This is a genomic window from Paraburkholderia sp. A1BS-2L (genome assembly GCF_051125205.1).
GTDB lineage: Bacteria > Pseudomonadota > Gammaproteobacteria > Burkholderiales > Burkholderiaceae > Paraburkholderia.
Genome location: NZ_CP120429.1, coordinates 799,463 through 857,133 on the forward strand (window position 1 = coordinate 799,463; position 57,671 = coordinate 857,133).

Below are 57,671 nucleotides of genomic sequence, written 5' to 3' on the forward strand. Positions count from 1 at the left end.
TATGCTGGCGGAGCAGGTCAAGATATGGCTTCTCGAACACAACCGCGCGCAGGCAATGGAGGCGCTGGCTTCGCTCGACGAGATCGCGCAGGCACATTCGGCCGAACAGGGTTATCTGGCCGAGCTTCCAGCGATCGCGGCAATCGCCCGCGCGCGCGTGTTGCGTGGAGCGCGCCCCGCCGATGCGCTGCGGGTCCTGGAAATCGCCGGGCGCCACGCTACAGCATTCGGCCGCAGCAGGCTGGCGGCACTCAACGACCTGCTTTCGGCCATCCTGCGCTCGGACGAGCGTCAGTTCGACGAGGCACAGCGTTGTCTCGCGCGGGCTGTCGGCGCAGCACGGCATTTCGGTTTCGTGCGCACGTTCGTGGACGAAGGCGCGCCCGCTGCCGCACTGCTGTGCGAAATGTTGCGCGAGCGGAAAGCCGAGGCCGCCACGCTGGAATATGCAACGGAGCTGATCGCGAGGTTTCCGGACAGTGTCCTGCCCAATAGCCCTTCGGGTACGCCGCGTCGCGCCGGCTCGTCGAAGTTGCAACCTGTTCTGACGCAGCGCGAAGTCGAAATTCTCGACCTCGTCGCGCAAGCCATGTCCAACAAGCGAATCGCGCTTGCGCTCGATATTACCCTCGAAACCGTGAAATGGAATCTGCGCAACGTTTATCTCAAGCTCGGCGTATCCAGCCGCTATGACGCAATGCTATGGGCGCGAAAGCAGGAATTGATCAAATAGAATTTACGCGCGGGCTTTCCGGGAACTCGCTATGCCGTAAAGCCGCCATCAACGATGTAATGTGCACCGGTTACGAACGATGCTTTCGCGGAGCAGAGCCACAACACCAGATCGGCAACCTCTTCGGGTTCAGCGGGACGGCGCAGAATGGTGGCCGCCAGCACCGCTTCCGTCGACCCGGGAGCGGATTGGGATTTCAGGTCCGCCGCCATCGCCGTCTTGATGTATCCCGGGCAAACGGCGTTGATGCGGATTCCCTGCTTTCCATATTCCCTTGCCGCAGACCGGGTCAAACCGATGACACCGTGCTTGGAAGCGGAGTATGCCGAACTATAGGGCGCCCCTCTGATGCCCGCCACGGAAGCGGTATTGACGATTGAGCCACCGGAAGCCTTCATCACCTTCAACTGGTGCACCATGCAATTGAATACACCGCTCAGGTTGACGCCGATGATTCTGTTCCAGTTCTCCAATCCCTGGTCTTCCGTCCTGGATACATGACCGGAAACGCCAGCGTTATTGAATGCGATATCCAGTTTCCCGAAGCGATCGATCGTTGCCTCGACCATGGCCGCGCAATCTTCATCGCGGCTGACATCCACACGCTGAAACATGGCCCGTCCGCCATTTCGCTCGATTTCGGCAACCACTTCGTCGCCCGCGACGTCAATCACATCTGCGACGACAACACTTGCACCCGCTTCGGCAAATCGCAGCGCCGTGGCCCGGCCGATTCCTGCGGCTCCACCGGTGACAATCGCGACCTTACCTTCCAAATCGGACATATTCGCTCCCAAACGATATCTGACAAGAATTAAGAGGTGACCTGGCGTCAACCGTATCCAGCACCGCGGCAATGCCCGGACGCAACTCGCGGTTCGTTCGATGCCGCGCCCAGCAGGCGGTGTGGCTACGCTCGAATCAAACTCGAACCTCAAGTGCCGCTGCAATAGTCCGGTCAAGTTACCATCGGGCCACTCCGGGCAGCCCCCTCCTTTCGAGGGGACGTGAAGAAAATCGAATTGCTATCCTCGTATTGGCAGTACTGAACTGAAATAAATACGGAGTTGAAATGAATTTCGTTGATTATCAGCACATCAGTTTCTCGCGGCGTGGCCGCATTCTGGAGATCACACTCAATCGTCCCGAGCAATTGAACGCATTCAATGCGCGGCTGCACGCGGAGATGGCACGGGTGTTCACCGATGCCAACAACGATTTGGATTCCGACATAATAATTCTGACTGGAGCCGGGTGGGCATTTTCTGCCGGCGGCGACTTCGCAGCGATGAAAAACGGGTTTGACGATCCCGATGCATTTCGGTCGACGGCGCGAGAAGCCAAACAGATCATCTTCTCGCTGCTCGATTGTGAAAAGCCGATCATCGTCAAGATGAACGGTCACGCGATCGGCCTCGGCGCGACCATCGCGTTGTTCTGCGACGTGATCTTCGCGGCCGACACGGCAAAGATCGGCGACCCGCATGTGGGCGTCGGACTGGTCGCCGGTGACGGCGGCGCCGTGATCTGGCCGCAACTGATCGGTTATGCACGCGCGAAGGAATATCTCTTGACCGGTGAGCCGCTATCGGCCAGCGATGCCGCAAGCATCGGCCTGATCAATCACGCGGTGCCGGCAGCCCAACTGGACGAGCGCGTGAATGAATTCGCCGGACCCCTCGCAGCCGGCGCGCAGAAGGCAATCCGATGGACGAAAGTATCCGCGAATATCGGCCTCAAGCAGCTCGCACATTCCATCATGGACACCTGCATCTCATACGAATGGCTCTCGAGCAAATCGGACGATCACCGCGAGGCCGTCAACGCGATGCTGGAGAAACGCAAGCCCGTCTTCACGGGCAGATGAGCACGTCGACACATTGGAGGAGCGCGATGGAAAACAAGGATCACTGCCACTCACACATTGATTTCAGTGGCAAGAAGGTACTCGTGACCGGCGGCGCCAGCGGCATAGGCGCCGCCGTCGCGGAGTTCTTTGCGAGCCAGGGCGCCGAAGTCTGCACATCGGACGTGAATGCTGCCGCCAATACGCCGGGACACATCATGCTTCACGGCGACGTGTCGTCGGAAGCCGACGTGCAACGCATCACCGGCGAGGCCGTCGCCCATATGGGGCGGATCGACATCCTCGTGAACAACGCCGGCGTGCTCGAACCCGCCGAGCGCACGGTAAAGCAACAACTGGCGACCTGGCAGCGAACGATCGACGTCAATTTGACCGGCACCTGGCTGATGTCGAGAGCCGTCGGTTCAATGATGCTCGCGCAGGGCAGCGGCGCGATCGTGAATATTGCGTCGATCTACGGCCTCGTGGGTGGCCCGGCCATCAATGCCTATACGGCGTCGAAAGCGGGCATCGTCATGCTGACACGCTCGATGGCCTGCGAGTGGGCCCAGAAGGGCATACGCGTGAACGCCGTCGCGCCTGCCATCATCCGCACGCCGCCGCTCAAGGAGATGACGAGCAGCGGCAGACTCGACCTCGTGGCGCTGCAACGCCGAACACCGATGGGCCGTCTCGGGCATCCGCACGAGGTCGCGCAGGCCGTCGCATTCCTCGCGTCCGACTGGGCGTCGTATGTTACCGGCGTGACCTTGCCGGTCGACGGTGGATGGATCGCCTACGGCTCCGCCGGCGACGCTTCGAAGGGTTGATGGGGCCAATGCACGCTCCGGCCTTTCGTGGCCGGAAAAGACATCGGGTCGCGGGTTCAAAACCACGCGTCCTGCATGTCGAGCGTGCTGCGCTCCAGCGAATCGAGCAGATCGAGCTGCGCAAAGACGCGCGGCAACTCCCAGCGGAAGAAATAGCGCGCGGCAGCGAGCTTGCCGTGATAGAACGATTCGTCGGTCGCGCCATCGTTTCGTATCAGCGCGTCGCGCGCAACCAGCGCCTGCTCCAGCCATATCCACGCCAGCGTGATGTGGCCGAAGGCTTCCAGGTACAGAGAAGCGTTCGACAGCGTAAGCGTCAGGTCACCCGTATTGCATAAGCGGTGCGTCACGCTCATGAGCCGCGATACCGCTGTACCCAGAGCGAGGCCATATTCCTCCACGCCAGCATCACCCCTTTCCAGTGCGCGCTGGCTCGTTCTCCTCATCGTTTCGTCCAGTGCCCGCAGCGCCGCGCCCTGCTTCATCGTCACCTTGCGCCCGAGCAGGTCGATGCCCTGGATGCCATGCGTGCCTTCATGAATCGGGTTGAGACGGTTGTCGCGGTAGAACTGCTCAACGTTGTATTCGCGCGTATAGCCGTAGCCGCCATGTACCTGTATTGCCAGGCTATTGCCGTGGAGGCACCATTGCGATGGCCAGCTCTTGGCTATGGGGGTGAGAATGTCGAGCAACAGCTTCGCACGTTCGCTGGCCTGACTGTCACCCGCTGCATGGGCGCCACGCTCTTCGTCCACGAGTTTTGCGCAATACAGCGTCAGCGCCAGCGCTCCCTCGGCGTAGCTCTTCTGGGCGAGCAGCATGCGGCGGATGTCTGCGTGCTCGACGAGCCGCACCTGTGCGCTAGAAGGATCCTTGCCGCCCGGCCCCGCCCCACGGCCCTGCGGCCGGTTGCGCGCGTAGTCGAGCGCGTGCAGGTAGCCGGTGTAGCCGAGCGCCGACGCGCCCAGCCCCACGCCGATGCGCGCCTCATTCATCATATGGAACATGCACGCGAGCCCCTCGCCAGGCTTGCCGACCAGATAGCCGATCGCACCGCCCGCCGCATTGTGCGGCCGGTACCTCGTGCCCTCGCCGAAATTCAACAGGCAGTTGGTCGTGCCCCGGTGTCCCATCTTGTGATTCAGGCCCGCCAGCGTGACGTCATTGTGCTCTCCACATGAACCGTCCTCGTTCAGTAGAAACTTCGGCACGATGAACAGCGAGATGCCCTTCACGCCCGGTGCGAGTTTGCCGTCCTGACCCGGAATCTTCGCGAGCACCAGATGAACGATATTCTCCGCAAGCGTGTGCTCGCCGCCCGAGATCCACATCTTGTTGCCGCGCAGACGATACTGCGGGCCGAATGGCGATTCGCCCTCATACTCCGCGCGCGTTGCAATATCGGAAAGCGACGAGCCGGCCTGCGGCTCCGAGAGGCACATCGTGCCAAAGAAGCGCCCTTCCATCGCGGGCCGCACGAACGCCTCGATTTGCGCAGGTGTACCGTGCGCGAGAAGCAGGTTGGCATTGGCGATAGTCAGAAACGGATAGCCTGCCGTGCCCACGTTCGCGGCCATGAACCACGCAAAGCCCGCTTTCTCGACCACGAGCGGCAACTGCATGCCGCCGAGTTCGTAATCCTGCCCCGCCGCCATGAGGCCTGCATCAGAGAATGCGTCGAGCGCAGCCTTCACCTCGGGGATGATGTGGACTGTCTCACCGTCGAAGTGCGGCTCGTGTTGGTCGCTTTTCTTGTTGTGGGTCTCGAAGCGGTCGGTCGCGATCTTCTCGCAGGTCTCGAGCGCCGCGTCGAAGGTCTCGCGCGTGTGGTCGGCATAACGTGGAATACGCGTAAGCGCCTCGACATCCAGCCATTCATACAGCAGAAAATTCAGGTCCCGACGGGACAGGATCAATGACATGCGGCCTCCGGCTCACAGGACTTCGAACAGGCCCGCGGCGCCCTGGCCGCCACCGATGCACATCGTCACCACGACGTGCTTCGCACCGCGCCGTTTGCCTTCGATGAGCGCATGCCCAACGAGACGAGCGCCTGAAACGCCGAACGGATGCCCAACCGCAATCGCACCGCCATTCACGTTGAGGCGTTCCATCGGAATGCCGAGCTGGTCCGCGCAATAGAGCACCTGCACGGCGAATGCCTCGTTGAGTTCCCACAGGCCGATGTCTTCGACCTTGAGGCCGGCTTTCTTCAAGAGCTTCGGTACGGCGAACACCGGCCCGATGCCCATCTCATCGGGCTCGCAACCCGCCACCGCAAAGCCGCGAAACACGCCGAGCGGCTCGATGCCTCTCGCCTGCGCCAGGCGTGCGTTCATCACCACCGTGGCCGATGCGCCATCGGAAAACTGCGACGCGTTGCCCGCCGAGATCACGCCGCCCGGGAACGCCGTGCGGATCTTCGCCACGCCTTCGAGCGTCGTCTCTGCCCGAATCCCTTCATCGGCGGCAATCGTCAATTCACGCGTCACGATCTGACCGGTGGCCTTGTCGGTCACGCCCGCGAGCACGGTCATCGGCACGATCTCCTCGTTGAACAGGCCCGCCGCCTGCGCCGCCGCCGCGCGTTGCTGGCTTCGCGCGCCGTACTCGTCCTGACGCTCCTTCGAGATTTCGTAGCGCTTTGCGACCTGTTCCGCGGTCTGCAGCATGCTCCAGTAGATTTCCGGCTTTTCCCGCATGAGCCAGGGATCGGCCGCAAAGGTCTGATTCATCTGCCTCTGCGTCCATGAAATACTTTCGACTCCACCCGCCGCGAAAATGTCGCCCTCGCCCGCCAACACCCGCTGCGCGGCCATGGCAATCGTCTGCAATCCCGAAGAGCAAAAGCGGTTAACGGTGGCGCCCGGCACGCTCACAGGACAGCCCGCGCGCAATGCAATCTGCCTGGCGATATTGCCGCCGGTCGCGCCTTCCGGGTTTGCGCAGCCCATCAGCACGTCTTCCACCTCTGCCGGCTCAATGCCTGCGCGCGCGATGGCGTGCTGCACCGCGTGGCCGCCCAGCGTCGCGCCATGCGTCAGGTTGAATGCGCCCTTCCAGCTCTTTGCGAGTGCGGTCCGCGCGGTCGAAACGATTACTGCCTCAGTCATGGTGTAGTCCAGAATATGCGATGAAGTCGATACACTCAGTCGTTAAAGTTCAGGCCGGCCTGAGCGAGCTTCTGCAACGATGGCGCGATGCGCCAGGCTTGCCCCTGATAGCCGCGCGCATAGTGCCGCATGCACCGCGCGACGTTGAAAAGGCCGACCTGGTCGGCATAAAGCATCGGTCCGCCGCGGAACTTCGGAAAGCCGTAGCCATTCAGGTACACCATGTCAATGTCCGACGCCTTCGAGGCAATGCCTTCTTCCAGGATTAACGCGCCCTCGTTCACGAGCGCATAGACCAGCCGTCCGACGATTTCCTCGTCGCTGATGTTGCGCCGCGCGACGCCGATCTCCGTCGAATGCCTGACGATCATGTCGTTCACGAGCTGGCTGGGATACGCCTTGCGCTCGCCTGGCTTGTAGTCGTACCAGCCCGCGCCGACCTTCTGGCCGAAACGGCCCATTTCGCACAGCACGTCGCCGACCTTCGAATAGTTGAACTCCGGCTGCTCGACGGCGCGGCGCTTGCGAATGGCCCACGCGATGTCGTTGCCGGCCATGTCGATCATGCGGAACGGGCCCATTGCAAAGCCAAATTTCTCGATCGCGCGGTCCACCTGCTCGGGAAGCGCGCCTTCGTCGAGCAGGAACCCGGCCTGGCGGCTGTACTGCTCGAGCATGCGGTTGCCGATGAAACCATCGCACACGCCCGACACCACAGCGATCTTGCCGATCTTCTTCGAAAGCAGCATCACCGTGGCCAGCACGTCCTTTTCGGTATGCTCGCCACGCACGACTTCGAGCAGCCTCATTACGTTCGCAGGACTGAAGAAGTGCATGCCCACCACGTCCTGCGGGCGCTTCGTGAACGACGCAATGCGGTTGACGTCAAGCGTGGATGTGTTCGACGCGAGTATCGCGCCCGGCTTCATCACCTCGTCGAGCGCGCGGAACACCGTCTCTTTCACGCCAATGTCCTCGAACACAGCTTCGACCACGAGGTCCGCGTCCTGGATGTCGCGATACGAGAGCGTTGTCGAAAGCAGCCCCATACGGTCGTCCAGTTGCTGTTGCGTGAGCTTGCCCTTCCTCGCGCTGTTCTCATAGTTGCGGCGTATCGTGGCTACACCGCGTTCGAGCACATCGGCTTTCGTCTCGAGCAACGTTACTGGAATCCCGGCGTTCAAAAAATTCATGCCGATGCCGGTGCCCATGGTTCCGGCGCCGATGATGGCCACCCTCGCGACGGGTCGCACCGGAGTATCCGCAGGCACGTCCGGAATCTTGCTCGCCGCACGCTCGCCAAGGAAGGCATGGCGCAGCGCGCGTGCTTCGGCGGTGCCGAGCAGCGTGGCGAACCCTTCGCGCTCGGCCTCGATGCCTTTGTCAAACGGCTCCAGCGACGCCGCCACCGCGTCTACGCAGCGCGCCGGCGCTGGAAACGGCCCGGCGTTCGCAGCGGCGGTCGTGCGCGCGAATCCGAGGTACGCGTGTGGATTTTCATGCTCGACCTGGAGGTCACGCACACGCGGATGCGGGCCGGCCTGGTTCGCCACTCGCCTGGCGAAGCCGATTGCGGCAGCGAGCACATCGCCCTCGGCGATCTCGTCGAACAGCCGTGTATCGGCCAGCGACTCCGCGTTGACCGCATGGCCCGACACGATCATGTTGAGGGCGGCTTCGAGCCCTATCGCCCGGGGCAAACGCTGCGTGCCGCCGGCGCCGGGCATCAACCCCAGATTGACCTCGGGCAACGCGATCTGCGAGTTACGCGCGGCAACCCGATAGTGACAACCGAGTGCGAGTTCCAGCCCGCCGCCCATTGCCACCGAATGAACCGCCGCGACAACGGGCTTGGCCGCCGCCTCGATCAATGTGATCACAGTATTCAGGTTCGGCTCCTGGAGCGCCCTGGGCGTGCCGAACTCGCGGATGTCCGCGCCACCCGAAAAGGCGCGGCCTGCGCCCGTGAGCACGATCGCGCTGACACCGGCATCGTCGAGCGCCCGGCTCATGCACTCAACGATGCCAACGCGGGTGCCGTGCCCGAGGCCGTTTACAGGAGGATTGTCGAGCGTGATGACGGCCACGCCGTCACGGACCTGATACTGCACTGTCATGCTGGTTCCTTTGTGTCTCGAAGTTGTGGCGCGGGCGCTTGCCGCGCGCGATCCATGGATCGGCGCATCGTCTGTCGCGCTGCGGCCGATGTGGCGCAGGCTCCCGGAAGGCAGGGCCGCGGCTCGGACCAGGGCACCCGCCGAGCTTCCCTATTGCGCGATAGCGCTGCTTATTGAGTCCGCCAAGTTAATCACCTTTCCCGCAGGCTCCCTCCCCCTCATTAGGAGGGGGACTCCCACGCCAACGTGCACCCTATCCTGCCGACAAGCTTGCGATGCGCAGTCGAGCTACGGACGCGCCGTCGTGCAGTCGCAGCGGCCAGGGCCGGCAACTCTCACCAGGACAACTCAATGAAGCAATTTCAGGGCAAGGTCGCGGTCATTACTGGCGCCGCTTCCGGATTTGGCAAGGCGTTTGCGCTGCATGGCGCCGCGCTGGGGATGAAGCTCGTCCTTGCGGATATCGATCAGGGCGGCCTCGACGCCACGCTCGCCGAGCTGCACGCCCTGGGCAGCGAAGCGACCGGCTTGCGCACCGACGTGTCAGCCGCGGCAGAGATGCAAGCGCTCGCCGATCTCGCCATGACCACGCATGGCGAGGTCAATCTGCTATTCAACAATGCAGGCGTCGGCGCAGGCGGCCTGATCTGGGAAAACACCCAGAAGGATTGGGAATGGGTACTGGGCGTGAACCTCATGAGCGTCGTCCATGGCGTGCGCATCTTCACTCCGCTGATGCTCGAGAGCGCCGCGCGCGACCAGACCTTCGAAGGGCACATCGTCAACACGGCGTCGATGTCCGGCCTCGTCAATGCACCCACGATGGGCGTGTACAACGTGTCCAAGCATGCGGTCGTGTCGTTGAGCGAAACGCTCTATCACGATCTATCGCTCGTCACGAACCAGGTGCACTGCTCCGTGCTGTGTCCATATTTCGTGCCGACCGGCTTCAACCGGTCCGACCGCAACCGGCCCGCCGATCTCGCCAATTCGCACACGCTCACGCGGTCCCAGAAAGTCGCTCAGGCGCTTTCGGACAAGGCCGTCACTTCGGCAAAAATCAGCGCCGCCGAAATCGCCCAGATGACTTATGACAGCGTGCACGCAGGCAACTTTTATATCTATTCGCACCCCGATGCAATGCAGCCGGTACAGGTTCGCTTCGAACAAATGATGGCGGGCGCCTCCCCAGGAGACCCATACGCCGGTCACTCAGGGCTTCGGGAAAACCTCGCGAAGGCATTGCAAGGTTGAACACCGCTTTTGACCCGTGCTGCTCCCTCCGGTCCACCGAAATGAACAACACCACCGAAACGCGACGCCTGCTCCATTCCCGCACAGTGCGTTGCGATGCCTTCGATCTCGGCGACGGCCTCTTCGAGATCGAGGGCCGCATGCAGGACGTCGTTGCAGACGGCACCGATCTGATACTGAAGGTCGTGCCGGCTGGCGCTCGCCTGCACGACATGCGCATCGTCATGACGGTTGACAGGGACCTCGTCATCCGGGCGATTACCGCGCGGATCGAAGAGAGTCCCACCGTCTATTGCAACGAGATCGAATCGGCCTATGCGGCGCTCGTCGGACTTCGCATCGGTCCGGGCTTCAGGCGGCAGGTCAAGGAGCGCGTCGGCGGCGTCAAGGGCTGCACGCATTTGTCGGAGTTGCTCGGTCCCATGGCGACCACTGCAATGCAAGCCGGCTTCTCGATGGAGCGCGCCTTGCCGCAATGGCGGGAGCGTCTGCAAGGCGATACGCCGATACCGCCACCCACGTTCATCGACAGTTGTCACACGCATCGCGCAAACGGCGATGCCGCGAAGGTCTTCTGGCCGGAACGGCGCCGCGCGCCCCGTCCTCTCGGCGCATCGTGACATCGATCGCGCCGGCGGCGCCACACGCCGCTGGCTGCCAGGCATGAGGCTGCATCGCGGTACGGCGAAGCCCTGGCAATGCGCGATCCGGCGACTCGGTCCTGCCATCTGACTGAACGTACCCGATCCGGGAATCCTCTCCTTTCATCTGCAGCGACGCCATGTCATCACACAGCAACCCGTCTGCCTCGTCACTCGAAGTCTGGCTCAAGACCACCACCGTCTGGCTCGATGCGATTTGCCGATCCGCGCCCGTGAGCGAGAACGGCACGCATGTCGAGTTGTCCGATCTGGCTCGCGCCAGCAAAACATACTGGGACCAGCAAGCGCAGATCTGGTCGTGTCTATGGCGTGTCGGTGCACCCAGCGGCCTCGAAGCGCCAGAAGACCGACGTTTTCTCGACAGGGAATGGCATGAGCACCCCTGGTACAACGCCATCCGGCGGTTGTATCTCGCCAATTCGCGGTTGATTGCCGACGTCGTCGAATCCGCCGACCTCGACGCGTCGACGAAGGAGAAATTGCGCTTCTTCGCGAACCAGTTGATTGACGCAGCGAGCCCCACGAACTTCGCCGCCACCAATCCCGAGGTGGCACGGCTTGCCCAGGAGTCGGGCGGCAAAAGCCTCGCTCAGGGGCTTGCCAACCTGAGCAACGATCTCGCGCGGCGGCAAATCACCATCACCGACGAGGCGGCGTTCGAGGTCGGCCGCAACGTTGCAGTCTCGCCGGGTTCGGTCGTCTTCGAGTGCGAGCTGATGGAGCTGATCCAGTACGCACCGCTTACGGAGCAGGTCGCGTGCCGGCCGCTTGTGATCGTGCCGCCGTGCGTGAACAAGTTCTACATCCTCGATCTGCAACCCGCCAACTCGTTCGTGCGCTACGCATGCGAGCAGGGCTACACCGTCTTCCTGGTTTCCTGGCGCAATCCCGACGCGTCACTTGGCGATCTGCGCTGGGACGACTACGTCGAGAGCGGGGTATGCCAGGCCATACGGGTCGCCCGGTCGATCGCCAGGGCCGACAAGGTGAACACACTCGGCTGGTGCGTTGGCGGGACGTTGCTCGCATGCGCGCTGGCCGTCCAGCGCGCGAGCGCCGAGGACACGGTCGCAAGCATGACGCTGTTGACCACGCTGCTCGATTTCGCTCAGCCCGGAGACCTGGGCGCTTTCGTCGACGAAACGAGTGTGCGGTATCGCGAGGCCATCGCTGGACCAGGCAGCATTCTTTCGGGCAAGGACCTGGCGCTGGTGTTCCAGATGCTGCGCGCCAACGACCTTCTGTGGCCCTATCACGTCGATCAGTATCTGAAAGGCGGTCAGCCGCCGCCCTTCGATCTGCTGTACTGGAACGCGGACACCACGAACCTGCCCGGCTCCATGGTTGCCTGGCTCCTGCGCAACACCTATCTGGAGAACAATCTGCGCGTTCCCGGCAAGGTGAACGTGTGCGGGCATCCGCTGGACCTCGGCTCGATCAGCGTGCCCAGCTATGTCCTCGCAGCCGAGGCCGACCACATCGTGCCGTGGCAGGCCGCATACAAGAGCGCGTTGCTCATCGGCAGCGAGCCCGAGTTCGTGCTTGCCTCCAGCGGACATATTGCGGGTGTGATCAATCCGCCGTCGGCGCACAAGCGCAGCTACAGGACCCGGAAGTCACTTGCCCAAACGCCAGACGCCTGGCTGGCCGACACGAAGGTCCATCCGGGCAGCTGGTGGACGCATTGGAGCGCATGGTTGCGCCGCCACGCCGGCGAGGCCATTGCTGCACCCACCCGGTCTGGCAACGACATCTGGACGCCGCTTGCGCCCGCGCCGGGCCGCTATGTGAAGGTGCGCACCCTCTGAAATCTGCAGGACCGTACCACCCGCAATTTTCGTTGGCTCAGGGATCGCGCCCGATCCCAATGCAGTTGCAATCAGACCACTCAGGAAGAACCATGAGCTACACCTCGCCCATCCGGGACATGATGTTTGTGATGACCGAACTGGCCGGATTGGACACGATCGCGCGTCTTCCGGAATGCATGGACGCCACCCGCGAAACCGCGCAGGCCATCCTCGAAGAGGGCGCGAAGTTTTGCGAAGCAGTGCTTGCGCCATTGAATGCCACCGGAGACCGTCAGCCGAGCGTCTGGCACGACGGCACCGTGAGTGCGTCGCCGGGCTTTGGCAAGGCGTTTGCGCAGTTCGCCGAAGGGGGCTGGCAAGGTTTGATGCATCCGGTCGAGTACGGCGGCCAAGGCCTGCCGAAGCTGCTTGCCGCGCCGTGCCAGGAAATGCTCGTGGCGGCCAACCTGTCGTTCGCAACCTGCCCGTCGCTCACCGACGGCGCCATCGAGGCCCTGTTGCTCGCGGGCTCCCCTTCGCAGAAGGCACTGTATCTGCCGAAGCTCATCAGCGGCGAGTGGACCGGCACCATGAATCTGACCGAGCCTCAGGCCGGCTCGGATCTCGCCATGTTGCGCGCCCGTGCCGAGCCTGCGGAGGACGGCACGTACCGCATCTTCGGCACGAAGATCTTCATTACGTGGGGCGAGCACGACATGGCCTCGAATATCGTCCACCTCGTGCTCGCGCGCACGCCCGACGCCCCCGAGGGCGTCAAAGGCATCTCGCTCTTTCTCGTTCCCAAACATGTGCCGACCACCCACGGCTCGCCGGGCGCGCGCAACGACGTTCAGTGCGTATCGATCGAGCACAAGCTCGGGCTCAAGGCGAGTCCCACTGCGGTGCTGCAATTCGGCGACCGGGGTGGCGCGACGGGCTTCTTGATCGGCGAGGAAAACCGCGGCCTCGAGTACATGTTCGTCATGATGAACGCTGCACGCTTCGCAGTCGGCCTGCAGGGCATCGCCCTGGCCGAGCGTGCGTACCAGAAGGCCGCGGCCTATGCGAAGGAGCGCGTCCAGAGCCGCCCCGTGGACGGCTCTTCGAATGCGGCTGTTCCCATCATTCGCCACCCCGACGTGAAGCGCATGCTCGCCACCATGCGCGCCCTGACCGAAGCCGCGCGCGCGCTGGCTTACGCGACCGCATCACATCACGATCTCGCCCTGCACCATCCCGACGACGCCGTCCGTTCCGAACATCGAGCGATCAACGAGTACCTCGTGCCCATCGTCAAGGGCTGGAGTACCGAACTCTCGGTCGAGGTCACGAGCCTCGGCGTTCAGGTGCACGGCGGCATGGGTTTCATTGAGGAAACTGGCGCGGCGCAGTATTACCGTGACGCTCGCATCCTGCCGATTTACGAGGGCACCACGGCTATCCAGGCCAACGATCTCATCGGCCGCAAGACTGTCCGCGACCGCGGTGCCGTGGCTAAACAGATGCTCGTGCGCGTGGACCAGACGCTAGCCGATCTGCACGCGCATCGCGCCTTCCAAACCCACCCCGCGTTCGCCGCGATGTACCGCCATCTTGAAGCGGGCCGGACGTCGATGATGCGGGTCATCGACTTCATGCTCGCTCGCGCAAAGTCCGATCCCAACGCGGCATTCGCGGGCGGCGTGCCTTATCTGATGCTTTCCGGCATTGTGCTGGGCGGCTGGCAGATGGCGCGCGCGCTCATTGCCGCATGTGAACGCGAAACGCTCGATCCCGTGTTCTACGGTGCAAAGATGGCGACCGTGCACTTTTACGCCACGCACATTCTGCCGCGCGCGCTGGGGCTGGAAGTCGCCATTCTGAGCGCAAGGGGCAACGAAGGCGTGCTTGCGCTCTCCGACGCCCACTTCTGATTGACCGATCATCGGGAACCCGCGTGGCGGTTCGAAGCCGCACGCCACGCACGATACGTTCAGCACCCGCAGGGCAGCTGCCAGAACCGAACAGGAGGTTGCGTCGTCAGCTGTTTGCCATGCAAGCGCCAGACGCGGCGACGCAAGCATGCTCGTTAGAATATCGAGCGATAGATCCCGTGGATATCCTTCAGCGTGAGTTCGCAAGGATTATTGGCGAGGAGCCGCGTCTGACTCATTGCATCTCCCGCCAGCCCGCAGAGATCCGACTCGCCAATGCCGACCTCCTGCAAGCGCATCGGCAACCGGAGCGTCCGGGGTAAATCGGAGAAGTAGGTGACAAAAGATGAGGCCCGGCTCGCCGCCGTTCCAGTAATGCCAGGCAATACATATCTGGCGAGTTGCGCGTAATGACTAACCGCGCCTTTCAGGTTGAAGCGCAGCACGGGCGCGAGCAACAGTGCATGGGCGATGCCATGCGGCACGCGAAAGCGCGCAGCGACAGGCTGCGCCAACGCGTGCACGGCCGCCATGGCAACATTGGCGACCGCCATTTCCGCAAGGCAAGCGCCAATCAGCATCTGCTCGCGCGCCTCGATATCGGTGGGGTTATAGAAGGCGGCGTGCAGATTCGACGCCATGAGGTCCAGCGCCTTGCACGCAAGACTGTCTGACACGGGGTTTTTCAGGCGTCTGGACGTGAACGCCTCGATTGCATTGACCATCGCGTCGATGCCCCCCGCCGCCGTGACGGCGGGCGGAGCCCCGGCGGTCAGCGTAGCGTCGAGCAGCGCGAGATCGGGCAACAGATGCGAGGACACCACAACGTTCCTGTCGCCACGAGGTTTCGTCACGACCGACACGCGTGCGGCCAGCGAGCCCGTTCCGGCCGTCGTGGGCACGAGTATCAGCGGCAGGCGTGGACCACGCGCCCTGTCGATACCGTAGACGTCGGCCAGCCTTTCGCCGCTTTTCGCGAGCAGCGCTGTGAGCTTTGCCGTGTCGAGCGAGCCACCGCTTCCGAGACCCACGACGCAGTCGGCCTCTGCCGCGAGCGCGCGGCACACAGCCGCTTCGATGATGGATTCGGAAGGATCCGCCTGCGTTTCCTGGAATAGCTGGTAGCGAATCGCTGCGCTTTCGAAGCCGTCTAACACACTCTTCAGGAATCCGGACGATGCCACGCACGCGTCTGTTACGATCAGCACCGAACGGCTCCCGAGCGAGCGCACCTGGGACGCCAGACGACGGGATGCGCCGTGCTCTACAACGATCGACTGCGCCGTCCTGAACGAAAAAGGTGGCACTACAGTGTCCCCCGGATGATTACTTCGCTTTGCGGACCCGTGACGCGCGCGTCCATCCGCGCTAGGAGAACGTGGTGGTGCCGCCCTGCTACTGCTGCACGGTCGTGGTTTCCGCCTCCAGGATAACCGGCAGCCCCCTCTCCGCCCACGCCCGTGCCGCGTCAAGATAATGCTCTTCAATGACGCCGCGCTTGATCTTCATCGTCGGCGTGAGAAAGCCATTATCGGTCGTCCAGCAATCCCTGACGATCACGAAGAAGCCAAGCTTCTCGTGATCTTCGAGTGTGGCATTGACTTCGTCGAGCAGCAAACGCAGTTCCGCGCGTAACGTTTCACGCGCCGCAGCGTCGTCCAACTCGCCTCTGGCCGCCGCCGACAGCATCAGGATAGCGAAGGGTTGTGCGAATGCGGGTCCTGTGACGCAGACCGCTTCCACCTTCGGGTGACTGATCTTGTTCTCAATGGGTGCGGGGGCGACATATTTCCCCTTGCTGGTCTTGAAGATCTCCTTGACGCGCCCCGTGATCTTCAGTCGGCCGATTTCGTCGAGTTCGCCGCGATCGCCGGTCTTGAAGAAGCCATCCTCGGTCATGCTCTGCGCCGTCAAGTCAGGCTGGCGATAATAGCCGCGCATCATCGTCGGAGTCCTCACCAGAATCTCGCCGTTTTCGGCAATCCGACATTCGACGCCAGGCATCGCCTGGCCAGAGTAGCCAAGCCGCACGAGGCCAGGTCGGCTGTAGTGCGAGTAGGAGAAGTTTTCCGTCATGCCGTAGACGTCCAGAAGTTCGAGCCCGAGCGCACGGTACCAGTTCGTGATTTCCTCGGGCAGCGGCGCGGAGCCCGTAAAGGCAATCCGCGTCGCATCCAGCCCGAGCATCGTCAGGATCGTCTTCTTGAGCGCGTCCGACTCGGGGCCAGACGTATGCAACAAGGCCTGCTGGTCTTCCGGCAGCTTCGCGCAAATGCTCTGATAGAACTTCGTCCAGAGCCTCGGCATGGAGATGAAGACCGTTGGCCGCGCACGCTGCAGGTCCTGGGAAAACGTCGCAAGACTATCGTTGAAGAACACGCGGAAACCATGGCACAAAGAATTCGCTTCGACGAACGAACGCTCGGCCGTGTGGGCCAGCGGCAGATACGACAGCACGCGATCTTCGGGCGTAAATCCGCTGAAGATGCCTGACTGCGTCGCGTACGCGAAGATCGTGCCGAAGCTGTGCATGACGCCCTTGGGCTGGCCGGTGCTGCCCGACGTGTAGATGATCGTAGCCAGATCGTCGGGCCGCGGCAGGCGCACATCCTGCAGAGGCGCAACGTCGGCGATGATGTCTCTCCACTGGGATGCCTCTCGCAGAGGCGGCGATAGAGGAAGGCCAACCAGGCGCGCCTGCGGCGGCAGGACCTTGCGAATCTCCTCCCAACCGTCGGTTTTGCCATCGAGCTTGCCGATAAACACCACACGCACGTCGCAGTGTTCGAACACATATTTTGCGGTGTCGGCGCTGACGGTTGGATAAATCGGCACGGAAATGTGGCCTGCGAGCCAAATCGCCAGATCTGCGGTGATCCAGTGCGCGCTGTTCTTTCCGACAATGGAAATTGCACTGCCCGGCGGAAGTTGCAATGAACACAACCATGCGGCCATGCGCCGGGCCTCATCCCCGACCTCTTGCCACGTATGGTTCACGACCCGGCCATCCGGCGTCGGTTCGGTCAGATAGATTGCATCGGGTTGCACACGCTCCCAGTGCAGGAAGCGATGAACTAGGGTTCCCGAATCGGTGCCGCTCATCAATGTCTCCATTTTTTGCCGGTTCCGCCATGTGCGGGCCGTATGGGCGTTCTTAACTTGTGCGGCCGTGAGCCGATGCCACGCGTGTGACGATTGGACCGTCTCGCGGGGCGCCCAGCGCCATTGCGACCTGCCACATTTGTATGCGGGATACCCAACGATACGCTGATACGCCACATCGCTCACCCACCCGTTAATAGGGGTGACTGCTGGGGGGCACTTCGGGGGAGGGGTATTTCGGGGGCGACGGCGGTTTCTCCGGAACGATGCAACCGGCGTGGACCGCGCTCGTTTTCAATCTCTACGCTGCCCCAAAGGAAGAAGAAGCTATCGCGATCCACCATATTCCAGCGTCGATTAAGCTGACGGGTCTTGTCGGTGTGCCGAATCGGATTCATCGTCACGCCGCTCAGGCCAACGCCCTTCGCCACCCGCCCCATCAGCCTGATCGCTAGAGTTACCGACGCGCGTCTCGCCAGCAAACGAAGTGACCGCGAGGATAAGCCTGGGCGCAATCAATGAGCTTTGTCCGGGCGCTGACGTGATGTGGAATCAGACGCGCCCACGGCACCGGGGGACTACGTCACCCGATAGCACCATCTGTCATGGCCAACGTGAAGAGCGACGCGAATTCATTGAACTGGTTCATGCCGAAAAAGCGTGGCGATCAGATCACTCTTCCAAGCTGAAAGTGTCTGTCGATGTGATGTGTGAAAGCGCGTCAATCACGGCGTAGGTTTCTGCAGAAAAATCACGCGGCGTAGGTTTTTACTCAACGGAGCAAAAAACCTACGCCGACGTGGCAGACCCAGATAGAGAAACGTGAACAGAGACTCATCTGTCAAACGTTCGGAATTGACCAACAAATCCTTGCAAAATCAATGCATTACAAGACGCAACCTCAAAGCCCGATCGCTTCTGGGGAAGGTTGGCCTTACGGTTTCTCTATTCGTTCATTATTTTTAACGATCCGGAAAAGCTGGACTACCACACCAACAGCCCCAACCGTAAATCCTTATAAATCAATCAATTGAATGCACATCGCCTCAGTCAAAACTGATTTTAACTATGCATTCCTAAACTACTCGTTTTCTTCGAAGTAGTGAATTGGCCTTTTCCGGCAAGCCTTCCTTTCGAAAGTTACGCCGAAACCTACGCCGAATGGTCTTTCGATTGGTACGACGCCTTCACGGCGCCGAATCGGCGCTGTGCCTTGAATCAAGGTTAGTCACAAGGAGACTCCATGTTCAAGTCCAAGCTACGCCGAGCGCTGACCAAGGAGCGGCAAACGACGGTGGATAGCAGGCGCCTGGATCGGGAGGCTACCGCGCAGCGCTAGGCTGATCATCCGGCGAACGAGCCGAAATCAGATGTACCGCGCTTTGGCGAACGCCCGTCTCGTCACTGAAGACCGACGCATTCGCGGGCCGGAACTTACTGGGTGACGCGATAATTGCCGATGGCATGGCGGATTGCGGTCTCGGTGGGGGCACTGGGGATATCTTGCTTCACAGCCTGCGATCTACCCCAAAAACTACCCCCACGAATCGGTGGCAGTCAACGGAATGAAGCGGCTACACGGGGACGTCCGGGAAGACCGGCGTCCCTATCCAATCTGGACTGAGGGGTGAGAAAAACGGAACGTCCAGGAACACCCTGGAACGCTTTGGAATGGTGGCCGCAACTTCGCAGCGTCGATCGGACTGGTGCCCCGGCAACACAGTACAGGCGGGCGTAGTGTCCTGTGCGGAATCAGCAAGCGGGGTGACAAGCATTTACGCCACTTGCTCGTACAAGGCGCCCGCGCGGTCATCCAGCGTGCAGAGCAGCGTACCGACAAGCTCGGCGACTGGATCCGGTCCATGCTGACGCGACGGCACGCGAATGTGGTGGCCTGCGCCGTTGCCAACAAGCTCGCGCGGATCGCCTGGGCCGTGCTGACCAAACACACCGCATACGATGCCGCGCGCCTGGAGCACGCGAACTGATTCACCGTTTCACCCAACAAGGTTTTGCGAGTGCTGGAAGTTTGATGGTCCAACGGCACAGCGACCGGACGAAGAACCTGACAAGTTGTACAGCTCGCAGCAGCTGCCGACATTTTGAGGATCGCCCGGTGCGGTTTTCATCGCGGAACAGCGATTCCGGATAGATTTGCGCAAGCCACGAAGACATCAGAACCAGAGGTTGCAAATCTCGGGCTGGCCATAGATTACAACTTAGCGGGGACAAAGAAAGTATCACATAAGATTATGTAAAATAATGCGAGCCGTCAGAGCGAAAATCGAAACCGGCATACGTTTAGAGCCGCCAGTTGATGTAATCGACCGAACCGTTTGGTTCGGCCGTCCATACAATATAAGGTATCGCGTCCGCAAGGCTCCCGAAACATCGCTCGATTTCGCCAACCTCGGCTTCGGATCAGGGGCGATTAGCGGATAAAGGTTGCTTGTATGGCACCCCCCAACACGCGCCGGCACGTCCGCGTGAGCCGGATGGCCAGATCGCAACCTTTATGCTCCTGCAAGCCAATCAAAGTACTTATATCCCGACGACTCGCTTTCACGCGCTCGTATTGCTTCATGCCCCGGGAGTTGTCGCCTCCCGTTCCTGCAACGCCCGCCACATGATTTTCCCGCTTCCGGACTTCGGGAGCGACTCGACGAATTCGGCAATGCGCGGGGCCTTGTACGACGCCATGCGTTCGCGCGCCCACGCCACGATGTCGTCTGGCGTGACCTCCGTCGAGCACTCCGGCTTCAGCACCACCACGGCCTTGACCGTCTCGCCCCGGTGAGTGTCCCGCGCGGCGATCACGCACACCTCCTGGATGGCCGGATGGTGGTACATCATCGCCTCGACCTCCGCCGGCCACACCTTGTAGCCCGATGCATTGATCATCCGCTTCAATCGGTCGGCCATGAAGAAATAGCCATCCTCATCCCGCCATCCGAGGTCGCCCGTGCGCAGGAAACGCTTGCCGTCGATTTCGACGAACGCTTCGCGCGTCGCGTCTGGATTGCGCCAGTAGCCTTGCATCACCTGGGGTCCATGCACGATGATTTCGCCGGTCTCGCCGTCCTGCACCGGCGCCAGAGTCAGGGGATCGACGATCCGGGCGTCGACGTCGAAAACAGGAATCCCGAGGCACTGTAGCTTCGGATGCAACGGTGGATTAATATGCGTCGCGGCGATTGTCTCCGACAAACCATATCCCTCGACATATTCGATCCCGGTGAGCGCCTTGAGCTTTCGCGCCACGGCTTCCGGCATCGCCGCACCGCCGCCCCCCATACAGAGCAGGCTCGACAGATCATATTGGCCGATTTCCGGATTCGACACGAAATCCACCACCATCGTCGAGATCGACTGCCAGTAAGTCACGCGGTGACGCGCGATCATGCGCGCGGCCACGGTGCGATCCCAGCGCGGCAGCACGACCACCGTCGCGCCGCTGTAGAGCGGACCGTTCAGGCCGCCTTGCATGCCCGTCACATGAAACATCGGCAACACCGAGAGCGCGACAGTGTCAGGCGTGCCGCCGAGCCAGTGGACTCCGCCGACCGCCGTGCACATGACGCTTTGATGGGTGTGCATGCAACCTTTAGGTTTGCCGGTCGTACCGGACGTGTACGGCATGACGCAAAGATCGTCGGGGCCGGCCGTCAGCGGTCCGGGCCGCAGCTGCAGGTCGAGCGCATCGGACCAGTGAGCGACCCTCGGACCGTCGACATTGCGCTCGATACCGACGAAATCGGGGGGTGCAATTTCGGATGGCCGTTTCAGGTAGTCGCTGTACGTCGCAACGACTACATGGGCCAACTCGCCATCAGCATCGCCGACCAGCGGGGCAACGCGCGGATACAGGTCCTGTGCGACGAACACGGTGCGCGCCCCGCTGTCCTCCACGTAATGACGCAGCTCGTCCGTCATGTTCATCGGATTGACCGGCACGACGACTGCGTTCGCGCGCAAGATCCCGTAGTAAGCGATCATCCATTGTGGACTGTTCTGCATGTACAGGAGTACGCGGTCGCCGCCCTTCACGCCACAGCACTGCTCCAGAAAGCCCGCCACCCGTTCGGCCTCATCCTTGAACTGCGAGAACGTGACCGACGTGTCATAGAACACGATAAACGGTTTGTCCGGATAGCGCATTGCCGAGACTTCCGCGTTATAGAACAGGTTCGTCGCCGGAAGCGTCAGGTGCGGTGGCAGGTAAGCTGGCCAGAGAGGTGGCCGGGTATCAGACATGGACTGACTCCGATTTTGTTCAAGAATCACTGGTTACAGGTGGTCGCCGACATGTCCTTGCAAAAGACGCAGTGTAGGCAGGCTGTAGGGTTGTCATGGTTTGCAATCGCGGCACATGGGCATGTCCGAGTCGAACCGGATACGGTTATAGCGGGAGACATGCCAGGTGTCGCCGGTTGCCTCACGCGCCCGGCGTCACGTATGACGTTCCGGACGCTGGGGTATTCGTACCGCTCGTGCGATTTCTGGTGGCCATGTCGAACAAATCCATATAAATCAGCCACTTGGATTCATTCTTTTCGTGCCTGGTTGACTTACCGGTAAAGCCCCGTCGTGTGGGCGCCAGAGGTCGCAAGCGCCCAGACATTACGCGAAAGGAACGAATACCCCCATAGGGGTCGGCTTCTAAATTGAGGGTAGACCAGACTGAGATCAATTGACATGGTCATTTGACCATAAACGAAAATTCGCGGCAACCTGGTAGTTCCACGGCCTTCAGGTGAGCGGCTTCTTGCAATGAGTCGCTCTCGTTCACTGCCTCACTCGCTGGTCCGTCTCGCGAAGATTATTCTTCTGGCGCTCACATGCCATTGGCCACATTCCCTGGAAGCCATTGGCATCCGCTTCAGGTGCGGGGGTTCGTCACCCTCCCCTGCACCGAATCGAGGATCTGCTCGTCCAGCGCCGCCTGCAACGCATGGCGTGTGCGCCGGACGGCGTCTTTGCCTGCCGCGTCCTCCGCGAGCCTGTGATGCGGCATCGGGAGCACATGCCAGTCGCGCCGTGCGCCGCAATCTTGCGCCAGCGCGTGGTAGTCGGCCTTGATCCTGCGCTTACGGAACAGGTAGCGCCAGCTCGAATAAACGTGCGCCTCGTTCGACAAGATCAATGCCGTTTTCGCCCCCATTGCGCGAGCGAGCGACTGCGCAAGAAATATCGCCAGCGGCTTCGGACGCAGCCCCAGCCATTTGCGCGTCAAACAGCGGTAAAGCATGCGGCCGTCGACAGAGGTATCCGGGCCCTGGATGCACCCGATCAGCAGTTTCGGGCGTCCTGTCCTGCCTCCCAGCGACGCGAGGCAAAACGAGCAGGACACGAGGCGCGTGCCCTCGGCATCGTGAATGCAGAGCGTCCAGTCGCCTTCCTTCTGAAAGCGCTCGAATGCTTCCATGGTCACGTCCCATGACTGATTTGCACCACTGATCGTCGCAATCGCTGCTCTGCCGGTTTCCATCAACTCGCGCGCAATGTGCGAAGCACGGGCGGCAGTAAGGTGATCGTGCTGGAGACTTGCGCGCAGCCGCTGATCGGCGACGTGGCCACGCGTTACGTCGAAGCGCGCGGTTATCAGTCACGTCTCGCACTCGCGCGCGCTACGGTGGATTCGCAGCAGGAAACCGCGCGTCTCACCCGCGTGCGTTACGAGGCAGGCGCGAATTCCGGACTCGACGCCGCGAATGCGTCCGGCCAGGCTCAGGCAACGCTCGCCACCATTCCCGCACTCGAAGCGGCCTACGCGCAGACCGTCTACAGCCTTTCCGTGCTCACGGGCCAGGCGCCGGGAGCGCTGATCGCGCGCATGCAGCAGGGTTCAGGACGTGCCGGTGCCGCCCCGCCCGTCGCGACGGGCGTGCCCGCCGACGTGCTGCTCGCGCGCCCGGACGTGCGCGCCGCCGAACGGCGCTACGCCCAGAGCACGGCGCGCGTGGGCGTGGCACAGGCCGCGCGCTACCCGCGCGTGACCCTCGTCGGTGCGCTCGGCACCTCGGGCACCCAGTTGCGATCTCGCGCACCATTCGTCGATCGGCTGGTCGATCGGGCCTTCCGTGACGATTCCGCTGTTCGATGGCGGAAGGTTGAAAGCAGCGGTCGAGATCGCGGACGCGCAGCGCGAACAGTCGTTCATCGCATATCGTTCTGCGGTACTCGGTGCCATGCAGGACGTGGAAAACGCCAGCGTGGCGCTCGCGCGCGAAACCGAAAGCGTGCAGAGTCTGCAGCATTCCGCCGATGCGTACGGCGAGGCGCTGTCGATGGCGAAATCGCTCTATCGGTCCGGGTCGACGGGCTTTCTCGAGGTGCTCGTCACCGACCGCGCGCAGTTCGCGGTGCGGGACGCGCTGATTCAGAGTCGAGTGCGCGTCACGACCGACTACATCGCCTTGAACAAGGCTTTGGGTGAGGGATGGGATGGGGCGCCGCAAATCTGATGCGGGAGATATTCCACCTGATGCCAAACATCTCGACCAAACGAACCGACGGACCTTCTGACCTGCGGCGGAATGTTGTAGCCAGGTAAACGGTGAGTCGTGTGTCGATATTCTTGTACTCCAACCAGCCGCCACGATTCCCGAGGCGGTTCACTGGCGTCGTCACACCAAACATTCAGGCGCCCGATCAATGCGGGCAGCGGACGTTTCACTCACAGCCAACTCGCGAACGCAGTTGGCAAAGCGCTGAAGAGCCTCCAGGGAACCATACACGCTCTTGTACTCTTCGCGGCCGATCCGCCCGTCCAGCACGACCAGCATTCCCGAATCATTCGCAATCCTTTCCAGGTCCATCACAACCTCCCTTCAATTGCCAATCAGTGCACAGGCCTTCCTCAATCCGCCTACAGAGAGGCTCGCATCGTAGGCCGTTCCGACGCGGGAGGAAACACACGCCACGATCCGTCATCGTGCCGGAAAAAGAAGATCGCGAGTGCGCCCGACGCGCGCAGAGACTCCACACGTACGCACCGCACAGGTCTCGCGTTCGGGTAACTCATCCTGGTCAAAGATATCGGCGAAGCCGACGTCGGGGCCAGCCATTTGTCGATCAAACTTCGCAAAGATGCTACGTCGCTACCCATCTCCCACTCCTTCACCTACGGCGCCATCGCGGCTCCAGCCTCGAATCAGGATTGCATACATCAGACCTATTATTTACGTCTTATTGACCTAATAATAGTCGCTATATGACCTATAATCAAGCCCGTCGAGAGCAGGGGAAACACCGACTGCCGCAACCCCGTTCCCGGCTATAACCGCCGTGGTTTAAGCCGTTTTCAGTGATTGAACCCCCGATATTCGAGAGCAAATGAGCACGTGCGCCTGCGGTGATCATGAGCGCACTGTGGGACTAAACTGGATCCATGAAAGCACAATGACGCTTCCTTCTACCATCGAAGCGACCTATAATTTGAAACAGGTCCAGGCAAACTGCTGGGAGGAGGGGCGACGTGCAACAGAAGCCGGTAGAGCGAGAATCCTTGGGTGGTTTCGAAGAGACAAGACCTGATCCCAAGCCGGTTGAGCGACGAAACCGGGGACAGCGCATGACGGAGATCATCCTTGCCGCCCGGCAGACATTCCAGGAGGATGGGTATGCCGGATTCACGACGCGCCGCGTCGCGGGTCGCGTCGGAATTACATTGGGAAACCTTCAATACTACTTTCGAACGAAAGAGGAATTGCTTCGTGCCGCGCTGCAGGCATATATGCACGAGATCGTCAGTGACTATATGGCAATCGCAAACCAGCCCGGTGTCAACGCCGCGCGGCGTTGCTCCGCACTGGTGGAGCGCATTTTTCACGACATCACCGAAACCGATCTCCCGAAGTTCCTGTTTGAAATCTGGGCTTTCTCCCGGCACGAACCATACATCATGGCGCTGGTTGACAATATGTACGCCACGTATCGGGGCATCTTTGCGAAGTTGCTATCAGAGATCCACCCCACTCTGACTGGCGAAGAGTGCCAGGTGCGTGCATCCGTTCTGGTCGCGCAGACGAGTGGAATGATGATCTTTGCTTCTCACGGCGGAGATCCAGAGAAGGACCATGCAGAATTCATTCGCATGACAAAGCGAGCTGTAAAGATGATTGTTGGCTTGTCGGCACAGACGCTGGAAAGCGACAGTCCCCTTCACAGTTCCCGCAATCATCAGGCAGGCACCAGGGGCAGCGTGCACATCGGTGTCTTTGGGTCTGAGGAGCACTTGCAGCACGGACGCTTCGAACTGAGCGTGCGGCAGACAGGACAAGATCTCCCCTACTACCGGCCAACGCTCCAGGGGCGGCGTCGGGAGGTAAAGATCAATGAAATCGTCTCTACCGCCGCGACCCTTTTGGCCACGGAAGGATATGCGAACTTTACCCAGGCGCGAGTGGCCAGGGAACTTGGAATCTTGCCATCAGCGCTCCAGAACTACTTCCCGACACATGACGACCTGCTCCGGTCGACAATTGGCGCGCTAGGGAAGGCCTATCTGGATCGCTATGCGGAGATGGGCAAGCCGAGCGGCAAACCGGCACTGGAGCGTCTGCATGAAATCGTTGAGGACGTGTTTGAAGAAGCCTGTGATCCGAAGGTATGTCGATTCTCGTTCGAGATGTTCGCGCTGGCTCAGCACTCGGATATCACGCGTGATCTCGTAAAAAGAATGTACTCGGCGTATCGGGCGATTTATGTCGATCTGGTGCGTGAGCTAGACTCGTCCGCTACGGCGCGCGAATGCCTCGCTCGCGCAACGCTTCTCGCAGCGCAGATGGAGGGCATAGCGAGCTTGATGTTTGGTGTGCAGCAGCAAACACCGGGCATCGACCGCGTTCGCGAACTGATGAGGACCATGGCGATTCACATTGCGCACGGAAAAACTGCCACAAAAGGTGCGGCGTAGGGCCGGCGCATTCGCTGGCCACACCGATGGGCCAGGGCGCGTGTGTATTGCGAGCAGGTCACTTGCCGGCCGGCGACTACGCCAATCGGCCATGAGCGAAGAATGTCCGGTGCGTGCATCCCTGTTTGCCGCTCAGACGGATGAATTGATGATATTGGCTCATCGCGACGGTGACCCAGAAAGTGACTATCTATAATTCATCTGCATCACGAAGCAAGCTGGCTGCTAAAGATGACGTTCCCGCGCGACTCGTTCGCACGGAACGCCATCCATGAGCGTTCGATCGGCACTTGAGTGGCGCACGTGGAGTAACTTAGCCGCTGCCCACGCTTCTCCTGCCACTACTCTGAATCCACCCGCGCGAACCCGAGAGTAAGACCGAAAGCGTCGAGAATTGTCGCCGAAGTCCTGGCAATTCGCTTCGCCATTACCTCCGGGGTCTCTCGTATAGTGCCCTGGCGAAGCCAGTGCACTACCGTCCAAACCAATCCCCCGCCAAGCACTGTCAAGCAATCCTCCTCCGCTTCCGTACGAACACCTTCATAGGGCGGAAGGATGCGGCCCGCGACGAACGTAACCAGGTCATCAAAAAACGCCGATGTAGCCGCGTCGTTAAATACGGTTAGATAGAAAGATTGATGGGCACACATATGCTCAAGAATCAGAGCAGTTTCCATTTCCATTGATTCGACGAAGGCGACGTTCGGTGGGCTCAGCAGCGTGCCTTGCTCCTCGACGAATGTGAAAGCATTTTCGAGTCTCACCAACGCCGCCCGCTGAGCGGCCGCCTGCAGATCGGGAAAGTGCTGATAGAACGTGGGGCGCGCGACGCCAGCGCGCTGCACCAACTGAGCAATGCTGCATTTGTTCAGGGGGGCCTCATCGAGCAGTTCGGTCACGGCGCGGACAAGGGAATCGTAGCTGCGTTGAAAGCGAGGATCCGCGGGATTAGGGCTTACATCAGGTGGCATAAAAAGCTCTAGACAAGTTAGTGCATCTATTTTACATTTGTTCAATAGACTGAGATACAACGTACTGGTACATCGGACATCTGAAAGGCTATTGAAATGAAATCCTCCGCCCTCGCCCCTCAGCCGCCCCTGAAACCCATCATCGGTCATCTGATGGAAGTCCTGGGGCCGTCGCCGCTTGCAAAGATGATGGACCTCGCACGAACTTACGGACCGGTCTATTGGTTCGAGGTGTTCGGTCAAGGTTACTACGTTGTCAGCGGACAAGCACTTGTGAATGAAGTGTGCGACGAAAGCAGATTTCAGAAATGTGTACACCAATCTCTGCTTGAACTTAGGCCCGCTATCGGGGATGGGCTATTTACAGCATACAGTGATGAACCGAACTGGGCAAAAGCGCATCGGGTGCTGATGCAGGCGTTCGGCCCGATCAGTATTTGGTCCATGTTTGACAAAATGGTCGACATCGCTGACCAGATGTTTCTCCATTGGGAACGATTCGGTCCGGAAACGGCTGTCGATGTGTCCGATCATATGACTCGGCTAACGCTTGATACGATTGCCCTGTGCGCGTTTGATTGTCGTTTCAATAGCTTCTATCGTGAAAGCCAGCATCCATTCGTAGATGCCATGGTGAATACGCTCAGCGAAGCGGGAAAGCGCGAGTTGCGGCCAAAACTTGTTTCGAAGTTGATGCTCAATCGCGGTCGCAAATTCGACTCGGACATCGAACTCATGCGGTCGCTCGCGACCGAAATGATCGAAAACAGGCGGAAAAATCCGCGCGGCAGCGATGAAGCGATGGACCTCTTGGACCGCATGCTGCACGGCGTTGATCCGGTTACAGGAGAGAAGCTCAACGATGAAAACATTGTCTTTCAGATGATTACGTTTCTTATCGCCGGGCATGAAACGACAAGCGGACTTCTGTCTTTTGCCACTTACTTTCTCCTCAAAAATCCGGATATTCTGCGGAAAGCACGGGAAATGGTCGATGAAGTTGTTGGTGACGAGGTACCGCGGATCGAACATCTCGCGCGACTTCGCTACATCGAACAAATCCTCATGGAGACGTTGCGAATCTGGCCAACGGCGCCTGCGTTCGCGGTGACCCCGCTCGAAGACACCACGTTCGGAGGCAAATACGCCGTTCGTCCAAACGACATTATTCTCATCCTGACTCCCATGCTGCACAGGGATGTAAGCGTCTGGGGTGAGGACGTCGAGACGTTTCGTCCCGAGCGATTTTCACCCGAGAACGCTGAGAAGCTTCCTCCGAATGCATGGAAGCCTTTTGGCAATGGTGCGCGCGCATGTATTGGTCGGCCTTTTGCAATGCAGGAAGCCCACCTCGTTTTGATAATGCTGCTTCAACGCTTCGACTTCTCCTTCGCTGATCCGAACTACGAATTGGCGATTGCTGAGACACTTACGCTGAAGCCAACAGATTTCCGCGTAAACGTGCGGCCACGAGCACGAGGTGCGCAAAGGGCGTCAAGCAAGAACCCTCACGTCTCCGTGAGTGCTCAAAGCGCTGACGCAGAGTCGGTTCAGTCAACCTCCGAGGAAGGCTCGCCGAATATGCTCGTGCTCTTCGGCGGGAACACAGGTTCCTCCGAATCGTTTGCCCGACGCATAGCAGGGGACGCAAATCGCCACGGATTTCATGCCAAATGCGCTCCTCTTGACGACTTCGCAGAGAAACTCGAGGGACATTCTGCAGTTGTAGTCGTAACCGCCTCCTATGAAGGACAGCCGCCAGACAATGCAAAATTATTTGTCCCGTATGTCGAAGCAATGAGCGAGGGTGCGCTGGACGGTGTTAGTTTTGCGGTGCTTGGATGCGGCAATAAACAATGGGCACGCACATATCAGGCAATCCCGAAGCGAGTCGACGAGGCCCTCGAAATAGCAGGTGCCAAGAGAGTTCACGTCAGAGGTGAGCTGGACTCCGGTGGAGACTTCTTTGGCGAGTTTGACCGATGGTATGCCGAACTGTGGAATCGCTTTGCGATTAGCGCAGGGAAGGAAGTCCCTGTTGTGCAACATGACGATGCTGCACTGAAGGTCCGTTTCGTTCAGAATGCCCGTGAAAAATTACTGAATTTTGGTGACATGGCGCACGGATCGGTCATCGACAACCGGGAACTAGTAGATCTCCGCGCGTCCGGCAGCCGCTCCAAAATACACATCGAATTAAAGCTTCCGGAGACGATGACCTATCGGTCGGGGGATTATCTGGCGGTTCTGCCCCGCAACGCCAAAAGCAGCGTCGATCGGGTCTTACGCCGGTTTCGCGTGAGTTGGGACACCCAGGTGGTCATCGAGGGAACCTCGAGTAATCCGCGTCTTCCGCTCGGTCAAGCAATGGGTTGCGGTGAACTGTTTTCGAGCTATGTCGAACTCGCCATTCCGGCCACTCGATCGCAGGTATCCAGTTTGGCCGCCGCGACCCGCTGTCCACCGGAAAAAATGGAGCTTGAGCTCCTGAGCACGGACGAATTCGAAAATGAGATTCTGGGAAAGCGCACGACCGTCATGGATCTGCTCGAACGCTTCGGATCCGTCGATTTGTCGTTCGAAAAGTTCCTCGATATGCTGCCGGCGCTAAAAGCACGTCAGTACTCGATCTCGTCGTCCCCGCTTTGGAAAGCGGATCATGTCACGCTGACGGTAGCAGTGGTCGATGCGCCGGCGCTCTCCGGCAATGGCCGCTATGAAGGGGTGGCGTCTTCATATCTTGCTCGCCTCAACGCGGGTGACAGCTTGTCTGTTGCAGTCAGGCCATCAAATGCGCGCTTTCGGCCACCAGCCGAAGTGAATCTTCCTATGATCATGATCTGCGCTGGCTCCGGTATCGCGCCGTTCCGCGGCTTTCTGCAAGAGCGCGCGTTACAAAAACAACGGGGAGAAAACGTTGGCCCGTCGCTACTTTTCTTTGGAATTGATGACCCTGACGTTGACTTTCTCTATCGCGACGAACTCGACGAATGGGCAAACTGCGGCGTGGTTGAAGTGATGCCGGCTTATTCCAACCGCCCAGAGCAGGGTGCTCGCTTTGTTCAAGACAAAGTTTGGCTTGAACGAGAAAAAATCTCAGCACTATTCGCACAGGGGGCCACAGTTTATGTATGCGGGGATGGGAAGAATATGGCGCCTGCCGTGCGTGCCACACTAGGCCGCATCTATCAGGATACAACTGGCGAGAACGACGAAAACGCTAGCGCGTGGATAGACACGATGGAGAGGGAGCAAGGCAGATATGTAGCTGATGTCTTTGCATGACGGCGGCACGATTTGTGCAGCCTCCGCCTGGCGTGGCGGGGCTGTATAAATCTTTAGATCGTCGAGTTGCCGCTGCAACGTACTCATTTTTCTAGAGTCGTTACAGAAATTGGTGGCTGACGACCGCGCAGGTAATCGACATTGGCCCCGGCAACGCAGCACAAATGCTTCATCGCGATGTCGGTAACTTTCCTCCCCTTTGCGCGCTCGGGGTCAGGGGTCCCAGGGTGCTTACAAATTTCATGATTGCCCTTACGCGCTTCACCGAGGAAGTAAGATGACGCTCGACGACTTTCGCGCGGTGATCGAAGTTCACCTGATGGGAGCGGTCAACTGCACCAAGGCCGTATGGGAAAGCATGCGGGAACGGCAGTACGGCCACATCGCGATGACAACGTCCTCGTCGGGGCTGTACGGCAATTTCGGGCAATCGAACTACAGTGCCGCGAAGATGGCGCTGGTGGGCCTGATGCAGACACTGGCGATCGAGGGCGAGCAATACAACATTCGCGTGAACTGCCTTGCTCCGACGGCCTGTACACGCATGCTCGATGGACTGATGTCTACCGACGTCCTCGAAGCACTGTCGCCCGCGTCCGTCAGCCCCGCGGTCGCGGTACTTGTCGGCGAAGAGGGCCAGCCTGATGGGTTCAATGCGAGGCTATCGCCCCGAGCGGAACGACGTTGTCGAAAGCGCGCTGAACATCGACTGCAGGCGCAGTAGTTTAAGGGGCAACTCTCAGGGCATTGTGGCGACTGTGAGGATCGCCTTCACGGCTTCATCCTCGATACCTTTGATATCCGACGGGAAGCGGTTGCGCTGAGGAATCAACACGAGCAGCCCCTCGATTTGCCCCGTTATGAGCGCGGCGCGGCGCGCCAGTACGCTCGGCGACAACTGCGGGTTCACGGCCGCGACGAATCCGCTGATCATGCGGCGCTGGAACAGATACGCGTCTTCCATGCTCTTGCGCGCGAATTCCTGCATTTGGGCGAGCGCCCAAAAATTGACAAAGAGACCTTGGATGCGTGGTTGTTTGCCGTCTTCGATGAGCAGGCGGACAAGCTTCTCCAGCCGTTGCGCGGGGGTGAGCGACGCGTCGGTGCGAAGAATGTTGTCGTAGTTTCTCGAATACTCCGCGGTGGCCTCAGTAATGAGCGCCACAAAGAGGTCTTCGCGTGTGGGGAAGTAGTGCTGCAGATTCGATAGCGACAGTCCCGCACTGGCTGCGACCTTTCGCATGCTGAGCCCGCCGTAACCTTCCGCCGCAAAAATCTCTATGGCGCTCGCAAGAATTCGCGCAACGGCGTTGCGCCCGCGGCCCGTCAACGTACGCGTCGTATCGCCGGTTGGCGGCTCCAAAGACGCGTCCCGGCGACCATTTTTCGAGCCACTTTCGTCTGTCATCGGTTTCACGGCCATGGGGTTAGCTTCCTGAGTTGAGCGGCAAACGTCATGCTTCCGTTTGTAATGTTGTATTGTCGGTCACGTGACCTCATCCTGGCAAGCGGCTGCTTGACTGCCCTTCAATGCCGAACGCCGTTTCAATTCGACTTGAACCGAGGTCGGCAACTCGTGCCGTAACGAAGGTGAACAGCGAGACCGCGTTGCCAGCTTGACGTCCAGGTTTAACGCGTCTGACGGTTTCGAGGATCATGGCTCGGTGGGCTGGCATGCCGTCGCCGGGGCGGTTCCGATGGTCCGCATCCGGGTGGTGAATCACGGATCTGCGTTCCGGGCGCGCCATCTTTCCGCTGAAAGCCGAATTTAGGGTCGTTCGACCTGGATTTGTGCGCCTGAAAGTGTCGCGGAGCGTGGCTGCGGAATCCGTTCACGAGCCTGCACGCGGCACCGTTGACGCTCAAGATGCGAAAGCGGACATCAGCGTCGAATCGCTGGCGGCGAACACCGCAGAGAAAGACATCGCGAACACCGTCGATACGGTATCGGGTCGCTCCGGCGCACCGCTGCAATCGCACGACGCTGAAGCAACCGCCACGCACATGACGGTGGCAGACAATCGCGGCGACGCAATCTCTGCGTCGGTCTCGCCAGGCGTCACGGATGCCCGTCGCTACGATGACAGAGATCGATCCATACTCTGGCTCGGCGTTCAGCGCGGCGTTGCGGTGGCGTGGGAGCATGGCTCTTCAGCCGCATGAAACTTCAGACCTCGACCTATCAAAACATCCGGATTCCTATAAAACCTGAACTTCGCACGACTCCGCAACGCGATGGCTGCCGTCCCGGCAATATGCCAACCCTGGTCCGAGAATTCAGCGCCCTGCTCTGGACGAACTGTCGTCGCATCACGTCCGGTCGCATAGAGAGCAACCGAAACGGCGACAACTCGCTCTACATCTCCGCAGGCATCGTAGTCGCTTTCTGAGCAGCCAAGCCTCCATCAGGATCTGCCTTTCAAAGTCGAAACGCATGCCGCAGTTGTACGGGGGAGCGCCCCCGCTCCACGCCTTGCCCCGCGGTTCAGTGGGGTGATCACATATTTCTCGTCCACGTCACCCCTTCCAATGACGACACCATTCTGAAAGCGAAGGGTTAACCATGATCGACCATCAAAAAACGCCATGTTAACGTCCGATCATGCGACTTGGTCAAATGACCCTACTCTTCGTGAGTATGCCATCTCACCAGAAACCTCGGCGAGGGGCTCTATGTCTGCCGCGTCCGGAACCATGTCATGAATCGCTCGGAGGTCGCGACAGGAAAGTTGCGCGTGTTCCATCGACTAACGTAAAAGGACCGCATGACACAATGCCAACGAAAACAAGTCAAACGACCAAGTCACTAAGTCAACTTGATGTCTGGATTACCACCCAAATCAGAAAGCGATGCCGCTTCTGATTTAACCGTCTACGCAACTTTGAGGCAAACATGAACGCAAATATTCCGAACATTCAGGACTCCCTTCCCACCGTCCCCAAGCAGACCAGCGCACAAGAGATCGTGTCGCTCATGAATCAATACGGCGGAGTCCGGATCAAGGATTGTCTGACCCCGGAGCAGGTCGCGAACATCAATCGCGAGGTCGATGGTCCGCTCGAGCGGCTTCGCGAAGGGTCGTCGCACGAAAACGAACTGATCAAGGAATTCCACGGCACGTATACCAAGCGCCTCACGAACATGGTCACGCACAGCAAGACTTTTGGAAACGTGCTGGACGACGAACTCTTTCATGAGCTCGGCGAGGTGCTCTACCGTGAAGAGTCCGGCGATTGGTGGCTTTCGACCGCGCAGGTCATCGACATCGGCCCCGGCAACACAGCGCAAATGCTGCATCGCGATGTCGGCAATTTTCCGCCCCTTTGTGCTCTCGGAGTCAAGGGTCCCACGGTGTTTACCAACCTCATGATTGCCCTGACGCGCTTCACCGAGGAAAACCGTGCCACCCGAATTATCCCGGGGAGCCAAAACTGGGACGAGGACTACTTCGACAGCAAGGGCACGCCCGAAATGACCATTGCCGCCGAGATGGATGCCGGCGACGCTTTGCTGTTCAGCGGAAAAGTGATCCACGGTGGCGGCGCGAATGTGACGAAGAACGAGCGCCGACGCGGGCTCACGCTGCCGATGCAACCGTCCTATCTGACTCCGGAGGAAGCGTATCCCTTCATCGTGGACATGGACACCGTAAGAGGCCTGTCGAAACGCGTTCAGCGAATCATCGGCTTCCGCTCGCAATATCCCGCTGGCACGCCGGGCCTGTGGCAAGTCGACTACGACGATATCGCAACGCACCTCGGTCTCTGAGCCACGACAAACTCACCACCAGCGAGAAACCCATGAAGATCGACCTGACGAATCGCGTTGCGACCGTGAGCGGTGCCGGTGCCGGTCTCAGTCGCGAGCATGCGCTGTTGCTTGCCCGGTTGGGGGCAAAGATCGTGGTCGACGATCTGTGCAGCGACTTGAACGGCAGACGAAAACCGCCATTCAAGCGTGCGACGCAATGATGCAGCGTTCGTGGCGCCAGGCTAGACGGTGTGTCGGCACGACGCGGGGGGATTTTAAAGGGTGCATTCCTCAGATTGGGGCATTTGAACACATAGTCATTTGACTTAGTCAAAATAATAGAATGCAAGTCCGATGTTGTACAAACGAATTTTCACAAGGAGTCGAGCATGGACAGGTTGGCGAAGAAGGACGAGTGGTTCGCAAGAGCCGAAAAGGTCATCCCTGGCGGCATGTATGGTCACCAGAGCGTCAAGTACTTGACTGAAGATTTTCCGCTGTACTTTGCCAAAGCGAAAGGTACCCACCTCTGGGACGTCGACGGCAACAAGTACATCGACTACGTGTGTGGTTACGGCACGAATCTGTTCGGCTACGGCAACGAGCAGATCGAGCAAGCGGCGGCCCTCCAGTTGCAGAAGATCGACACGGCGACGGGCCCCAGCGAGGTGATGGTTCAGCTTGCCGAGGCACTCACGCAACAGGTAAGCCATGCCGATTGGGCGATGTTCTGCAAGAATGGGTCAGATGCCACGTCAATGGCCATGGTGATCTCGCGCGCCTATCGCGAAAAGCGCAAGATCCTTGTTGCGCGAGGCACGTACCATGGTGCCTCCCCGTGGAACGTGCCCTATACGACGGGGATTACCAAGGAAGACCGGGCTCACGTCGTCTACTTCGAGTACAACGATATCGAGAGTCTCAATGCCGCTGTCAAGAGCGTCGATGGTGACGTAGCGGCCATCTACGCAACGCCGTTCCGGCACGAAGTGCTCTACGATCAATTTTTCCCGTCGATCGAATACGCCAAGGAATGCCGTCGCCTCGCGGATGAGCAGGAAGCGCTTCTGGTCGTCGATGAGGTCCGTACGGGGCTGCGCCTGTCGCGCGACTGTTCATGGTCGGACTGGGGCGTGCACCCGGACCTCAGCTGCTGGGGCAAGGCCATTGGCGGCGGCTACGCGATCGCTGCGGTTCTCGGTTCGGATAAGGCACGAGAGGCTGCGACGAATATTTTCGTCACGGGCTCCTACTGGCTCTCGGCTGTGCCGATGGCCACGGCCATCGAAACGCTGCGCCTGGTACGAGAAACTGACTACCTCGAGCACACCAAGCGGTTGGCGGACAAGCTGCGCGCCGGCATCGCCGAACAAGCCGAGCGGCATGGTTTCGAACTCAAGCAGACCGGGCCGAGCGTCATGCCCCAGATGCTATTCGCCGGTGACGACGAGCTCGTGTCGCGTGGCCGGGCGTGGACTTCGGAAGTCATCAAGAATGGCGCCTACCTCCACCCGTGGCACAACATGTTCTTCACGGCGAGCCACACTGACGAAGACATCGCGCGTACGCTCGAGGCGACCGAAGCGGCGTTTGGCACAATCAAACAGAAGTCGGTTGCATTGAACCGCCTGGATATCCTGGACACCGTGCAGCGTTAGTGCCAGATGTTTCAAGAACCCTCAGCCTACGGCCGAAGGCTGTATTGCCGGGCGAATTTGCCCGGCGTCAAAACCCTGCGCGTCGGTTGGAGCCGGGCCTCATGGTAGTTCCGGCACACCTCGATCTCGCGTTTTTCCGCTGCCAATCCAATGACTTGAGCCAGTGCAAGTTCAAGCACTCGCGCATTTCACGGCACGCACGCTAAGTGGCTTCGACCATCAAGTCCGGCTTATTGCCCCGCTGACCTCCCCCCCCGGCGATGTCCCACAGACAGTTGAAGGTTGGGACAGCGGGTGCGGCATAGATTAGGCAACCGTTCGATCCTGGTCAATGTTCGTTGAGGGCGGACGCTTCAGCCCCGCTGCGAATATCCACAGCTCGCTCGCGCCGAGGATCTTGTGGAAGTTCTTCTCGGCCGCCATGAACCCGGCTGCCGCCCAGTACAGCGCCATGTCGGCATCGCGATAGCACGCCACATGGCCTGCGACACGGAGTACGGCACAGTTCGGATTCCCGATGATGTTGGTCGTGGACAGCGCGCGCATGAACGCTGGCGTCAGGGCCCAGCTCATTCACCGTGAACGTCTCCTCCAGCCCCTCAAGCAGCGATGCCGAGGTATCCGGGTAGTCGGACTGCAGCCACGCCGCGTGCGTCTTGAGTTTGGCCATGCCGTCCCTAGCCGGCAGCTCGTAGGCCGCCTTCATGATCAATGCGGTTTACGAGATGCATTCTTTGGGCTGGCGTGCTCGAGGACGTTGCGCAGTTTGTGCGTGCGGCAGCGCTGCACGTGGGCACGCTCGCCAAAGAGTTCCCCGATCGCAGAACCCAGCGCCCTGGAACCGTCGATCACGAACAGGTAGCGGCGCGCGCTTATCTGACGCCCGCGCAGTTCGGCCGAGCGCTCGATGCAAAGCAGCGGCTTTTTTACCTCGGACTCTAACTGCGATACATGCCGTGCTGTGTGGCGCCGTCCACGACGTGCGGATGATCCTTCGAAAGCTGAGGCTTTTTACGCGCTGATTCTTGCCGTCTTGCTCAACGGTCGGATAGTTGCGCGATCGGTTGCGTGATGCCGCCGAGGAGCAAAACGAATTGTTCAGGGGTGGCTACTTATGGGTCGCCCTCCGATCAATTCCCGTAATCCAGGCAATCTCCCGCTGACGTTTGTCCGCGGCGATGAGCGTGGCGATGGTTGTTTGAAGATGCGGCTTCAAGACATTCACTCCAACACCCCCATCTTCTTCATTCGAGGGGTGCAAGGTAACGTCCTGCCAGACCGCGCGAGCATCATGCTCCGCGTGTCTCCAGTTGGGGGATTTTGTAATACCCACAGGTGGGGGAATTCAGTACGATGGAGTGAATGCGGATTGCGCACCACTCCCGGAACATCTTGATGGCCCGGTTGCGCGGTCACGGTGCCGAATCGGTGTACCAGTCCGCAAGCATCTGCTCGACGAGCACCTTCCGGCTACGCTGAATCCAGCGCTTGCCAGACCGGTCCAGATCATCGACCTCGTTCGAAGGGATCAGAAAGGCGATGGCTCCTCCTGTGCATCCGCGAGTGGACGGTGGGGTTCGCCGGAGCCGGGTCCGCTGCGTTGATGCACGCGACGAACGGCGCCTTCGGAACTCCGCAAAGCGCAAGTCGCACTCATTTCAGCACAACAAAATCGAGCCGCATAAGTCAGTTTCCTGCACGGAAGATCGTCGGTTGGACATTGGTGAAGTTCGGCACATCGCCGACCACATCGCCTGTTCTCGCAGAAGAGAGGGCGGCATCGATTCCTGCCTGATCGTTGAAACGCAGTACCGTTACGCATGCAAAGGGCTGTGGACCTGACGCCGGAAACAGAACCTCCGCTGAATGCAGGTCAAACTCGCCCCACACGGCTCGTACGAGCGGGACATGGGTCCCAAGATAGTACTCGCGATCAAATGCCAAACCCTCTACAGCGGGATAGCTCACGATTAAAGTAGCCATATCTATTCTTCTGTATGAAAACACTAGGATATTTCGGCGGTGGCAGGACAATCACCACGGATTTTGTTCCAGGCTGCCAAGGGTATAACCTCGATTTAGGTTCTTTTCCTCTTCCCGCGCGCGCTCCAACGCACAATAACTGTAATACAATGAAACGGACATGTAAGACCATGAAAGCAGCGCGAATATATAAAAAATCATGTGATCGTCGTCGCCAGGTATATGGTAGAAGTCATAGGTGCTCGCAATAACCTGCGTGGATATCAGCGCCAAGATCACGCCCACAGCGTTACGCTTCTCTCCAACGCTCAGCAACCTCTCGACAACGTAGACGAGGTAAACCGAGAACAAGGACCACGTCACCAGATAGAAATACGGCTTAGGTTCAACCATGAAACCTGCTGTCCACACCACAACGGTTCCCGCCAGTGCGCCCACCATATACACGACATCAGCGAAAATCGATGGCTTATAGCGATGCGTAACGGCCATCATGCCCACGACGGTGATAACTGGTACACCGAAGCCTCTGGAAAATGCATCGCAAAAGAGTGAAATACTATAGAAGACGTGCCTTCCGGTTAAGGCATTGATCATTAAATTCGTCGCCGAGAACGTCGTAATCACCCACTCAAGCCCGAGGAGGCAGTTGCGTTTCTTGAGAAACTTCACGCCATAGACAAGGGAAGTCGCTATCAGCGCAAGATCAGCAAGGCAAAAAAGATGGAATTTCAATTCCATGACAAATTCTAATAACCATGAAGGATTTTATTAACTATTACGCTTGCCCACGTTGGCGCCAATTTTTTCATCGCCATCTCGACGCGAGATGGCGATGCCGATATATGTTGGGTTCGTACTTTGCCTTACGCGTCAAGCGATAGCTGCGCGGGAATGCGTCGACTGAACTGTCGGATCGCAACGCTGCTCAGAAAGATCGGCACAATAAGCAACCCGACGGAAAGCCAGCCGACCGCGTGCAAACCAGCCACACTGAACACTGTGCCCGCAATTGCAGGACCGACCGCCAAGCCAAGATTGATTGCTGACGCGCAGGTCGCAGTGCTTCTCCCGCTAGAATCCATGTGAGCGAGTGACGCAAACATATAGGGGCCAACCAATGTTGCGCCTGCACTGATGAGGGCGGTTGACACGAGAAATGCCCACTTGCCGCCCACGCAATACATTCCCAAGCTACATCCGATCAGCAGGACGAGTCCAAAAGCGATCGGCTTGAACAAACCAAAACGATCACCTAGCCAGGCGACCACTATCCCCACTGGCAATTGGGCGGCAGCATTTACCATGAACAGAATGCCGAGTTGGTCTGCTTCAACGCCCCGAGTTGCGGCAATCTCTGCGGCGAAACCGAAGAGGGCCGTCTGCGAAACGTAGAGGAGAAATGCGCTCGCCAGAATCCCTCGGACCGCATGGGACTTGATGGCTTCCCTCGCGACACCTTGCTCGTTTGCATTGATGGCCGGATGCATAAATGCACCGATAAATAGCGCTATCGCGAGAATTCCGAGTTGAACTACATCCACTCCGATATTGCCAATCTTCGCATTTACGATTGGCACGATATACATCGCGAAGGAAAATATTATGGCCATAGATTGTGCTACCTGAGCCGTAACTTTCTCGGGATGTTTAACATGTGCAATTACCCCGTACGCGCAAACACAGCTGACACCCAAAGCGATTCCAAAAATTAATTTTGCAGCAGCAAAGATATAAAAGTTATTTGAAAACATTGCGCACGTTGACGCAATAGCAATCGCAGCAGCAATAACCGCACCCGATCTCTTGTTCAGCGTCGCCAAGCGCCGCCCCGAAATGATGATGGAAAGGGCAAGACAGAGAAGTACAGCGGAGGCAAGCCACCCAGCACAACTTTCGGAAAGCTGGAACCGCGCCATTGACTCTTCAATGTTGAATGGAAGCAAGTAGGTTGGCGTCCAGACTACCGCCCCCGTATAAAGCAGAGCAATTTTTCGGATTCCCTTAATTTCATAATTCACGATCTACTCCTTGTCGCTTACACGAATGCGAGATCGCGTCGAGGCGTACAAATCGCCCTCTTGCCTGCATCCGTACCTGCATTGTTTCGAAGAATTCTTCAACCGATCGAAAAATCGTCATACCAAACTTGCCCGCCCATCGCCAGCCGAAATATCGGTGGATTTTGTAATTCTCAACCAGTCAATATCGAAACCGACATGGGAATAGATGATACGCATCGAATGCTGGCGTGGAATAGCCACCCCATGGACACGTATGTTCAGAATGCGCATCCCACCCTTCCATTCTCCTTCCAGTGCGGCCCCGTAACCCGAGATTGCCTGTGGTGCAATCACGCCATCAATCGTAGCGACGTGCAGGACCGACAGTCGACCCCGGCTAGCGAGCGCCGTACACTTAAGGCTTACCTGGTGGCCTGCAATACTGACCACCCCACTTTCTCAGCACAGACGCGCGCCTGTCGACCGACTCCAGAAATGGTCCCAATCGAGCACGATGCCTTTAGGTGGTGAGCTCCCAATTGTCACCTGAAAAACAGGCTAATACCCCACCACCTACGGCGTCCGTTAATCGAAATGTCCGACCTCGAGAAAATCCTTCATTTTCAACAGTTCATTCGGATCCGACATTTGTCCATCACGCTCAACAAAGCCTGCAAACGTGGTTCCGTACGTCCAACCGAGCAATCGCTGCAACTCTTCCGGGAAACTCTTCACTCGTTCAATGGGCAACGTGAGGTATTGATTCTCTTCCTGTCGAAGGATCGCCAAATCATAAGACATCGTCAGACCGGTTCTCGGTGCATCGCTAGTGTTCTTCCCGCCACCGTGATAGGTGGAGCCAATGAAGAAAAGAGCGTCGCCCGCAGCCATCACTGCGGGGATGGCTTCCTCTTGCCTGGGCATGCGCTCGTCATCCCACTTGTGGCTACCCGGGATGACAACGGTGGCTCCGTTTTCCTCTGTAAAATCAGATACCGCAACCATGACCTGAAACCTGGCTTCACGCCCATAGCTTGGGTGGCGCCAAAGCCACACGGAGTCGTCACGATGCAAGGGCTGAAGACCTTGACCCGGTCGGATCTGAATGGCTTGCGTAACACCCACCTGAATATCCGGAGCTACGTCGATCTGGTTCTCACCGCTCCAGATCTTGATCGGTGTTTGCAGAATACCGCGCGCCGCGCCCAGATAGAGCGGATGCAAAGCGACCTCGGCCATCCAGTCAGTACGCGCGAAGAGACGCGACATTCGCCGCGTCTGCGTACCCGAGAAATACTCATCTACTCCGTTAGGAGCCGACTCAAGCATGTCAAAAAGCGTACTTCTGATACGCGCGAGCAGGTCAGCGCCGAGAAAATTTTTGACGATTGCGCCACCATCCTGCCTGACTGCTTCCACAAGGTCATCAGGAGTACTGTTAATTGAAAGGCGCTGCAATGACATGACGACTCCTCAAAAGAGTTGTTAATGGTTAAATAATGCAGCGAATCCTCGGTCACCACCACCCAGTTCGATGGACGACAGAATTCGCTCGCGTAGCGCCTTCAGAATTCGCGGCGGTTGCCCGATATCTTCCTGCGCCTGCTGGAAAATCCCGGTAGCCCGGGCATAGACGCGTAGGTCAGCGCCCCCAGCCTGATAATCTGAAGCTGCAACTGACTCGAACAAACCTTCGATGAATTTGCTCTGGCCTGCGATATAGGTCGGAATTAGGTCACGTAGTTCGTCGACTGAAACGCCTGAGTTCACTACGAACCGGAGTCCCTCCAGGAAAGCTGCGCCAGCACCAAAAACGAATGTCCCTGTTAGCCCAATATCGAGCACATTCGGAACGTCGGATCTTGCACTGATGTACGTGGATTGCGGTGCGATTTTCCGAAGAATGGGTTCAGCATCGCGCCAGATCTTCTCATCGGCACCAAACAGGATCACTGCATTCTCGGTGCCGATATCGGGTGGGAAGCACTGAATTGTCCCGTTGACAAATTTTGCTCCAACACCACTCACGATTTGATCCAGCGCCTGGACCTCGGATGGGCGCCCCGTAGCAAGATTTACAACTGTTTTTCCTTTCAGGCGCTCGCCCAATTCCTTGAAATCCGCTGCGAGATCAATCGGCGTCGCAGTAACCACGATGACTACGTCCGCCTGACCACAGGCTGCCGTGGCGCTATCGGCAGTTCTGGCTCCCAACTCCTGCATGCGTTGCGCCTTTTCCGGTTTTCTGTTCCAGACGACGACTTCCGCACCATCTTCAATCAGGCAGGCGGCAATGGCAGACCCCATAGCCCCTAATCCCAAGACAGCAATTGCTTTTTTCATTCGCGTACCCTTATCGTTGACCACGTTACCTGGAGATATCCATCATCATGCCTGGCTCGAATAAATCATATGACTTGGTCAATTGACAATAAAGCAAAGGCCATGCCAACCGGTTCCACGTATTCGTCTTCCCCCTGCATTGCGGCTAACGCGTCCTCCTGTAGTGGGACGCGCGCCCGGTAGCGGGGAATCAACTGCACCAACTGATGCTCAAAGGTCAAGTAGTGGTGCAAGCCAACAAACTTGATCAATTGACCATGTGCCCGCAGCCCAGAGTTTATGCCTCAAAAACACAGATGGAATACGGGGTTTCCATTAGCCCTATGATGAGGGCTCCAAAACCAAGGCAACTGCACCAATTTCAAGGGGCGCATGACCGCCCTTTCACGCTCCCACGCCAAGTCGTCGCATCTGTGCTCCGTCTGGGGAAAGAACATCAAAACGGGAACCTGGCCGATGCGTGACAAACGGAAACTGTTCGATGTGCCGGCCCGATGACCTATGAATGAATCCGCCCGTGGTTCGCGAAGCATGCTGCCACTTCGCGTCGACTCCGTGGCGTTTGCTCAGGTACAGCGACGCATCGGTGGCCGCAGTTTTGGCGCCGGGATGAAATGGTTCCGACCGGTTGCATTGTTACCCGCCGACCAGTTCCCGTACTCGGCGCGGAACTCCGCGGACATTCCTGGCAAACTCCTGCCAACTGCATTTCTCTCGCCGCCATAGCGTCGCAACATACCTGCAGGCCAATGCCATGCCGTTGATTACGAAATGCCGTCCATCGTCATGTTAATATCGGGGCATTCGATTACCCTGCCCGGGTACCCCCTTTAAACTAAGACATGAAACGGAGCTCTAGCCTATGCTGAGAGTACGGGCTGAAGTCCGCCGCCAGGACCTCGTAGCGGCCACAGTCGCGGTTATTGCAGAACACGGTGTGAAGGGGGCCACGACCCGTCGCATCGCCGAGGCCGCGGGCTGTCCGCTAGCTTCCCTGCACTACGTTTTTCATTCAAAGGACGAGCTATTGCTGGCTGTCTATGAAACGTTGATCGATTCGATCCGCTCGGATAGCCCAGACGCTCCGGAACACGGCACCCTGTCCGATCTTGCGGACTACAACCTGCGCGCGGTAATGGCCTGGTTCGCGGCAAACCCGACTTACGCGAAGACCCAGTCAGAATTGTTTACGTGGGCGCTCAGACATCAGCCCGATATGGCCATTGGTGCCTTTCGTTTAGCCCTGGAAGGTACCCGCACCAACCTGGCCGCTGCCGAGCCGCGTGCGGATGCCAAGGCCCTGGATGCCATCGCGCGGCTGATCATTATTCTGGTCGACGGGCTGCTTTTCTCATGGTTTGCCCAGCAAGATCCAAAACGTCTGGCCGCTGATGTCGACCATGCCAGCAGGATGTTGGTCTCCTATGCGTCGGCACTTTCGGCCTCTAACCCTACCGTCAAGAGCACCCGCAAGTTAGTGCGGAAGTAGCAAGCTGCTGCCGCCTACTCCGAGGCACTGAACCTCACTGCGGCAACGTCCGCAGCGTCTCTTCATAATATCCGTGTCGCTCTCGGCGTATCACGTCTGCGACTTCCTGCCATGCGCCGCCCCACCTGCAAGCATCTGCTCACAGACGCCCTGAGGGACTATTACTCGTGCCCAACCGCGACAGGCGGCGCTCAGAACGCTACTCAGCGCTTCGAGTCGCTAACATAACTGTTCTACAAAACCGCGACCCGGCACCGCTGGAATCGCGTTAAGCACCGCCTCAAACACTTTCGAGTCGCGCCGGTCGGTGCCTGTGACCATGAGTACCAGCGTGATACCCGGCCGGTCTACTGCGATATGGCGCTTGCTGCCGAGTTTGCCCCAATTGGTCGGGTTCGTCCCCGGCTGTTCGCCCCCGGGGCTGGCCAAGCTTGCGCCATCGATGCTCGCACGGCTCCAGTCAACGGCATCGCATCCACGCAATCGCGTTAGCAACGCCAGATGCAGGGACTCCCACACGCCGCGTTCTGCCAGTCACGCAGCCGACCCTAGCACTTCATGCCACTGCCGAAGTCCATTTCCATCACAGTTCCTCCCATGGAATTCCTGTGTGCAGCACGAACAAATGCCATTGAATGCTGAAATGGTCATCTATCCAGGGACGTCCGCTTTTTGCCGAGCATGACCGCTCTGGCAGCGACGGCTCAAGCGTCTTCCACAATTCTTTACTGGTTCTCTGTCTTGTCATCCAACATCAAACGTTTACCCCCTCGCTTTCGGGTAATATATTTAGTTAGCATATCAAAGTAAAATGCCGAACACGCATACCCCGGCTTCCGTTACCCGGTAACAACGCGAGCCATCAAGGTGTGGCGAATTGAGCGCTTACGGACATCATGCCCACTTCCAAAATCGCGTCGCTGATAGTTTCACCCCCGCTCAGATTCCGGACACGCTCTGGCGTGGTTGAGGCGATGACCCCAAGTCCACCTATCGGGCGATCCAGGTCAACCGCGTACGCGATATCGACGCGTTCGCTACGGCGCGCGAATACCTCCCACGGGAACGCTGATCGGAGCGCAAACCAACAGTGTCGCGAGCTTGATGTTCGGCCCGCAGGCGCAGTCGCCGAACATCGACCTCATGTTCGAAATGATGATAGCGATCCGGTGAGCAGGTCAGCCTTCGCGTGGCCGTCCACCCTCGGTTTGGCTAGCGCATTCGCGAGTTTGAAGACCGATACCGCATCGTTCAACACCCGCGCCTGCTCTTTGAGGGCCTGCGCCTCTTGTGCGGACTGTTCCACCAATACGGCGTTCTGTTGCGTCACCTCATCCATCTGAACAATCGCTTGATTGACTTGTTCGATGCCGCGCGTCTGCTCTTCCGAGGCCTGCGCAATTTCACCGACGATCGACGAAACTTGCTCAATCGCGAGTTTGACCTCGCCTATCGTTTCCCGCGCCTGCGTCGCCTGCTTCGCGCCGTTTTGAATCATCGCCACTGACGAGGCGATCAATTCCTTGATTTCCTTCGCGGCGGCGGCGGAACGCTGAGCCAGACTGCGAACTTCGCTCGCGACCACGGCAAACCCGCGGCCTTGTTCGCCGGCGCGCGCCGCCTCGACTGCAGCATTCAGTGCAAGGATGTTCGTCTGAAATGCGATGCCTTCGATGACGGTCGTGATGTCGGTAATCTTGTTCGAACTCCCGCTGATTTCCTCGATCGTGCCGACCATGTGTCGCACCGCCTCGTTACCTGCATCGGCCATGCTCGTGGAACGAGTGGCCAGCACGTTGGCCTCTCGCGCGCTATCGGCATTGTGCTTTACCGTCTCCGTCAATTGCGTCAAGCTCGTCGCGGTTTCCTCGAGCGATGTGGCCTGCTTCTCGGTTCGGGCCGACAAATCCGAATTGCCGATGGCGATTTCGCGCGATGCCACGGCCACCGATTCAGCGATGTCCTTGATGCCGCGCACCGTGTCACTCAATTGGTGCCCCATCCGATTCAGCGCTTCGAGCAAATCGCCGAATTCGTCGCGTGCCTGCGTCGAGATTTCATTCTCGAGGTTGCCGTCGGCAATTCGATTCGCCACAGATAAGGCCTTGCCGAGCGGCTGCGAAATCGCGCGCGTCAGATAGATCGAAACGCCGGCTGTCAATGCAATGCCGAGAACCACCAGCGCGATCGCGATCCATAAAACGCTTTGATAGGTCGACCCACTATCCACCACGAACTGCCTGGCCCGTGCGAGATGCAGCGCGGCGTCCTCCGCTAATACGCCCGTCAACTGCGTTCCGATCGGAACGAGTTTTTTGATGATGGGAATAGCGACGTCATCGTTGCCGGTGTTCAAAGCGTCGATGGCGTCGTCCGTGACATGCGTAAATTGCGTAAGCAAATCCCGGATCTTTATAGCAAGATCTCGCTCCCTGCTACTACGGATTCCCTTTCCGTAGTAGCTATTCCATGCTTCGTCGATACGCGCCTGATCGGCACGAATCGCTTCAATGGCATCGCGCGTGACAGCAGGCTCAGCGAACATTTCGATCCGAGCGATTTGAAGCGTGAGATCCGATTGCGCTGCGCGCACTTCCGATAGCTCATTGATCGGCACCACATGCCCCGAGAAGGCGTTGTTCAGATTCGCATTCAGCGTGTAAAGCCCATAGAGCCCGAACAACCCGATCGCGGAGAGAAGAATCACACAGATGCTCGAGCCAAACGCGACCTTCAACTTGATGCTCGTAGCAATATTTTTCACTTCGGCCCCCGTTAAGACTCGCTAACCAAACCTTTCATCCGAAAGCGAGGGGTAAACGTTTGATGTTGGATGACAAGATAGAGAACCAGTGAAGAATTGTGGAAGAGCTCCCGACTTCAAAGGCATCGCTTGCTCGACAGCAATTTCATTGCACTCGTTCATCGATATCTTCACGTTGGCGATAACAACACCCGTGCCATCCCCTACGCACCGACCTTCGATTTCCCACCCACAACTCGCTTCGTCGCCACCAGCAATTTTATCTGCATTCCTAGTTAAATACGCTTGATCTGCCTGCGCTCGTCGCCGGAGTGATCCCTTCTTCCTTCCACACCTGTTCCAGAAGCAAATAATTCCCCCGATTGCGCGCCCGTGCCGCGGCACTGGGAGGATAGTCACCCCAGCGCTGCAGAAGCATTCCCTCCTCTCCGGCCTGCAGGAGCTCGGCACGAACTTGCGCCCGAGTCTTGCCCGGCGCCGGGCCGACGCTCGCAGCCCGGCGCACGTCCGCGCGAGCCGTTTCAGTCTGTGCGCCCGTGTCGACCGGCCCTGCACTCGATACCTGCACGGAATGCTGAATCGACTGCTCCGGGGGAAGCTAATCACCGGCGTGCGCCTTAGCCGCAACCGCGACGGAAATCAGCAGAGTTGCGAGCCCGGCCCACGATGGCATCAGCATTCATGTCGCACTCCTATTGCATAAATCTGCTAGTTCGGTCGCCCCCCACGTAATGCGCTATCACTTCGCTCCGGGAGTGTCGAGCACCCCATCCTGAGAAAACAACACCGGCTTGCCAGTGCGATTGAACAGCGCGGCCGTGAGCGTCGCGCGATCTTCGCGCTGATGGACCTCGAACGACGTGCTGCCCTCGCGTTGCCGGAACACAAGGCCATCAAGTCCGACGCCCATCAGTCCGCTTTTAGTCGCCACAAGATCGGTGATCGAACTCTTCGTGCCAGCGTTCAGCGCCGTCCACGTTGCCCCGCCGTCGCTGCTCTGGTACAGGCTGCCGAGCAGTCCGCCCACGACGATTCGCCCGTCGGAGAGCGCTACACCGGTCCATAGCGTGCCTTTGCCGCCCGTAGCCTGATAGCTCCAGTTCGCGCCGCCATCCGGCGACTTGAGCACCATCCCTTGCTCCGAATCGATGTAGAGCGCGCCCTGTTTGTCCGCAAAAATGTGATACAGGTTGCGGTCTGCCCGGCCGCTGCCCGGAGGCTTGGGCACCGTCACCTTCGTCCACGTCTTGCCGCCGTCGTGCGTGGCGAGCATCAGCGACCACAGACCCACTGCCATACCGTTTTGCGTGTTGGTGAAGAACACGGAGAACAGTGGCTGATCCACCGAAATATCCATGCGCTGCTTTTGCCACGTCTCGCCACCATCGTCAGTCGCGAGAATCACGCCCCACTGGCCAACAGCCCAGCCGTGCTGCGCGTCCGTGAAAGTGACAGCCGACAGCGTTGCCGAGACCGGCACCTCACGCGCTTGGCTCCATGTCTTTCCCTCGTTATCCGAAATGACTATGACACCGTGCTCACCCACCGCGACAATGCGCGAACCGGCGCGCGCCGCGTCCATGAGCATCATGTGCGCCGGGGCGCTCCACGCATGCGCGGGTTTGGCTGCCCAGTCCGCTACTCCACCCTGCGGCTGTGCGAAGGCCGCCGCACTCGCGCACAACGCCGCGCAGGCAACAAACGTCTTGATCATGATTTCGTCTCCAGACATCAATGGCTGAACAGGCCCGGCGCACGCGCCGGCTTGCGACGCGGGAACCAGCGCTCCAGCACCGAGGCCAGCGCCGGCAGCGCCGTCATCGCCATCAGCAGGTTCACGAGGAACATGAACGCCAGCAGCTTGCCCATGTCGGCCTGGAACTTCAACGCCGAGAAGCTCCATGTCGCCACGCCGATCGCCAGCGTGATGGCGGTGAAGATCGTCGCCACGCCTACCTCCAGCATCGCGTGCTGCACCGCCTTGACGATGTTCTGACCTCCCGCGAGATGCACCTGCAACCGGTTGTAGATATAGAACGCGTAGTCCACGCCGATGCCCACGGCGAGCACCATCACCGGCAACGTGGCCACCGTGAGCCCGATCTGCAGTTCCTTCATGAACCAGTATCCAATGAAAGTCCCCACGGAAAGCGGCAGGCAGCATGCGAGCATCGCGCGCCAGTCTCGATAGGCGAGGAACACGAGAATCAGGATGGCCGCGTACACGTACAGCATCATCGGTAGTTCGCTTTTCTCGACCTCCTCATTGGTCGCGGCCAGCACGCCCGCATTGCCTGCCGCGAGCCTCACCGTGATGCCCGGGAACGGATGCGTTGAACGGTACGTCTTCACGTCGTCCAGAATCCGGCTGATCGTCGTGGCCTTGTGGTCGGTGAGGAACAGGTGTACCGCCGTCATACTGCAGTCCGTCTTCATGAAGCCTTTCACCCGGCTCGCGTCCACCGACACCGCCCCATAATTCTCTGAGTCTATCGGCACGACATTCATTTTCGGGTAGTCCTCGTTGTAGCCCTGGTTATAGCGGCGCAGCATCGCCGAGTACGACTGCGCCGACACCACACCGGGCTCGGTACGCATCGCGCTCGTGAAGTCGTCTTCGTACAGGCCGACCGCGGGGTTATCGCAGCCCTTCTGCGCCGACTCGATCGCGACCGTGAGCCAGTCGAGGCCGATGTCGTAGCTCGAGGCGATCGACGTGGCATCGCGGTTGAAACGCGCGTCCGCACGTAGTTCTGGCGCACCCGGCTGCAGCGTGCCGATCACGCGGTCGCGGCTTTGCCACGCGGCGAGTGCGAACACCACCAGCGTCAGGGCCACGGTCACGCCTGCATAGCGTGGCTGCGCGATGCGCGCGAGCCCGCGCAGCCACGCCGAGCGCCGTTCGCTGCGCTTGAGCGCGCTGTCCGCATACGCTTTCGTGAAGTTGAAGCATGAAGCTGCGACTGGGAGCAGCACGAGATTCGTCACAATCTTGTACGCGACGCCCAGCGATGCCGTGATGGCCAGCTCGCGCACCATTGGAATCGGAATCAGCAGCAGCGTGATGAACGAAACGAATGCCGTGATCAGCGCCAGTACGCCGGGAATCAGCAGTCCGCTGAAGCTGTGGCGTGCCGCGTCGAACGAACTATGGCCGTGCGCAATCTCGCGCACGATGAAGTTTACCTGCTGCACGCCATGCGAGACGCCGATCGCGAACACCAGGAAGGGCACGAGCACGGCCAGCGGATCCAGCCCGAAGCCAAGCAGCCTGAGTGTGCCGAACTGCCAGATGAGCGACGTCAGCGAGCACGAAATCAGCAGCACCGTGAAGCGCACCGAATGGCAGTACCAGTAAACCGCGAGCGCCGTGAGCAGGAGCGCAATGCCGCAGAAACCGAGCACGGCCGTCGCCCCATCGGCGATGTCGCCGATCTGCTTGGCAAAGCCGATAATCTGCACCTCATAACCAGCATCCTCGAACGGCTTGCGGATCTGCGCTTCGAGCAGATGATTGAACGCCACGTAATCGAGCACCTTGCCGTTGCGGTCGCGCTCGTTGAGCTCGGCCGTGATCATGCCGCTGTCTTCGTTGTGCGAGACAAGCGTGCCGACATAGCCGCCGAGCGTGGTCGCGCGGCGGATCTTCGCGACAACGTCGGACGTGAGCTGGTCGGGCGTGATCGTGCCTGAGATGATCGGCTCGGCGCGAAAGCCCTCGTCGGTGATCTCGTTCACGTAGGCGTTCGGCGTCCACAACGACTGCACGCCACCGCGATCGACGTTAGGCAGGTACGTGACGGCCTGGGTCACCTTGTACAGACGCGTAAGACCCTCTTTCGTCCAGATCGGGCCCTTGCGTGCACGCACGACAACGGTGATCCGGTTCGCTCCGAGCAGGTCCGAACGGTACTTCTGGAAGGTCTGGATATATTCGTGGCCGATCGGCATCTGCTTTTCGAAGCCCGCATCCATGCGCAGTTGCACGGCGAAGAACGCCATGACCGCTGTGAACAGGCCGATGCTCACGAGCACGGCCATGCGGTGACCGAAGAAGAACCGTTCCAGATTTTTGACCAGGCGATTTAACACGGCATTTTCCCTTCAAGTGATTCAATAGCGTACAGAATCCGCGATCAGAAGTTTCGCGTGACGAACATTCCGACGAAATTCCGGTCTGCGTAAGGATTGCCCACGGTGTTGTGCCCGCCCCAGAACATGGTGTAATTGATTCCCGCCTGCCAGACGGCGGGATTCTGGTTGAACAGCACATAGAGGTTCATCGACTTCGCACCCTGCATGTAGTTGGCGCTCAACGTTGGCGTATAGCCGTACAGGCTATCGGCGAACGTGATGCCCGGCGTCACCTGCCAGCCGGGAATCAGCGTGCCGTCGTAGGTCCAGTTGAAATCGACGGTCGCGCCCACCGAACTCGAGGTGCCCTGCGCCATGCCGATCGGGTAGCCGAGACTCGAACCGTTGTTCAGCCAGGGCATGTAGCCCGCCTGCGGCACCTGCGTTACCGTCTGGCCATCGACCGTGCGCGTGACGCCACGCTGGCTCAGGCCGGGATAGTAGATCCACGTGAGCTCCCAGGTCAGCGTCGCCTGGTCCGCACCAATCAGCTTCAGGAACGGATACTCGCTGCGCGTTAGCGCCAGAATGCCGTTGACGTCGTATTGCAGCTTCTTCATGTCTGCCCACTGCTGGCAGTTGACACCCTGTACGCCATTGGTGTTCAGATCGAGCGGGCCGCCCACGCCATAACAGCTCGACAGCGCCACGGCGTCATGCGGCCGGTACGACAGCTCGGTGCCGATCGCCCAGTTGCCGATGCCGAAGTTCGCGCTCGCGCCAAAGAGCTGACGGTTCTGCAGATACGACCAGCCCAGTGTGCCGTTGGCCAGCGATGAGAGCACCGGTGATTTGTCGGTGTAGTTCTCGTAATAGACCGCGAAGTTCGCATCGAAGGAGCGCGGCGAATAGTTGAATTTCATGCCGAACTGGGGATGGTACTTCGACGGCGCCTGCCAGTTGACAGGCAGGCCAATGTCGTTAAAGGGCGGCCCCGCGTAGGCACCGTTAACGAGGCCCGTATTGATGCCGTTGAGCACGTTCTGGTTGCCACTGCTGGAGCCCGCGATCGTACCCGCGCTGGGGCCGTACACGTTCAGATTGGCGGTGCTCACCGTAAACGGATCGGTGCCGCGGCCCAGGCTATTCGACAGCGACCAGTACGAGCCAACCGGTGGATAGCGGTTGCCGTTCCACTGAAACTGATAGTAATCCTCAGTACTGAAACCATGAGAAAGATCGGCAGCAAAGCTGATCATCGGCGCGGGCAGAAGCGCCTGCTTCAATTGCGAGCCTGGAACCAGAAGCTTCTGCACGTCGAGCGAGTTGGTGGCGTTGATGCCGCCCATCGCGAACATGCTCTCGCCCCAGTTGATCACCTGGTTGCCAAGGCGCACGTGAGCGTTCTGCCCTTTGATCGTGAAGTCCTTCTCGCCCCACAAATCGAGCAGCTGTGCGTCGTATACGACCTGTGCCGAGGCCGTGCTCGACAGCGGCGTTCTGTTCGTATTGCCGGCGAGGAAGTCGTACATGCCTGTGCCGCGGATCATGAACTTGAGCCCTTCGCTCGGCATCTTCAGCAAGAGCTCACTCGTCGCGCTGATGGAGGTGCTGAAGGGCTGGCCCTTCCGGTAGTTCAGGTCACCGTCGTCGCCCGCGCCCCATTGATTGGTGTTGGCCCCCGCGCCGCAACCGAACGAGTTCGGGTCGCCCGTGAGCGAGCAGCTAGGGTTTTTGGTGCGGATGCCTGCACCTGCCGTGAGGTTGGTAACCCACGAACCCGTGAGATCGTTCAGGCCTGTCTTGAATTCGTAACCGTACGCACTCGTTGCAGCCGTGCCGAACATGGCCAGCGACGCCGCAACATATCTTCCAATGATCTTCGTTTTCATCCGTCTCCCCTGCCGTCACCCTTTATGCCGACGCGCACCACCGGCGCGCGTCGGTCCCCTGCATTTGCGTCGAACCTCAGCGTTCGCTCACCGAGCGCAGCGATTCGGCCGTGAAGAAGTCTGTCTTGAAGCGCGGATCGTTAATATGCTCATACCAGTGGATGTCCTTGCCCTGACCAACTGATGAGGCGTCGAACACATAGCGTCCGTTGTTGAGGTCATACTGCACGAAGGGCTCGTTATCGCAGGCACCGCCAAGCTCCCAAACCGGAATCGGGTAGCTCTCGCGCACCTTCCAGAGTTTGCCCTGTGCGTCATAGTCCTCGCCGACGAGTGCCAGCCAGCTGTCCTCGTCCAGATACAGGATCTTTTTCGAATCGACGTGGCGCGCCGTAGGCTTGAGCGTTGCCTCGACCACCCAGACGCGATGCACCTCGTAACGACGATGGTCGGTCGCGATGCCATTGGGCGTGGCGACGTCGTGCAGCTTGTCTTTAAAGGTGTACATGCCGAAATCGTCGTAAGGTACGATCATTTCCTTCTTGCCTACGAGCTTCCAGTTGAAGCGGTCGATGGAACCGTTGAACATGTTGGATTCGTCGATCAGATACTGGTTTTCGTAGCCGATCAGCGGTGCATCGTGTGTATAGGCCGGCATGCGTCGCACGCGCCGCTGCCCGGGAAAGTAGTAGTAGGTCTCCGAGTCCTTGTCGAAGTACTGGCGTTGCACGAACGCCTGTCCGGCCAGTGCCGCAGGTGAGTCAACCTCGAAATACGCGCCCTGGCTGAACTGGTCGACGTCCTGCGGCGCGGTCTTGCCATCCTTGCCCGCCGGGAAGTAGAAGACCTGCGGGCCGACGCTGTCGATCCAGTCATTACTGCCCGGGCGTGGGGAAATGACCGTGACACCCGGCGCCCACTCGGCGCCTTCGCCCCGGTAGCGCGTTTCGTAGTTCAAGATCGCTTCGGCACCGCTCTTCGGCTGCGGAAACGCCACGCCCGGGAATGTCGCGGTCTGGATCGTCTCGCCATTCGAAGCCAGCTTCGCCGTCGTGAGATTCGCCGTCGAATTCCGCTCGGCGAATTCCGGCAACTGGCATTCGCGGTGGGACGGATAAACGTCCATGCGGTAGCCCTTCAACTGCTTGACGAGCTGGACCTGCCCCGGCGACAGTTTGTCGGCGTATTTGTCGACGTTCGACGCATCGATCGTGTACAGCGGCTTTTCGTTCTTGTGCTTCCAGAAGTCGCCGCGGACCTTGCCCCATTCCCAGCCTGCTGGCATGGCTTCCCGGCCGGCAAAAGCTGGCACCAGTCCGTCCTTGCTGGCCGCGCGCTCGGCGCCTGACGGCGTGAGGTCTTCCGCCATGGCTGCAGTTCCAATCACAAGACACACTGCGGCCGCGATCACGGACACGGCCCTGATATTTATCTGCTTCATCATCGTTCTCCTTTCCATTTCTCTCGCTTTGCGGCCTGCACGTCCGGCCGTCCGAGGTGCGATATCGCCGATGGTGGTTTCAACGTAGATCGTTGCCACTCGGCGCCAGACCCAGTCCTTGCCGGAACCGGCTGCCGACCGAAGCTCGACACACTTTACGTCCGGCACCGTTAAGGAGTGCCGGACAGGCTTTTCCCGCATTCTCGATGGCTACAGCTATCGTGCATGCGTCAAAGCCGGCACGGCTAATCTGACCGGATCGACTCTGTACGCGCGTCGCTTGTGATGGGCTCCCGGCTTATGCCGGGACAGACGTGAAGTATTCAGCTGGCTGCGAATGCCACCCTGCCCAGCGCTTCTCCCAGTAGAGGTTATGGATCTTCTCGGAGATCGGGCCGGGGCCGTTGTGGTCACCAAGGCGCTGGTTATCGACGGAGCTGATGGGCATGATTCCGCCTGCAGACGAGGAAGTGAATGCTTCGTCGGCCTGGCGCAGCTGGGTCGCGGTGTATTTGCCGATGTTCACCTTGATGCCAAGCTCGGCGGCGATATCGAAGACACTCTGGCGCGTGATACCCAGAAGACAGCCTTCAGCAGGGGTATAGAGCTCGCCGTTCTTGACGAAAAAGACGTTCGCGCCGGCAGCTTCGGTGAGGTTGTCGCTTTCGTCGACGAGAATCGCCCAGTCCTTCTCTTGTTGCATCGCCTCGAAGAGAGCAAGCTTCATGTCCATCCAATGGAAGTTCTTGGCCGTGGGATCCACCGCCTTTGCGGAAATCCGGTTGTACAGCTTGCTGATCAACAGGTTCGAGCCGCGCGTGCGGACCTCGTCGTCCGCCTGGAAGAAGAACGGCACGGCAAAGGCAAACATCGCATTCTTCATTGCACTGCGGTCACGACGGTCGACGCTCAGGGGGCCGCGGGTGACGCACCACCAGACGTACGCATCCTTCAGGCCGGCGTTTCGCACGAGATTGTGGAGAATTTCCCTGACCTGTTCGCGATTGAACGGATTCTCGAGGAAGAACTTCGCCGACGACTCTTCCATGCGGGTGAGGTGATCGTCGAGCCGAAAGAAGTTGCCTCGTGAGACGGTAACGACATCGTAGGCAGCATCGGCATGCAAGAACCCCGCGTCAACGAGCGGGACGGTCGCTTCGGTGATGGGGACATAGTTGCCGTCGCAGAAGGCACTGCCACCTTCGTAGCGGGATTCATGCGGGGCACGAGCATGCAATGGGTGCTCATGCATGATCTGCTGTACTTGAATAATTGCCATGGTAATTACCTTTCGCTCTTGAAGGAGAGTTGTCGTTCGACGTTGACATCTAAAAGCGACCGAATCGCGGTTCGCCACTTTATGGATTGCTTACTTCTATTTGGCTATCCGGGATGGAGTCTACTACTTGACTTGATCAAATGACCGTGTGGCAGAAGGTATTGCTCGAAAAATTCCTTGTCGATGAAGGTTAACCCTCTGTGATACGTGCGTGAGTACTCGAACGGCGAGCTGACTCGAACTCGGACTATTTTGCAACGGCATTGCTGCTGGTTCCCTAGAGCATCGTGTTTCGAAGTGCCAGTGGTCAATCCTGATTATTACTGAGTCGTTCGACTTGGACAACTGATCAAAAAAGGCGGTAGCATGGCTACTCTGGGGAGTTCTGAAGACTCGCCCGCGAAGCCAACTAACATGGAGCTAGCTGATGCCAATTTTTGAAGCAGAACATCTACGCCGGGCGTTGATAGGCGGGCGATGGGTGGAGCCGGTGAACGGTGGCATTGAGCACGAAATTATCAATCCGGCGACCGGCGAGGTCTCTGGGGTATTGCTGTTCTCTGACGAGGCGGATGTGAATTTGGCTGCGAAGGCGGCTAGCGACGCCTTCGCAGCATTTTCGAACACGCCCCTGGTTGAGCGACTCCAGATGCTCGAACGCGTGATTGGTGCATACACTGAGCGGTTGCAGGACATGGCGGACGCAATCACTCTAGAGATGGGCGCACCCATGGATGCTATTTCTCGCCCACTTCAGGCGGCGCTGGGACTCTGGCACCTCCATACGACTCTGGAAGTTGCAAAGCAGTATCCGTTCGAACGAACCCAAGGCACTTCGCGGATCGTGAAGGAGCCTGTGGGTGTTTGCGGGTTGATTACGCCATGGAACTGGCCAATGAACCAGGTCATGTGCAAGGTTGCGCCGGCTCTGGTGGCGGGCTGCACAATTGTGTTGAAGCCCAGTCAGAATGCACCGTACTCGGCCATTGTTCTCGCCGAGATCCTTGAGAAGGCCGGCGTACCTCCCGGTGTATTCAATCTCGTACAGGGCTCTGGGCAGCGCTTGGGAAGTGCCATTGCTTCCAGCCCGCTCATTGATATGGTGTCGCTTACCGGGTCGACGAGCGCTGGTGTGGAGGTCGCTCAGGCAGCGGCGACGACGATCAAAAGGGTGACGCTAGAGCTGGGTGGAAAGTCGGCGAACATCATTCTGGATAGCGAAAACTTTCAGCAAGCAGTCACGCATGGGGTGCTCCAGATGATGGCCAATTCCGGTCAGACATGCACGGCGCCATCACGAATGCTGGTGCCAGCGCATCGGCTTGAGGAAGCGGAAGCGATTGCAGCAGCCGCGTGCGGGCAGGTAGTAGTCGGCGACCCGCGCGATCCCAGCACAACAATGGGACCAATGGCGAACCAGCGCCAGCATCAAAAGGTGCAGGAAATGATTCGGGTTGGAATTGAGGAGGGTGCAGTGCTCATCTCGGGCGGGCTCGGCAATCCTTCCGGGCTTGAACGAGGTTACTACGTAAAGCCGACGATCTTCAGCCGCGCAAACAATCGCATGAAAATAGCAACCGAAGAGATTTTCGGCCCTGTATTGGTCCTCATCCCCTATAAAGATGAACCAGATGCTATCGCCATCGCCAACGACTCGCCGTACGGATTGTCCGGCTACGTCTATGGAGACTCGATCGAACAAGCGGAGCGTGTCGCAAGAAAGTTGCGGACCGGAATGGTCCACTTGAACGGCGCGGCAGTTGACATCGCGGCACCATTCGGTGGTTACAAGCAGTCCGGAAATGGACGAGAATGGGGCTACGCCGGCATCGAGGAGTTCCTGGAGACGAAGTCTATGTTCGGCGCGGCGCCGGGCGCCATCAGCTAACTAGAATCGTCGCTGGGTGCCTCTCTCGGGGGGCTCCCAACTGGATGCCGTCGTCCATCTACGCACCGGAAACAAGGTCGAAATGGACTTCAAAAAGCGCCACAGCAGGCCGCGTCGATTTCAAACCTGTACCGTTGAGTTCGAGATGACGGTTGCATACGCCTCCAAAGCTGAACTCGCATTTTTCAGGTTCGTCCCAAGCGTGCGGATATTCAGTTCCGCGTACCAACTATTAAGTAATCCATCGATCAGAACGAGGCTCATTCTAGCTACGGCTTCAATCATGTCGCTGTGGACTTCCACGGCGCACTTGCTGAAGTAAGCCACCGTTCGCTCGACAGACTGGACATAGGTTCTCAAGGCGAAATCGGGTCGATGACGCGCTGCCCACTGGATCAGCTCGGACTGGGCTCGGGCGTATGATGGATTCTGCACGAGCCATTCGACAATCTTGCGCAACTGCCATCCAGCGAGTTCCGCGAAAGACTGAAATGGTCTATCGGCGGTGAGGTCCGTCGCGATACGGTCAAACAGGGATTCGTAAACCGCATCGAACAGATCGTTCTTGGTGTG

Annotated in this window: 41 protein-coding genes and 7 pseudogenes (2 of these 48 running past the window's edge); 19 read left to right on the forward strand and 29 right to left on the reverse strand. The window is 59.2% G+C overall.

Annotated features, from left to right (window positions below):
• On the forward strand, nucleotides 1-733 hold the final stretch of the coding sequence (locus P5W98_RS18430; protein ID WP_421026610.1) for a LuxR C-terminal-related transcriptional regulator. It extends 1,865 nt beyond the left edge of the window; 733 of the gene's 2,598 nt are visible here — the last part of the coding sequence; its start codon lies beyond the left edge, outside the window; it ends in the stop codon at nucleotides 731-733.
• A gap of 29 nt (nucleotides 734-762) precedes the next feature.
• On the opposite strand, the gene P5W98_RS18435 is transcribed toward P5W98_RS18430, so the two are convergent.
• Nucleotides 763-1,518 carry an SDR family NAD(P)-dependent oxidoreductase gene (locus P5W98_RS18435; RefSeq protein ID WP_421026609.1) on the reverse strand — a complete coding sequence of 252 codons (756 nt, stop codon included), beginning with the start codon at nucleotides 1,516-1,518 and terminating at the stop codon, nucleotides 763-765.
• A 287-nt stretch (nucleotides 1,519-1,805) separates the two neighbouring features.
• Here P5W98_RS18435 and P5W98_RS18440 point away from each other — a divergent pair, with 287 nt between their 5' ends.
• Both P5W98_RS18440 and P5W98_RS18445 read left to right on the forward strand, forming a co-directional pair.
• Nucleotides 1,806-2,600 carry an enoyl-CoA hydratase/isomerase family protein gene (locus P5W98_RS18440; RefSeq protein ID WP_421026608.1) on the forward strand — a complete coding sequence of 265 codons (795 nt, stop codon included), beginning with the start codon at nucleotides 1,806-1,808 and terminating at the stop codon, nucleotides 2,598-2,600.
• Between the two features lie 26 nt (nucleotides 2,601-2,626).
• Complete coding sequence (locus P5W98_RS18445; protein WP_421026607.1) at nucleotides 2,627-3,409, forward strand: SDR family NAD(P)-dependent oxidoreductase; 783 nt, start codon at nucleotides 2,627-2,629, stop codon at nucleotides 3,407-3,409.
• A gap of 56 nt (nucleotides 3,410-3,465) precedes the next feature.
• Here P5W98_RS18445 and P5W98_RS18450 read toward each other — a convergent pair whose 3' ends face one another.
• Genes P5W98_RS18450 through P5W98_RS18460 form a run of 3 tightly spaced genes read right to left on the reverse strand, consistent with a single transcriptional unit; the run spans nucleotide 3,466 to nucleotide 8,639 of the window.
• Nucleotides 3,466-5,331 carry an acyl-CoA dehydrogenase gene (locus P5W98_RS18450; RefSeq protein ID WP_421026606.1) on the reverse strand — a complete coding sequence of 622 codons (1,866 nt, stop codon included), beginning with the start codon at nucleotides 5,329-5,331 and terminating at the stop codon, nucleotides 3,466-3,468.
• 12 nt (nucleotides 5,332-5,343) lie between these two features.
• Entirely contained in the window at nucleotides 5,344-6,522 is a 1,179-nt protein-coding gene (locus tag P5W98_RS18455; RefSeq protein ID WP_421026605.1) for an acetyl-CoA C-acyltransferase, read from the reverse strand.
• A gap of 35 nt (nucleotides 6,523-6,557) precedes the next feature.
• On the reverse strand, nucleotides 6,558-8,639 hold the full coding sequence (locus P5W98_RS18460; protein WP_421026604.1) for a 3-hydroxyacyl-CoA dehydrogenase NAD-binding domain-containing protein: 2,082 nt from the start codon (nucleotides 8,637-8,639) through the stop codon (nucleotides 6,558-6,560).
• Between the two features lie 351 nt (nucleotides 8,640-8,990).
• On the opposite strand from P5W98_RS18460, the gene P5W98_RS18465 reads away from it, so the two are divergent.
• The 4 genes from P5W98_RS18465 to P5W98_RS18480 all read left to right on the forward strand — a co-directional run bounded on the left by P5W98_RS18465 (nucleotide 8,991) and on the right by P5W98_RS18480 (nucleotide 14,258).
• On the forward strand, nucleotides 8,991-9,893 hold the full coding sequence (locus tag P5W98_RS18465; protein WP_421026603.1) for an SDR family oxidoreductase: 903 nt from the start codon (nucleotides 8,991-8,993) through the stop codon (nucleotides 9,891-9,893).
• A 41-nt stretch (nucleotides 9,894-9,934) separates the two neighbouring features.
• The gene (locus tag P5W98_RS18470) at nucleotides 9,935-10,513 is read left to right on the forward strand and encodes a DUF2889 domain-containing protein (RefSeq protein WP_421026602.1); all 579 of its coding nucleotides are present in this window, start codon (nucleotides 9,935-9,937) and stop codon (nucleotides 10,511-10,513) included.
• A 161-nt stretch (nucleotides 10,514-10,674) separates the two neighbouring features.
• On the forward strand, nucleotides 10,675-12,363 hold the full coding sequence (locus tag P5W98_RS18475; RefSeq protein WP_421026601.1) for a PHA/PHB synthase family protein: 1,689 nt from the start codon (nucleotides 10,675-10,677) through the stop codon (nucleotides 12,361-12,363).
• A 92-nt stretch (nucleotides 12,364-12,455) separates the two neighbouring features.
• The gene (locus tag P5W98_RS18480) at nucleotides 12,456-14,258 is read left to right on the forward strand and encodes an acyl-CoA dehydrogenase (protein WP_421026600.1); all 1,803 of its coding nucleotides are present in this window, start codon (nucleotides 12,456-12,458) and stop codon (nucleotides 14,256-14,258) included.
• A 155-nt stretch (nucleotides 14,259-14,413) separates the two neighbouring features.
• Here P5W98_RS18480 and P5W98_RS18485 read toward each other — a convergent pair whose 3' ends face one another.
• Together P5W98_RS18485 and P5W98_RS18490 are read right to left on the reverse strand one after the other, a co-directional pair.
• Entirely contained in the window at nucleotides 14,414-15,565 is a 1,152-nt protein-coding gene (locus tag P5W98_RS18485; RefSeq protein ID WP_421026599.1) for an iron-containing alcohol dehydrogenase, read from the reverse strand.
• 88 nt (nucleotides 15,566-15,653) lie between these two features.
• The gene (locus tag P5W98_RS18490; protein ID WP_421026598.1) at nucleotides 15,654-17,360 is read right to left on the reverse strand and encodes an AMP-binding protein; all 1,707 of its coding nucleotides are present in this window, start codon (nucleotides 17,358-17,360) and stop codon (nucleotides 15,654-15,656) included.
• 1,658 nt (nucleotides 17,361-19,018) lie between these two features.
• Here P5W98_RS18490 and P5W98_RS18495 point away from each other — a divergent pair.
• Nucleotides 19,019-19,348 (forward strand): annotated as a pseudogene (locus P5W98_RS18495) (transposase); the annotation flags it as partial.
• Between the two features lie 592 nt (nucleotides 19,349-19,940).
• Here P5W98_RS18495 and P5W98_RS18500 read toward each other — a convergent pair.
• A complete protein-coding gene (locus P5W98_RS18500; RefSeq protein WP_421026597.1) occupies nucleotides 19,941-21,614 on the reverse strand; it encodes a long-chain fatty acid--CoA ligase in 1,674 nt (557 codons plus the stop codon).
• A 625-nt stretch (nucleotides 21,615-22,239) separates the two neighbouring features.
• Complete coding sequence (locus P5W98_RS18505; protein ID WP_421042734.1) at nucleotides 22,240-22,965, reverse strand: DUF535 family protein; 726 nt, start codon at nucleotides 22,963-22,965, stop codon at nucleotides 22,240-22,242.
• Here P5W98_RS18505 and P5W98_RS18510 point away from each other — a divergent pair.
• A pseudogene (locus P5W98_RS18510) lies at nucleotides 22,930-23,106 on the forward strand (efflux transporter outer membrane subunit); the annotation flags it as partial. The gene P5W98_RS18505 and the pseudogene P5W98_RS18510 sit on opposite strands and share 36 nt — an antisense overlap.
• Nucleotides 23,107-23,440: 334 nt before the next feature.
• Nucleotides 23,441-23,824: a TolC family protein gene (locus tag P5W98_RS18515; protein ID WP_421026596.1), complete on the forward strand. Its 384-nt coding sequence runs from the start codon at nucleotides 23,441-23,443 to the stop codon at nucleotides 23,822-23,824.
• Nucleotides 23,825-23,986: 162 nt separating this feature from the next.
• Here the strand turns inward: P5W98_RS18515 and P5W98_RS18520 are convergent, their stop codons facing one another.
• A complete protein-coding gene (locus P5W98_RS18520; RefSeq protein WP_421026595.1) occupies nucleotides 23,987-24,178 on the reverse strand; it encodes a hypothetical protein in 192 nt (63 codons plus the stop codon).
• Between the two features lie 755 nt (nucleotides 24,179-24,933).
• Here P5W98_RS18520 and P5W98_RS18525 point away from each other — a divergent pair.
• Nucleotides 24,934-26,277 (forward strand): TetR/AcrR family transcriptional regulator, encoded by a 1,344-nt coding sequence (locus P5W98_RS18525; protein WP_421026594.1) that lies wholly within the window; start codon nucleotides 24,934-24,936, stop codon nucleotides 26,275-26,277.
• A 341-nt stretch (nucleotides 26,278-26,618) separates the two neighbouring features.
• Here the strand turns inward: P5W98_RS18525 and P5W98_RS18530 are convergent, their stop codons facing one another.
• Nucleotides 26,619-27,176: a TetR/AcrR family transcriptional regulator gene (locus P5W98_RS18530; protein ID WP_421026593.1), complete on the reverse strand. Its 558-nt coding sequence runs from the start codon at nucleotides 27,174-27,176 to the stop codon at nucleotides 26,619-26,621.
• Nucleotides 27,177-27,344: 168 nt separating this feature from the next.
• On the opposite strand from P5W98_RS18530, the gene P5W98_RS18535 reads away from it, so the two are divergent.
• Both P5W98_RS18535 and P5W98_RS18540 read left to right on the forward strand, forming a co-directional pair.
• Nucleotides 27,345-30,533, forward strand: coding sequence for a bifunctional cytochrome P450/NADPH--P450 reductase (locus P5W98_RS18535; protein WP_421026592.1), 3,189 nt, complete (start codon nucleotides 27,345-27,347; stop codon nucleotides 30,531-30,533).
• Between the two features lie 271 nt (nucleotides 30,534-30,804).
• A pseudogene (locus P5W98_RS18540) lies at nucleotides 30,805-31,167 on the forward strand (SDR family NAD(P)-dependent oxidoreductase); the annotation flags it as partial.
• Nucleotides 31,168-31,272: 105 nt separating this feature from the next.
• Here P5W98_RS18540 and P5W98_RS18545 read toward each other — a convergent pair.
• A complete protein-coding gene (locus tag P5W98_RS18545; protein WP_421026591.1) occupies nucleotides 31,273-31,956 on the reverse strand; it encodes a TetR/AcrR family transcriptional regulator in 684 nt (227 codons plus the stop codon).
• Nucleotides 31,957-32,348: 392 nt separating this feature from the next.
• Here P5W98_RS18545 and P5W98_RS18550 point away from each other — a divergent pair, with 392 nt between their 5' ends.
• The 4 genes from P5W98_RS18550 (at nucleotide 32,349) to P5W98_RS18565 (ending at nucleotide 35,942) form a co-directional block, all read left to right on the forward strand.
• A complete protein-coding gene (locus tag P5W98_RS18550; RefSeq protein ID WP_421026590.1) occupies nucleotides 32,349-32,696 on the forward strand; it encodes a hypothetical protein in 348 nt (115 codons plus the stop codon).
• Nucleotides 32,697-33,426: 730 nt separating this feature from the next.
• Nucleotides 33,427-34,302 (forward strand): phytanoyl-CoA dioxygenase family protein, encoded by an 876-nt coding sequence (locus tag P5W98_RS18555; protein WP_434718531.1) that lies wholly within the window; start codon nucleotides 33,427-33,429, stop codon nucleotides 34,300-34,302.
• Between the two features lie 32 nt (nucleotides 34,303-34,334).
• Entirely contained in the window at nucleotides 34,335-34,505 is a 171-nt protein-coding gene (locus P5W98_RS18560; RefSeq protein WP_421026588.1) for a hypothetical protein, read from the forward strand.
• A 168-nt stretch (nucleotides 34,506-34,673) separates the two neighbouring features.
• Nucleotides 34,674-35,942, forward strand: coding sequence for an aminotransferase class III-fold pyridoxal phosphate-dependent enzyme (locus tag P5W98_RS18565; RefSeq protein ID WP_421026587.1), 1,269 nt, complete (start codon nucleotides 34,674-34,676; stop codon nucleotides 35,940-35,942).
• A 26-nt stretch (nucleotides 35,943-35,968) separates the two neighbouring features.
• Here P5W98_RS18565 and P5W98_RS18570 read toward each other — a convergent pair.
• The 8 genes and pseudogenes from P5W98_RS18570 to P5W98_RS18605 form a co-directional block, all read right to left on the reverse strand.
• Nucleotides 35,969-36,123, reverse strand: a pseudogene (locus tag P5W98_RS18570) (IS3-like element ISBcen22 family transposase); the annotation flags it as partial.
• Between the two features lie 125 nt (nucleotides 36,124-36,248).
• Nucleotides 36,249-36,806: pseudogene (locus tag P5W98_RS18575) on the reverse strand (transposase); the annotation flags it as partial.
• Nucleotides 36,807-37,628: 822 nt separating this feature from the next.
• The gene (locus P5W98_RS18580) at nucleotides 37,629-37,925 is read right to left on the reverse strand and encodes an EthD family reductase (RefSeq protein WP_421026586.1); all 297 of its coding nucleotides are present in this window, start codon (nucleotides 37,923-37,925) and stop codon (nucleotides 37,629-37,631) included.
• Between the two features lie 51 nt (nucleotides 37,926-37,976).
• Nucleotides 37,977-38,666, reverse strand: a complete 690-nt coding sequence (locus P5W98_RS18585) for a hypothetical protein (protein ID WP_421026585.1) — start codon at nucleotides 38,664-38,666, stop codon at nucleotides 37,977-37,979.
• Between the two features lie 125 nt (nucleotides 38,667-38,791).
• Nucleotides 38,792-39,946 carry an MFS transporter gene (locus P5W98_RS18590; RefSeq protein WP_421026584.1) on the reverse strand — a complete coding sequence of 385 codons (1,155 nt, stop codon included), beginning with the start codon at nucleotides 39,944-39,946 and terminating at the stop codon, nucleotides 38,792-38,794.
• A gap of 117 nt (nucleotides 39,947-40,063) precedes the next feature.
• Complete coding sequence (locus P5W98_RS18595; RefSeq protein ID WP_421026583.1) at nucleotides 40,064-40,282, reverse strand: hypothetical protein; 219 nt, start codon at nucleotides 40,280-40,282, stop codon at nucleotides 40,064-40,066.
• Nucleotides 40,283-40,513: 231 nt separating this feature from the next.
• Nucleotides 40,514-41,392: a phytanoyl-CoA dioxygenase family protein gene (locus P5W98_RS18600; protein WP_421026582.1), complete on the reverse strand. Its 879-nt coding sequence runs from the start codon at nucleotides 41,390-41,392 to the stop codon at nucleotides 40,514-40,516.
• 21 nt (nucleotides 41,393-41,413) lie between these two features.
• A complete protein-coding gene (locus P5W98_RS18605) occupies nucleotides 41,414-42,271 on the reverse strand; it encodes an NAD(P)-dependent oxidoreductase (protein WP_421026581.1) in 858 nt (285 codons plus the stop codon).
• A gap of 862 nt (nucleotides 42,272-43,133) precedes the next feature.
• On the opposite strand from P5W98_RS18605, the gene P5W98_RS18610 reads away from it, so the two are divergent.
• Nucleotides 43,134-43,760, forward strand: coding sequence for a TetR/AcrR family transcriptional regulator (locus P5W98_RS18610; RefSeq protein ID WP_421026580.1), 627 nt, complete (start codon nucleotides 43,134-43,136; stop codon nucleotides 43,758-43,760).
• A gap of 246 nt (nucleotides 43,761-44,006) precedes the next feature.
• Here P5W98_RS18610 and P5W98_RS18615 read toward each other — a convergent pair.
• From P5W98_RS18615 to P5W98_RS18655, 9 genes and pseudogenes are all read right to left on the reverse strand, one after another.
• A pseudogene (locus tag P5W98_RS18615) lies at nucleotides 44,007-44,508 on the reverse strand (transposase); the annotation flags it as partial.
• A gap of 393 nt (nucleotides 44,509-44,901) precedes the next feature.
• Entirely contained in the window at nucleotides 44,902-46,524 is a 1,623-nt protein-coding gene (locus tag P5W98_RS18620) for a methyl-accepting chemotaxis protein (RefSeq protein ID WP_421026579.1), read from the reverse strand.
• Nucleotides 46,525-46,638: 114 nt separating this feature from the next.
• A pseudogene (locus P5W98_RS18625) lies at nucleotides 46,639-46,787 on the reverse strand (electron transfer flavoprotein subunit beta/FixA family protein); the annotation flags it as partial.
• Nucleotides 46,788-46,795: 8 nt separating this feature from the next.
• Nucleotides 46,796-47,092, reverse strand: a complete 297-nt coding sequence (locus tag P5W98_RS18630; RefSeq protein ID WP_421042705.1) for a DUF4148 domain-containing protein — start codon at nucleotides 47,090-47,092, stop codon at nucleotides 46,796-46,798.
• Nucleotides 47,093-47,263: 171 nt separating this feature from the next.
• The gene (locus tag P5W98_RS18635; protein ID WP_421026578.1) at nucleotides 47,264-48,238 is read right to left on the reverse strand and encodes a WD40/YVTN/BNR-like repeat-containing protein; all 975 of its coding nucleotides are present in this window, start codon (nucleotides 48,236-48,238) and stop codon (nucleotides 47,264-47,266) included.
• Between the two features lie 17 nt (nucleotides 48,239-48,255).
• Nucleotides 48,256-50,616, reverse strand: a complete 2,361-nt coding sequence (locus tag P5W98_RS18640) for an efflux RND transporter permease subunit (RefSeq protein WP_421026577.1) — start codon at nucleotides 50,614-50,616, stop codon at nucleotides 48,256-48,258.
• A 44-nt stretch (nucleotides 50,617-50,660) separates the two neighbouring features.
• A complete protein-coding gene (locus P5W98_RS18645; protein WP_421026576.1) occupies nucleotides 50,661-52,490 on the reverse strand; it encodes a DUF1302 domain-containing protein in 1,830 nt (609 codons plus the stop codon).
• A gap of 76 nt (nucleotides 52,491-52,566) precedes the next feature.
• Entirely contained in the window at nucleotides 52,567-53,949 is a 1,383-nt protein-coding gene (locus P5W98_RS18650) for a DUF1329 domain-containing protein (protein ID WP_421027065.1), read from the reverse strand.
• Nucleotides 53,950-54,229: 280 nt separating this feature from the next.
• The gene (locus P5W98_RS18655; RefSeq protein WP_421026575.1) at nucleotides 54,230-55,210 is read right to left on the reverse strand and encodes an aminotransferase class IV; all 981 of its coding nucleotides are present in this window, start codon (nucleotides 55,208-55,210) and stop codon (nucleotides 54,230-54,232) included.
• A gap of 427 nt (nucleotides 55,211-55,637) precedes the next feature.
• On the opposite strand from P5W98_RS18655, the gene P5W98_RS18660 reads away from it, so the two are divergent.
• Complete coding sequence (locus P5W98_RS18660; protein ID WP_421026574.1) at nucleotides 55,638-57,098, forward strand: aldehyde dehydrogenase family protein; 1,461 nt, start codon at nucleotides 55,638-55,640, stop codon at nucleotides 57,096-57,098.
• Between the two features lie 120 nt (nucleotides 57,099-57,218).
• Here the strand turns inward: P5W98_RS18660 and P5W98_RS18665 are convergent, their stop codons facing one another.
• On the reverse strand, nucleotides 57,219-57,671 hold the 3' portion of the coding sequence (locus P5W98_RS18665) for a TetR/AcrR family transcriptional regulator (RefSeq protein WP_421026573.1). Its footprint extends 147 nt past the window's final position; the window shows 453 of its 600 coding nt (coding positions 148-600); its start codon lies off the right edge, out of view — the gene reads right to left on this strand; the stop codon is at nucleotides 57,219-57,221.

Coding starts and splice junctions, on each gene's coding strand:
- P5W98_RS18435 (WP_421026609.1), bottom strand. CDS start 1,518: ATGTCCGATTTGGAAGGTAAGGTCGCGATTGTCACCGGTGGAGCCGCA.
- P5W98_RS18440 (WP_421026608.1), top strand. CDS start 1,806: ATGAATTTCGTTGATTATCAGCACATCAGTTTCTCGCGGCGTGGCCGC.
- P5W98_RS18445 (WP_421026607.1), top strand. CDS start 2,627: ATGGAAAACAAGGATCACTGCCACTCACACATTGATTTCAGTGGCAAG.
- P5W98_RS18450 (WP_421026606.1), bottom strand. CDS start 5,331: ATGTCATTGATCCTGTCCCGTCGGGACCTGAATTTTCTGCTGTATGAA.
- P5W98_RS18455 (WP_421026605.1), bottom strand. CDS start 6,522: ATGACTGAGGCAGTAATCGTTTCGACCGCGCGGACCGCACTCGCAAAG.
- P5W98_RS18460 (WP_421026604.1), bottom strand. CDS start 8,639: ATGACAGTGCAGTATCAGGTCCGTGACGGCGTGGCCGTCATCACGCTC.
- P5W98_RS18465 (WP_421026603.1), top strand. CDS start 8,991: ATGAAGCAATTTCAGGGCAAGGTCGCGGTCATTACTGGCGCCGCTTCC.
- P5W98_RS18470 (WP_421026602.1), top strand. CDS start 9,935: ATGAACAACACCACCGAAACGCGACGCCTGCTCCATTCCCGCACAGTG.
- P5W98_RS18475 (WP_421026601.1), top strand. CDS start 10,675: ATGTCATCACACAGCAACCCGTCTGCCTCGTCACTCGAAGTCTGGCTC.
- P5W98_RS18480 (WP_421026600.1), top strand. CDS start 12,456: ATGAGCTACACCTCGCCCATCCGGGACATGATGTTTGTGATGACCGAA.
- P5W98_RS18490 (WP_421026598.1), bottom strand. CDS start 17,360: ATGAGCGGCACCGATTCGGGAACCCTAGTTCATCGCTTCCTGCACTGG.
- P5W98_RS18500 (WP_421026597.1), bottom strand. CDS start 21,614: ATGTCTGATACCCGGCCACCTCTCTGGCCAGCTTACCTGCCACCGCAC.
- P5W98_RS18520 (WP_421026595.1), bottom strand. CDS start 24,178: ATGGACCTGGAAAGGATTGCGAATGATTCGGGAATGCTGGTCGTGCTG.
- P5W98_RS18525 (WP_421026594.1), top strand. CDS start 24,934: ATGACGGAGATCATCCTTGCCGCCCGGCAGACATTCCAGGAGGATGGG.
- P5W98_RS18535 (WP_421026592.1), top strand. CDS start 27,345: ATGAAATCCTCCGCCCTCGCCCCTCAGCCGCCCCTGAAACCCATCATC.
- P5W98_RS18545 (WP_421026591.1), bottom strand. CDS start 31,956: ATGGCCGTGAAACCGATGACAGACGAAAGTGGCTCGAAAAATGGTCGC.
- P5W98_RS18555 (WP_434718531.1), top strand. CDS start 33,427: ATGAACGCAAATATTCCGAACATTCAGGACTCCCTTCCCACCGTCCCC.
- P5W98_RS18560 (WP_421026588.1), top strand. CDS start 34,335: ATGAAGATCGACCTGACGAATCGCGTTGCGACCGTGAGCGGTGCCGGT.
- P5W98_RS18565 (WP_421026587.1), top strand. CDS start 34,674: ATGGACAGGTTGGCGAAGAAGGACGAGTGGTTCGCAAGAGCCGAAAAG.
- P5W98_RS18580 (WP_421026586.1), bottom strand. CDS start 37,925: ATGGCTACTTTAATCGTGAGCTATCCCGCTGTAGAGGGTTTGGCATTT.
- P5W98_RS18585 (WP_421026585.1), bottom strand. CDS start 38,666: ATGGAATTGAAATTCCATCTTTTTTGCCTTGCTGATCTTGCGCTGATA.
- P5W98_RS18600 (WP_421026582.1), bottom strand. CDS start 41,392: ATGTCATTGCAGCGCCTTTCAATTAACAGTACTCCTGATGACCTTGTG.
- P5W98_RS18605 (WP_421026581.1), bottom strand. CDS start 42,271: ATGAAAAAAGCAATTGCTGTCTTGGGATTAGGGGCTATGGGGTCTGCC.
- P5W98_RS18610 (WP_421026580.1), top strand. CDS start 43,134: ATGCTGAGAGTACGGGCTGAAGTCCGCCGCCAGGACCTCGTAGCGGCC.
- P5W98_RS18635 (WP_421026578.1), bottom strand. CDS start 48,238: ATGATCAAGACGTTTGTTGCCTGCGCGGCGTTGTGCGCGAGTGCGGCG.
- P5W98_RS18645 (WP_421026576.1), bottom strand. CDS start 52,490: ATGAAAACGAAGATCATTGGAAGATATGTTGCGGCGTCGCTGGCCATG.
- P5W98_RS18650 (WP_421027065.1), bottom strand. CDS start 53,949: ATGGAAAGGAGAACGATGATGAAGCAGATAAATATCAGGGCCGTGTCC.
- P5W98_RS18655 (WP_421026575.1), bottom strand. CDS start 55,210: ATGGCAATTATTCAAGTACAGCAGATCATGCATGAGCACCCATTGCAT.
- P5W98_RS18660 (WP_421026574.1), top strand. CDS start 55,638: ATGCCAATTTTTGAAGCAGAACATCTACGCCGGGCGTTGATAGGCGGG.